Source organism: Mesorhizobium sp. M00.F.Ca.ET.216.01.1.1, from assembly GCF_004010325.2.
Classification (GTDB): Bacteria; Pseudomonadota; Alphaproteobacteria; order Rhizobiales; family Rhizobiaceae; genus Mesorhizobium.
In genome coordinates this window covers 1-45,099 of the sequence record NZ_SADR02000038.1, presented here as the reverse complement: position 1 = coordinate 45,099, position 45,099 = coordinate 1, and the positions used below count along the sequence as shown (strand labels likewise).

Here is a 45,099-nt window from a genome sequence, read left to right as displayed (position 1 = left end):
CCAGGCGCCGCGGCAGGCGGCGGCCGACGGCGGCTATGCCAGCCGCGAAAATCTGCGCCGGGCCAAGGCCTGGGGCGTGCGCGACATGGCCTTCCACAAGAAGAGCGGCCTCAAGGTCGAAGACATGGCCAAAAGCAATTGGGTTTATCGCAAGCTGCGCAACTTCCGCGCCGGCATCGAGGCCGGCATCTCCTGCCTGAAACGCGCCTACGGCTTGAGGCGCTGCACTTGGCGCGGGCTCGACCACTTCAAGACCTATGTCTGGTCCTCTGTGGTGGCTTACAACCTCGTACTCTTCACCCGCCTCAAACCGATCTGACGCCACTCATCCGACCGCGCTCAGTGGTGGGCACGCCGGCGGGCGCTGGCCGATACCCCCCTATGCTGACGTGGCCGCTGCAAATGCTCTCGCTCGCGATCTGCACGCCCTCGTGCCACCAAGCGCGCCAACCAGCACCGGTTGCGCGGCCAAACGACCCTTGAAACCTCAGAAAAACTGCCCTTTATGGACGCGCACTAGACTAGGCGGCATGAAGATAATCGTCGTTGATCCCGAGCGCCGCATCGCCAGGGCCGAAGCCGGCCTGACCCTCGGCGAGTTCGACGCAGCCACGCAGGCACACGGCCTCGCCACGACCATGGGCGTGAACAGCGACACCGGTATTGCCGGCCTGACGCTGGGTGGTGGCTTCGGCAAGCTCGGGCGAAAGCACGGACTGAGCTGCGATAATTTGATTGCGGCTGAAATTGTCACGGCTGACGGACGGTTGTTGCGGACAAGCGCCAGCGAGCATCCCGACCTGTTCTGGGCCTTGCGAGGCGGCGGCGGCAATTTCGGCATAGTGACGGCGTTCGAATACCGGCTGCACCCGCTCGGCACGGCGCTTCTCATGGGCTCGGTGCTGCACGCCTACAGTCACGCGCGCGAGGCCATGCGGTTTTACGATGAATTCTCCCGCGACGCCCCGGACGAGGTGAGCGTCGATGCCGCGCTCGTGACGCTGCCCTCCGGTGACCGGGCCTTCTGCATCTCGGCTTGCTATGTCGGGTCACCCGAAGCTGGCGGACCTATCATTGCGCCGCTGATGAAATTCGGATCCCCCATCGACAGTCGCCTTCAGGCCATTCCTTACCTCCAGATTCAATCGGCGGGCGACAGCCTCTTTCCACGCGGGCGGCGCTATTACTGGAAAGCGCAGTTCATGCGCGAGATCAGCGATGGTGCGATCGAGGCGCTGCTCGACAGTTACGCGAGGGCTCCCAATCACTCCTCCCTGCTGGTTTTCCAGCAGGTCGGCGGCGCGATCGCTCGCGTGCCCGCGTCGCACTCGCCCTATGCCAACCGCGATGCGGCCCTTGACCGCTTCCCGATCGCCATCTGGGACGATCCGGCCGATGACGAGGCAAATACCCGCTGGGCGCGCGACCTGTGGAATGCGGTCAGACCACTTCTCAACCGGCGGCGTCTATGCCAACAATCTCGGTGATGAGGGTGACGAGCGCGTGCGTGATGCCTACGGCGCCAATTATGCGCGCCTCGCCGCCATCAAGAAGCAATACGACCCGACCAATTTCTTTCGATTGAATCAGAATATCAGGCCTGGATAATTCGCAAATCCGTGGGGGAACCGTGCGCAGTCGCTGGACGATCCTTGCTGTCCTGTTTGTCGCCCGCGCCGCAATGGCGTTTCAGTTTCAGAGCGTCGCCGCCGTCGCGCCCCTGGTCAGCGACAGCCTCGGTGCGAGCCTGGCCGACATAGGTATTCTGATCGGTCTCTATCTTGCACCGGGACTAGCGTTGGCCCTGCCCGGCGCGACCATCGGTCAGCGCTATGGCGACAAGGCGACCGTTCTCGCCGGCCTCGCGATGATGCTGGCGGGTGAAATGCTGATGACGGCGTCGGCGTCCTGGAGCCTGCAGATCGGCGGCCGATTGATCGGCGGCACAGGCGGTGTCCTCCTGAATGTCCTGATGACCAAGATGGTCGCCGACTGGTTTGCCGGACGGGAAATCGCAACCGCCATGGCCATCTACATCAACTCGTGGCCAGCAGGCATCGCTATCGCTCTCATGCTATTGCCGGCAATCGGGACGACGTTCGGGATGACCGCCGTGGGCACTGCCGTTTCAGTCCTGATTATCGTCGGCATCGGCCTCATGGCCATCGTCTATCGCGCCCCGGAGGTATTGCCCGCCGGTGGGATCGAACGCCGCGGCATTTCTGCCGGGACCACCTTCGCCCTCATCACTGCCGGCCTGATCTGGTGTCTCTACAATGTCGGCTTCGCAATGGTCTTCAGCTTCGGCCCCTCAATGCTTGTCGAGCGCGGCTGGTCCAGCCCGGAGGCGGGATCGGCGACCAGCGTGGTGCTTTGGCTGGCCACCCTTTCGGTCCCCCTGGGTGGCTTGCTGGCCGATCGCAGCAAACGCGGCGACGCGGTCCTCACCGCGGGCTGTGTCGGTTTTGCACTCCTAATGCTCGTTCTGTCGCGAAGCGGACCAGTGCTTCCCCTCATCATTACCATGGGGGTCGTATGCGGCCTGCCTGCCGGCGCGATTATGAGCTTGCCCGCACGGGTGCTCGATCAAAGAACGCGATCGATCGGGATGGGAGTGTTCTACACGGTCTACTATGCCGGCATGTTGGCCGCCCCGGCGATCGGCGGCAAACTTGCGACTTGGGCCGGTACAGCAACCATCGCGCTCGATTTCGGCGCTGCCGCACTCCTCCTTTGTCCTTTCCTCCTTTGGTCATTCCACCGGATCAGCCGCCTCCCACGGGCGATGGTGGTTCCATCCAGGTAAGGCGGCTAGTCGCGCCGATACCGCTGGTACCGCGACATCAGCACGGTTGTCCCGGCTCCCGGTCTGACCGATTCTGTGGCACTACTCTGGCAGTCCAGCAGTACGCAGCGCATCACCAAGGCACCCCGCGAGCGCTGGAGCACAATTCACGCCCGCAAACTGGCGGCTATAACTGAACGTTGGATGCAGTTCGAGCACCCGCGCGGCAGCTGCCCTCGCTTCTTCCAGCCGGCCGAGTTTGGCAAGGGCAGCGGCCAATTGCGCGTAAGTGATGCTATGTGCGGGATTGGCCTGAACGGACCGGTAAGCGGCGCGACTCGCATAGGCGTCCGTTCCGGTGCAATTCCGGCCACCGGTGCCGTTGCCGTCTGATTTCAGCACTAGACGAAACTGATCTCTACGGCCGACATGGGGCGCAAAGCCGTCGTTGAAAATTGATGGGACGGCGGTCGCCTGTAGGTTAGAAATTAACGCTACCCCAACTCGGGTTCTGACCGTCGTCGCGAGCATCGTCGTGACCTGACCCATTGCATACGGTCAGACTAGGCCGACTGAAAGTCCCTGGTGTTGTTGCGATTGGGATAGGACTGGTCCGGTACTGGGACACCGAGATGCCGACACAGCGGCGTCCACCCATCTCCCAGATTGTGGACCAGCAGCCGACCCGGCGGCACTGTCGCAACGACCGCCCTTACATTGGCTTCGTAGACGGCTATGGCATTGGCGCGATCGTGCGGCAGGCCGCCGAAGACCTGCCTGGAGATCAAGGTAAGGCTCAGCGACTCCTGATCCTTGCTCTGGCTGATGCCTGCCAGGATCGTTTTCTCGAAGCTTTTCCACCAGCTTTCCGGCGATCGGTATGTCAAGATGACCCGGGCGTCCGGATAGAACTCAATCAGATCACGCCAATAGTGCGCCGAGGGCCAGTCGATGCAGGACGCGTAGCCCGCAAACAGCTGGTTCCAGTCTGGTGCCGCGCCCTTCGCCAGCGCACGCCAAAGCCGCTTCTGGTCTTCATTGGCCATGACTTCGAACATGTGGTGACAGGGGCCGAAGCCAAGGATCGTCAGCGCCTCGCGCATCGAATCCGTTCCCGTCCGGCCAAAGCCCGTTCCAATTACCTTCATCGCCATTGTGCCCCGGTTCAGACCTACACCCGTCAGATCAGTCGCTTGCGAGCACCATCCGCAGGCGGTTTCCCTCAGTGTCGGAGAGGTCCAGCGCCCCCTCCGTTTGCACCGAGGACACGTGCGCCTCGCCGAGACGTCGCGCGACGGCCGCGATGTCTTCCCGGGTGGGAAGCACGACGGTAAAATGCTCCAGACCTGCCGCGCCGAGCGGTGGCTCCTTCAGCTCGTCGCGAGCCCAGATGTTGAACGCCACCATGTGTGGGCGTTCCTCGGTGCCGCAGTCGAAACAAGCCAAACGTTGCAGACTGGATATGTGGCCTGAAGCCAAGCACGCTGAGGTAGAACACCATCAGCGTTTCGGGCGACCGCGCGCGCATATGAATGTGACCGATGAAGGTGTCCGCCGCCAGCGGAACTTTGATACGGTCCGCCGGGTCGAGCTCCTGCAGCAATCGATCGATATCCAGAGGTTCCAGCCCGGAATGCCTTGTGCCGTCCTTGGCGACAAGCGAAACACCGCCGCCAGCCATCGCTTCCCTAGAAGCGAAGCGCTCGGGTGTGTCGAAGCAGATCTCGATCCCATTGCCGAAAGGGTCGGAAACGTAAAGGGATTCCGAGATTAGGTGATCCTGAGCGCTGTGCCTCAGGCCGGAGGCCCGCAGCCGGGCGGCGACTCGGGCCAATTCCTCGCGTGTCGTGACATGGATGGCGACATGAAAAAGATCGCGGGACTTTGACGGCAGGACGTTTGTAGCCCCGGCGTGCAGCACAATAAGGGTCTTGCCGTCGACGCCGAGTTCGGCGATCCCGCCGTCCCTGGTCAGGGTCGAGAGGCCGACCACGTCACGCCAGACCGGTAAGGCGGCTGGAATGTCGACGACGCGCAGATGAACCGGGCCGAGACGGGTGGTGTCGGCTAGAATTTCTTGGCTCTTCATCGGCCGTTGTCTCCCTGCAGCGCTGGAACATATAAATTACCAGATCGCATCCTTATGTGATATGGTCAAATATTGGCCGAGAAAAATTAATAGAAACAAAGGAGGCCGCGATGAGAGATTATTTTTCATTTCAGCTATTCATGAGAATGTCGGCTGCGTTATTTATTGGTGCCGCTATCTATTTCATGGTTTTCGGGAATACATGATAGCGCTTGGAGCCCGCGCTTAGACTTTCTCGAGACCAAATCGCTGACATTTCCCGATCCTGAGCAGTAGCTACGACGCGGCGGGGACGCGCTTCGCGAACTGCTCCCACCTGCCAGCAGATCACTCAGGGAAAAAACCATCCTGCGGCGCTAGGTGCAACCCAGTGGGGCCATACCCGCGGCAGCTCGTGGCCCCCGAGCAAACGTTGATGTGTCGAGGTGCTGGCTGGTGAAGCCCAGCCTCGCCAAGCCCCTGCGCACTTCCGGCGCGCCCATGAACAGTCTCCACAAAAGCCCTGTACGATGGTTCTCGATCATCGCGATGATTGGCCCCTGATTGATCGCCAGATATGTCCGGGAGTACCAGTTGCGAGGTTCGCAAAACGCGTCGACAAAGCCGAAGCGGCTCCATATGCGATTTCGAGGCTTGGTCAAGAAACCGCGCAGTGCGCGCATCGCTTCCCCCGGAGCATAAGGGAAACTCGACAGGGCAGCGGACGGGGTGATTACGCCAAAGTCCCTGTCAGGTGCGCTCGCGATGTATCCTCGCGGCCCATGGCTCGCGGTCAGACCCCAGCAGTCAGGGCCGTATCCCAGATGGTTATGGGGATTGCGGACGCAATGCCGATAATTGATCTGCGTATGACGGAGGTTCTGTTGCCAGTAGTCGGCGTATCGGTCGCTCAGTCCTCGTGGATCGAGTCCGCAGAAGGAATATTGCGAAAAGAAGAGCGGACCACCAGAATCCATTCCCAATGGCAGGACGATCCCGTAATGATCGCGCCCGTTTCGAAAGTCGGATCCACCAGCAAAGCCTTCGTGATAGATGCCCGGATCAATGGGGTGGCGAGTTGATCCCGCCGCCAGCACGAAGGTGAGCATGCATTCGTTCCAACCGCTGATCGGGCTGTCCATCGCCCAGCCGTGGTTCGGGCTCCAGTGCCACATCAGTTGCTGGGCCCCGCGTGTGAACCAGTTCCACTCGGCCTGTGACAACAGCGCGTTCACGCTATGGCGAAGGCGTGCTTCCTCGGTTGCCATCCCGGCGAAATACTCGCGGGCGCAGATCAGACCTTGAAACAGGAAAGTGGTTTCGACCAGATCAGCGCCGTCATCCTTGCGACGGAATGGAATTGTGGCACCGGTACGGCCATTAATGAAATGCGGGAACACGCCGTGGTAGCGCGGCGAGCTTTCCAGGAAATCCAGCATTCGCTGCAATCGGCATAATGCCGCCGTGCGATCGATCCATCCGCGCTCAACAGCAACGATGATTGCCATGATGCCGAAGCCAGAGCCGCCAATAGCTGCGAGATCGTTGGCCGGAGCACCGGTGGTCTTCTGACGATCTCGGGCAAGACCACTGACGGGATGTGCGCCTTCCCAGAAGTACCGGGCCGTTTGCCGTTGCACGATATCCAGCAGCGCTTCATCGTCGAGCTCGCGAACGTTTGGCGGGAGGTCGGGTGCTTGGAGCGTGCTGGGAATCATCGAGCCGGTGTTCCTGAAATGGGCATACAGACCGCCGGTCAATATGTCGTGTCAGGTGAAATGCCGCCATAGGCCCAACCGCCTCGCCCGGCCCCTGGCTATCGTGTCTCGGCCGCTTCGCGAGTGCTCCCAGGCATTCTAGCTGTCCCTACGACCTGCTCGACGTAAACGGTTCATCCGGGGGGTCGAGAGACATCGAAAAGAGCAACGCTGCGCCGACTGTCGGGAAGAGCATGGAGCTGTGTGGATGCGAGACTGGCCGAAGGACGAGCTGCTCCGCCATGGCCGGGAGCTTCCCATGGCGGAGCGTATTCGGCGCTACCAGCACAACATCCGCACCATCCGTGAGGCGGGATGTGCTGTGCCTACGCCTGCAAGGATCGACTCGCTGGATCCGGCTGAGATCGAGCTCTGATTTGCCGATAGCCGTTTCGTAGCAATCGGCTGGAGAATGCAATCTCGATCCTCGCATCCGAAATCGACGATGGTGACGAAGCATAGACCCTCCAGATTCTCGGTATCGTCAGGATGACAATAGTGTTCTAGGTTCGCCGCCCATCAACAGAGAAGGGTCGAACCGAATGACGACAACAAATGAAATCGCCGACAAGATCGCCGCCGAGCAGAACCTGACGAAGGCGCAGGCCAAGGCGATCGTCGAAAGTGTGTTCAATGAAATTTCGGACGCGGCGCGTTCGGGTGCGGAGACCAGCATTCCTGGCTTCGGCAAGTTCAAGGTGAAGGATACGCCGGCGCGCGAGGGCCGTAATCCTTCGACCGGCGCCACGATCAAGATCGCGGCGTCCAAGAAGCTCTCCTTTACGCCGGCGAAGGCGGTCAAGGATGCGCTGAACGGCTGACGTTCGCGCCGACCCATCACGGGAATGCATCGATCCGGGTCCGGTGATTCAAACCAATCATTGGACGCCGGATTCCGGCTGCGCGATTCTGCTCGGCGTGATCGGGCAACAATACCAGCTCTATGTCGAACGTCGGGAACCGAGCCGGAACATGGCGCGGTTTTACGCGCTGTCGATCGAGGAGACGCTGTTCCGCCAGGCCCGGCTGGTGCGCCGCTGGGGACGGATCGGAACGACCGGCCGAATGGTCCAGCATTCCTTCGATGACGAGGGCGCGGCCGTGCAACATTCCTCCAGCTGCTGCGCGCCAAGCGGAACCGAGGCTATCGACCCAGGTCGGCTCCTCGGCATGCAGAAGCGGCCCCGTCAGCGTGACGGTGCCGAAGACGTCATGCCTGGTTGGCGAGTTCGATCAGCACATCGCCGTGGCACGCCTGCGGCGCACACCAGCAGACGAGATCACGGCCGCGCAGTTCGTCCAGCGTAGCAGATCGGGCTGAGATGCGAGCCACGCGCGATATTTCGCGATGACCTCTTCGCGTGAGCCATCGCGGCCGATGACGAACGGGTTTCGGCTCTGCTACGTCCGCGGACCTGGAGGGCTTTTGATTGGACTCGCACAACTCAGCTGAACCTCAGCGAGCGCGTCTCACACGGTGTCGGTTGTTAGACCAGGACTAGCTGCCGCTATCGGACTGCTTTTCGGATGCGGGATGTCAGCGTCTGTTCGACGTCGAAATAACCTTCCCAGGCGTCGGGCTGCTGAGCCCGCGCAGCAGCGGCGAAAACGTCGAATGCGCTCGCACTTTTGAAGCTCGGCAGCTCATCCCAGGTCACGGGTACGGCACACTTGGCACCAGCTCGCGCCCGGGTCGACCAGGGACAAATTGCCGTGGCGCCCTGGCCGTTGCGCAGATAGTCGAGGAACATGCGGCCCTTGCGCCTCGCTTTGCTCATGTTTGCAACGAAGCGGGAGGGATCGGTGCGGGCCAGCAGTTCGGCGAAGTCCTGGCAGAAGCTCTTGACCGCTTCCCAGTCGGCCTCAGGAACGAGTGGAACGACCACATGCACGCCCTTCCCCCCGGACAGCAGCGGCCAGGATTGAAGACCGAGCGCTTCCAGAACGCCCCGGATGTCGAGGGCTGCCTGCTTGACGTCATTGAAACCCAGTCCCTCGTCGGGATCGATGTCGAAGATCATGCGGTGCGGCAGTTTCGGTTGCTGGCGCAGGCTGCCCCAGACGTGGAATTCGAGCACGTTCATCTGGACGCCGGCGATCAGCCCCGCTAGGTCGTCGACCCAGAGGATGCGGCTTTCCTTGCCGGACATTTTCTCCAACTGGCCGTCATGGACGGCTTTGGGCATCCCCGGCAGCTTGTGCTTCTGAAAAAACGTCTGCCGCAGGTCGCCGTCAGTGTCGCGCACCAGTGAAAGCGGCCGATCCTGGATGTGCGGCAGCATCTTCTCAGCGACTGCTGCGTAATAGGCGGCGAGCCTCGCCTTCGTCACTTCTCTGCCAGGATACATGACCTTGTCGGGATGCGTCAGGGTCACGCCAACCGCACGGGCGATCTCCTTGCCGATATGGGGATCCAGCTTGGCCGTGGCGGCGGTCGCGATCGTCTTGGGCGTTTCCATCACCACCTGGTCGGCGCGCTTGTCTTCGCGCATCCCCTCAAAACTCGGGTGACGCAGGCTGCCGTCGGGTGTCACCTCGGAATAGGTGACCTCGGCGACGAGCTCGGGCTTTACCCAGTTGGCGCGGCGCGCGATATCGCGGGGCACGGATACGAAGGCGGGCTTGTCCAGAGGCCGCTTCTCCAACTGCGCGAGGATGGATCTGCGCATCGCCTCGGTGAACCCAGTGCCGACACGGCCGCGGTAGATCAGCTTGCCATTCTCGTACGTACCAAGGATGAGCGAAGCCATGCCGCGGCCAGTGTCACTGGGGCGGTAGCCGCCGACGACAAATTCCTGTCTTTTCGTGCACTTGATCTTGAGCCAGCTGGCGGTGCGGTCGCCGACATAGCGACTGTCGGCGCGCTTGGCGATGATGCCCTCATGGCCACCCGCGCACATCGTATCGAAGACCCTTTTGCCATTGTCGGCGATATGGCTGGAGAACTGCAGGCTGTCGTCCGGGTCCCTCTCGCCCAGAAGTTTGGCAAGCCGTTCCTTGCGCTCGAGCAGGGGCCGGCTGGACAGATCCTCGCCGTTCAATTCCAGCAGGTCGAATGCGTAGAACTTGAGCGGCATGCCCGCGGCAATTCCGGATTTCAGCATGGAGAAGTTGGTGCGGCCTTGGCTGTCGATGGCGACGATCTCGCCGTCGATCAGCGCCGACCCCTTGGTGAGTGCCTGAAGCGGCGGCAGGATCACCTTGAACTGGCGGGTCCAGTCGTGGCCGTTGCGGGTATAGACCACGACCTCCGATCCGGAGATCGCGGCCTGCGCACGATAGCCGTCGAACTTCATTTCGAATAGCCAATGCCCGCCGCCCGGTATGTCGTCGGTCAGCGTGCAGAGCTGAAACGGGCGAAACATGGGGAGTGGGTATTTCTGGGTAGACTCTGAGTCCCTGCGCCGTGTGCGCTTCTTGCTGAGGGCGGCCTCTACCGCCGACATACGGAACTCGAATACATGGTGCGATTCAATACTCTGCCTGGGGATTCAGTTCCATACCGAGTGTCGAAGGATCGAACCGGAAGAGGCCGGCGGCGTTGTTGGGAATTGGAACGCAATCCTTGGAGGCAGAAATGGCCACTCCTCAAACAACTCGCGGGCGCAGCCAGGACCGCGCAAAGGTCGCGGGTGGACAGGATCATGAAGTGAAGTACGAGGCAGGCAAGACCGGAGCCAGCAAGGCTGACGTCAAGTCGGCCGTGAAATCGGTCGGTAACAGTCGCAAGAAGGTTGAAGACAAATTGGGCAAGAAGTGAGCCGGCCCGACGTCCGCCACGCGGGCAACTAGGTCGGGGTACGCCGTGAGTAGGTGGATAGGCTTCCGAGAGCTTCATCCCTATCAATGCCCCTTCTCTGCGACGACCAAGGGACGTCGACAATCACGCTCCTACGCATGCCATAGGACGGCTGGCCCTATGGCGCCAGGCCGACCCCATAGCGCTCGGCGATCCGCCAGAACCAATCTTGATCGAGATCGACCTCGCGTGTCGACTCCGCGACGGCATCGGCCGATCGGTCGAACAGTGCATAGCAGAGTTCAGCATCATCATGCCGGGCATGGTAGGCGATGCCATCAGCGGCAATAGGGTGACGGGCCAGCGCGATCGACCACGCCTGCGGCACGTCGTAAGGCAACCCCCCCGTGTGTCACCTCGGCGGTTGCCCCCACTCGGGCAAGACCGGGCCCGGCAAGCCGGATCAAGTTCAAATCTCGGCCGATGAGCAGGCGGACATACGCCTTCCGCTTGAGTAGATCCGTATCGATGAGGGTGCGCCCAGGCGTTCTAAGGAACGTCTCGGCCAACGCCCCATTGGTCTCCTCAGCCGCGTAGAGAACGCCATAAGAGGCGTCGGGCGCGTTGAACCGCCCTTCCGTCGACCTGTCGAAGAAGATCGGTTCAACGCGCCGTGTAGAAGCGGTGGACCTCCTGCCCTGCCGGTAGCTTCACCAGCTCGGGCAGTCGCCTGTCCAGGTCTGCGGGAGGAAGTGGCCCGCTCACGCCCCCTGCTCACCGTGCCGCCTCGCGGCATCAAGCACGAGGTCAAGCTGGCCGGATCTGAGCAGCTCGATGGGCTTGCGATTGCCTAGCCTGACATCCGACTGGGAAAGGAAGTTGAGCACCGTCCAGGAATTGCGGGTTTGCAAAGCCTCACGAACGGCCTTCACGTCGGCGGCATCTTGTCGGCGCTTACGCATCCGGCAGGGTGAAGACGGTGCAGGGAGCCGCGATGCCGCGCAGCACGTGTTCGCCCAGCGGCACCAGCGGCGTGGTGGTCTCGGCGGCGACCGCGCCCGAGATCAGCACCGAGCGGCCGAGCGGCCGGCATAGCCCCTCCAGCCGGCTGACCAGGTTGACCGCGGGGCCGATGGCGGTGAAATCCAGCCGGTCGACCGCGCCGATATTGCCCCACAGCATCTCGCCGAGATGCAGCGCCGCGCCGAACGGCAGCCGCGGCAGGCCCTGCGCCTGCCGCCCCGCATCGAGATGGGCCATGCCGGCGCGGGCGGCGACGACGGCGCGCAGCGCCGCCTCGCAGGCCTCGGCCGGCGCAGCGGTGACCGGGAAAATCGCCAGCATGCCGTCGCCGATGAATTTCAGCACTTCGCCCCCGAAGGCGTGCACCGCGCCGGCGACGCGGTCGAACCAGGCGTCGAGCGCGGCGATCACCGCCGCGGGCTCGGTTGCCTCGGACAGGGCGGTGAAGCCGCGCAGGTCGGCATAGAGCAGCGCGGCGCGAATGGTTTCTCCGGTGCCGCGGCGCAGGGCGCCGCCCTGCACCCGGGCGGCACTGCGCCGGCCGAGATAAGCCTCGAGCAGCGCTGTCAGCGCCGCCCGCGCCGCAAGTGCGGCAAGGGGCGCCGCGGCGAACCGCGCGGCCTGGCGCAGCCGGGCAGCCTCGGCGGGGCCGAACGGCCGGGTTCCGGCCCAGCCCAGCACCGGACTATCCGGCGCCCGGCCATCCGGGCCCTCCTGCACCGGGCCGAGCTCCGCCAGCCAGTCGCGCCCGGCCTGGCCGAGCGGACCGCCGGCGAAGCTCAGCGCCTCGATCACCGCCCCGGTCTCCGCCCGCCAAAGCCAAGTGCGGCGGGTGATGATGGGATGCGGCACCGCGAGCGTCAGCGCGCCGCCGGCCAGCGGCAGGCCGTCAGCCAGAAGTCGGCCGCCGAGCTCGGCCAGAAACCGGTCGGGGGCGGCCGAGGCGCCGGCCTCGTCCACCAGCCAGGCGAGAGGCGCGGGCAGATCCATGGCGCGATTATGCGGCCACCGCGCCCGGCCTGTCATCCGCGCCGTGACGATGCGCAGCCGGGCCGCCGATCTATCCTCGCCCCGCCCTGCGGTCCGATCCTCGATGGCGCCGGGTTCGACACGCCTGCGAGCCGGCGTCCGCCGTCAAATTGCAACGGGCTCACGGCCAGCGATATCGAGCGCGGGAAGGCCGTCATCCCCTGCCCGTGTGGCCGTATTTGGGATCCGGGCCGGGATCACGCCCGGCTGCAACCTCGCCCAGCCTGCCGAGGTAATGAGCCCAGCCCTCCGCATGGCCGGCGCATTGCTCGGCATTGGGCAGGCCGGTGTGGGTCAGGCGCAGCAGCGTTCCGTCCGGCTGCTCGATCAGATCGATCTCGACGAGGCTCGATCCCGGCGGCACCTCCTCGCTCTCTTCCCAGCCGAAGCTGTATGCCAGACGGTGCACCGGCACCACCTCCCGGAAGTAGCCGCGAGCGACGCGAGCCCCGGTAACATTGACGAGATAGAGCCCACCGGGCTGCGGCTCGAGCTGCGCCTCCGTTCCCATCCAGCGCAGGATCTTCTCCGGATCGGTCAGGAGGGCAAACAGCGCAGCGGGGGGCGCCGGGATGTGTGTCTCGCGGCGGACGACGAGGGCCTCTTGCATCGGCTTCCTCCATAGTTGCGACAGCTGGAGCAATTGTACACCAGCCGGCTGCTCGTGCGATAGAATAGGATCGGACATCGAGACTGGTGTGCCGTCCAGAATTATCTGTCGCTGTCCGGAATTAAGCCAATCTTCGGAGGTCGTCTCCGCGCTCGTGCAAAAGCTTGAGCGCGTCGCTGCCGCACGACGTTATGCGTATTCCGATGAAGCCGGCCACCGATTCCGATTTGAAGCCGGCCAGTCATTCCGATTTCATTCCGGCCGCCATTCCGATTTGAAGCCGGACGTTTTTCGGTCTGATCCTGGGTCTCGTTGGTGTTTGGGTCGGGTTTTGTTTCAGGTCAAGCTTCGGTGTTTTCGGATGCGACTGGCGGCCGCTGTTTTCGCATGCTTTCACCAGTGAGATCGATGCGGTAGGCGTTGTGAACGAGGCGATCCAAGATGGCATCGGCAAGCGTGGGGTTTGCAATAATCTCCCACCAGCGGTCCACGGGCACCTGACTTGTTACGATGGTTGAGCGTCGCTCGTAGCGGTCCTCAATGATCTCCAGGAGATCGCGACGTTGGTCGTCATTGAGCTTTTCCGGTCCCCAGTCATCGAGGATCAGCAGGTCGGTCCTGGCAAGAGATTTGAGGATCCTGCCGTATCGCCCGTCGCCTCTTGCAAGCGAGAGAGCGGCGAACAGCCGGGGAACCCGGTGGTAGGCGACGGAGAAGTCTTCGCGGCAGGCCTTGTGGCCGAGCGCGCAGGCAAGCCAGCTTTTGCCGACGCCGGCTGGCCCGGTGACAAGAAGGCCGTGATGCTTTCTGATCCAGTCGCAGCCGGCAAGCGCCATGAACAGATTGCGGTCGAGACCGCGTGCGGCACGGAAATCGGCATTCTCGATCTGCGCGTCCTGGCGAAGCTTGGCAGCTCTGGCGCGGGCCTCGAAACGCTTCTGGCGGCGCATGGTCGCCTTGCGTTCGAGCAGCATGGCTAGCCATTCGCCGTGCTCGAGGCCGCGCGCTTCGGACTGAGCGTCGAGTTCCTGGAAAGCGGTTGCCATGCCGTAAAGGCCGAGCTCTCGCAGCATGTCGATGGTGGGATTGATCAGCATTGGTGGTTCTCTCAATGAAAGTAATCAGGGCCACGCAGATTGGCGTGATCGACGATGGCGGTTGGTTCGGTGGAATGGCGTGCGGCTTTGTGATTGGCGATGAGCGAGGCAATGCTCTTGCAGTTCAGGCTACCAATCTCGACAGCGCGAGCTGACACGACTTCGGCCCGATTGCGATCGATGTCACGAAACAGGCGTAGGATGCCCAGACATGTTCGAAAGCCCTGTTCGGGATGCGGACGGCTGGCAAGGATTGCGACGACCAGGCCTTCCGTTTGCGGTCCGATGGATGCGGCCCAGCGCCGAAAGCGCTCCGGTGTCCATTCGGCATAGCGCCGGTGGGAACTGGGCATGTGGTCCGGATCGGTTCCATGGCGAGGACCTCCATAGCGGCGCTGATGCGCCGCGACGCGCTTGCCACGGTGGAAGATCTCGATGGTGCGAGCCGTCGCTCTCAGGTCGACCTGCTGACGAATGAGGCTGTGGGGCACGGAATAAAAGAAGGTCTTGAACTCGACGTGGTAATCCGTCGAGACGCGGGCCAAACGCCATTCGGCAAACTCGTAATCCGCCGGTGGAAGACCGGCCAGAGTCGGGCGCTCGACGCTCTCGAAGAGCTGCCGGCGACTGACGCCCAGCCGGCGCATGACGTGGTCGTTGATGCGATCGAGTGCCTGGGCAATGGCGGCATTAGCCTCAGCCAGCGAGAAGAAAATCTGGTTGCGCAGACGGCCCAGAATGCAGGATTGGGCAAAACGCACTCCATTTTCCACTTTCGATTTATCCCGAGGGCGTTTGGGCCGTGCTGGAAGAACACCGACGCCATAATGAGAGGCCATCATGCCGTAGCTGCGGTTGATCTCGGGATCGTAGAAGCTGGCGCGACTGACGCCCGACTTCAGATTGTCGGGCACCACGAGTCTGGGAACACCCTGGAAAAACCGAAACATGCGGACATGCGAGCCAATCCAGTCGGGGAGCATTTGCGTCCAGGTCGCCTCGGCAAAGGTGTAGCTGGACGCACCCAGCACCGCCACGAAGATCTCCGCCTCGCGGATTTCGCCGCTCTTGCGGTCGACGATCGGGATCTTCTTGCCGGAATAATCCACGAAGACCTTGTCGCCGGCGGCGTGCTCCTGACGCATTGTCGGCGACAGTCGTTGCTGAAATCCCCGCAGCAGCTCACAAAAGCGACTGTAGCCGTAGCCTTCGGGATGCGCCTCTCGATACTCCTCCCACAGGATCAGCAAAGTGACGCCGGGCTTCTTGAGCTCAACCGCAAGATCGGCCCAGTTCGGCTCCGTGCGTCGCCGTGTCCCCTGCTTGACGCCGTTGCGGCTGAAAAGCTTGTGCTCGAGCGCATCGTCGGTCATCTCGCCCGGCAACGGCCAGCTCAATCCAACTGCTGCCGCACGCTGCAGGTTATCCTGCACCGTGCTGCGCGCTATCCCCAAAATGACTGCTATCTCGCGGGAGCTCGTCCCGCTTCCGGCAAGCCGAAGCATTTGTCTCAATTGTCTCATGGTCAGCCTTCTCTTCGCCGGCATCAAAATCTCCCCGTTTACGGTGGGGCACTTGATGCCAAAGTTGCTGACCCAGGAGGTAATCTTCAGTGCCGAAAACTGGCCGGTCTTTGATCGGAACGGTGGCCGGCTTCAAATCGGAATGGTGAAGGCATGTTGACCAGGTCGTGAGCGCGACTGGTTGGACTGAAACCTGTCTGTCGATCTTTGGGGATCAACCCGCACATAGCGGTCATTCCCATCTTCGACTTCAGGTCTGGCGTGACGACGCCTCAAAAACAGATGCCTCCAATGATACTCCCGTTGGCGCGTTGCGACAGAAACTCACTCACAGAAGAAAATTTGCGGACGTCATAGAGGATTGAGGGATCACAAGCCCCACACCACAGCCTGTTCATGGCGCTTGGTCAGGTGCTTCAGCGATTGAGCACAATGTAGGGATATATATATATCTGTTTCATTGCCGAGGTTTCTATGAGCGAGCAAAATCGATATTCCTGGCGGGAGCGCATGACGATCCTCGGCTATGTCGAGGCGGCATCCTTCCTTCCGTGGATCGAGCGTCATGCCGCCAAGCTCGGGCTCGCGCAGGCAATATGCGTTGCCGGTCCCGACCGCATCGAACTCGACATTGCCGGTCCGGCCGAACTCATCGACATGATGGAGATGGGGTGCTCTCTTGGACCAATCGATGTCTGGGTCGAGGCCATTCGCCGGACGCCGATCGAGAATGGATCGAGCTAGGTTTTCAAGGCGGTGGCCCTCCCCGGGAGACGTAATGCCCCTTTTTTAGGCATTATTGTCAGTGAGGAAATATTGTGCAAACGTGACCGGGCTTATTAGCAAATCCCTTGACCGCGAAGCCGGGCTCGGGAAGATGCTGATATCGTTTGAAAGTTGACGTATGCCACCCTATCCGACCGGCTCATGGATGCCAGTAGCCCTCTCCGCGGACTTGCCGGCGGGAACCGTGATGCCGGCGCAATCCCCAGTCGGACCGATTGCCCTTTGGCGAAGCCGCTCCGGCCGTGCGGCGGCCTTCGCCGACAGATGCCCCCATCGCGGCATGCGGCTTTCCCATGGCTTCGTGCGCGGTGAGACCCTGTCCTGCATCTATCACGGCTGGAGCTATGCCCAGGGCGGGAACTGCCTGCGCATCCCGGCCCATCCGGGACTGGCGCCGCCGGAGACGATTCGCGTCGCGACCCAGGCCGTCGAGGACAGCGGCGGTATCATATGGATTTCCGTCGGCGAAGCCGCTGCCCCGCCGCCGCGGCTCGAGGGTTTTGCCCCGTTGCGCTCCATGATGGTGGAGGCGGACATCGCGGCGCTGGAGGCGGCCGCGGGCGCGAAGGCCGACGGCGGCCTGCTCGACCATAGGCACGATGACCGGACGGTGCGGCTGCTGCTTGCCTCCGTAGGGGAAGCGCGGACGCTCATGCATGTTCTGGTGGGCGAGGACAGCAATCCGACCGAGCGGATCGCCGCGTCGCGGGCCGCCGAAACGCTGCGGCGCGCGGCTGAGGGCATTCGGCGCGGCAGGGTCGCCCAATGACCCGCAACGCGATGATCGACGAATGGTATCCGGTCGGCCTTGCCAGCCAGCTCGATGCGCAGGGGCGCAAGACGGCCCTCATGGGCGAAGCGATCGAGGTGCGGCTCGGCGACGACGGAAACGCCAAGGTCACGGGCGGCGGCGGACGTGCCCTGCCGGTCTGCGTGCGCTATGGCCATGTCTGGTCGTCGCCCGGCAACCCGCAAAAGGCGCTGTTTGCGATCCCCGAGGCCGATCAGCCCGGCCGCCGGCTCGTCGATGTCGGGGTGGTTCGCGTGCGCTGCTCGCCGTTGCGCGCGGTGGAGAACTTCCTGGACATTGCGCATTTTCCATTCGTCCATACCGACATATTGGGGGCCGAACCGCACACGGAGGTCCAGAACTACAAGGTCGAGATCCGCGAGGACGAGGACGAGGTTTGGGCGACCCAGGTGAGGTTCTACCAGCCGCAGGCCGCGAAGTCGGCGGAAGGCGGCATAACGACGGAATACATGTATCGCGTGCCCGCGCCGACCTGCTCGATCCTCTACAAGACCTGTCCGCCGCGCCCGGGCGAATGGGACGTCATTACGCTTTTCGTGCAGCCTCTTGCCGAAGACCTGTGCGACGTGTGGCCATGGATGGCGCTGTTCGACGACGAGACGCCGATGACAGACCTGATCCATTTCCAGCAGACGATCTTCGTCCAGGACCGGTCGATCCTCGAGAACCAGATTCCGGGGCTGCTGCCGCTCGATCCCGGCATGGAGATTCCCACGCGAGCCGACCTCACCTCGGTTGCCTACCGGCGCTGGCTGAAACGCCATGGCTACACCTACGGCGCGCAACTGGTGGCGCAATGAAGCTCTATGACTACGTGCTGTCGCCGAGCTGCTATAAGGCGCGCCTGATGGCCGCGCTGGCCGGGGTGAAGCTCGACATCCGGCCCGTCGACTTCCATCCCGGTGCCGAGCATCGCGGTCCGGAACTCATGGCGCTCAACCCGGCGGGTTCGATCCCGATCCTGGAGGATGGCGACCTCGTCCTGACCGAATCCTCGGCAATGCTGGTCTACCTCGCAGCGCAGGCGGCGCCGCAATGGCTGGGCAACGATACGGCCGGAGAGGCGGCGCGCGTCCAGCAATGGCTTTCCTTCTCGCATCGGCTGACCGCCAGCCTGGGGGCGGCGCGCCTGCATGAGATGCTGCTGCGTCCGGGCAATATCGATGTCCTTCTGGGACAGGGGACAACGGCCCTGCGGGAGCTGGAAGCCGGCCTCGTCGAACAGCATATCCGCGGCCAGCGCTTCCTCGCGTTGGACCGGCCGACTGTCGCCGACATCGCCTGCTTTCCCTATGTGGCGCTGGCGCCGGACGGCGGCGTCTCGCTCGATCCCTATCCCGCGATCCGGCTATGGTCGCGGGCGATCCGCGGTCTCGACGGCTTCATCGAGATGCCCGGCATCCACCGGCTGCACGAGCTCAGACCCGAGCCCGTCCCAGAAGTAGGCGAGGCCTGACGTGGCGGGCTATCTGTTGAAGAACTGCGCTGCGGTCATCGTAGACGATGGCAGCGGTCCGCGCATCCGTCGCAATGTCGATGTGTTGACCGACGGCCCGGCGATACGGGCCATCGGCGAAGGTCTCGACAAGGGGGAGCTGCCTGTCGGAACTGTGGCGCAGGATGCCGCCGGCTGGTTCGTCTATCCCGGCCTCGTCAACACCCATCACCACTTCTTTCAGTGCTTCGTGCGCAACCGCGCCGATCTGGACTGGACGAAGCTGTCGGTCATCGAATGGCTCGACCGCATCTATCCCATCTTCTCGCGGCTGACCGAGGAGTGCTTCTACCACGCATCGGTCACGGCCATGGCGGAGTTGATAAAGCACGGCTGCACGACGGCGTTCGACCATCAGTACTGCTTTCCGCGGCATGCCGGCAAAAGGCTGATCGACCGGCAGTTCGAGGCGGCCGAACTGCTCGGCATGCGCTTCCATGCCGGACGTGGCGGCAACACGCTGCCGAAATCGGAAGGCTCGACCATCCCCGACGCCATGCTGGAAACGACGGACGAATTCATCGCCGACTGCGCCCGGCTGATCGACGCCTACCATGATGCCGGTCGCTTCGGCATGCGCCAGGTCGTCGTCGCGCCCTGCCAGCCGGTCAACTGCTATCGCGAGACATTCGTGGAATCGGTGGCGCTGGCGCGCGACCGCAAGGTGCGCATGCACACCCATGTCGGCGAGGGCGAAAGCCCGGTCATGCAGGCCCGCCACGGCCTGCGCACGGTGGACTATTGCGCGGAGATAGGTTTCTGCGGGTCGGATGCCTTCTATGCCCATTGCTGGGAGCTGACCCACGACGAGCTGGGCAAGATGGCCGCCACCGGCACTGGCGTCGCGCACTGCCCGGAGCCGGTCTATCTCGTCGGCGCCGAAATCACCGACATACCGGCGATGTCGGCCCTCGGGCTCAGTGTGGGGCTGGGTTGCGACGGTGCCGCCTCGAACGACAATTCCAACCTGATGTACTGCATCCATTCCGCCTACATGCTGCAATGCCTGTCGGCGTCGACACGTGACCATCCGGTCCCGCCGCCGGCCGATTTCCTCGGCTATGCGACGACCGGGGGCGCGGCGCTGCTCGGGCGCGGCGACATCGGCAGGCTGTCGCCCGGCATGGCCGCCGACCTGTTCGCCATCGACACGCGGCGCATGGACTATGTCGGCACGCGGCATGATCCGCTGAGCCTGCTGGCCAAGGTGGGCATCGGCACGCCGACCGACATGACGATGATCAACGGCCGCATCGTCTGGGCCAGGGGAGAGTTCCCGGGGCTCGACGAGGCAAGGCTGTTCGCGCAAGCCGAGGCGGCGCTCGCCACCGTGGAATTCTAGAAGCCAAAACCAAAAGCAAGGGGAACCGACATGCTGACAAATCTTACCCGCAGAACATTGATGAAGGGCGCTGCCGCTACCGGGTTTGTCGCCGCGGTGGGCAGCCGCGCGCTTGCCGCCGACGAACCGCTGGGCATCGTGCTCGTGGTCCCGTCGCCGGTCGGCGATGTCGGCTGGGGCCGTGCGCTGGCCGACGGGCTCGAGCCGGTCAAGGCCGCCTACGGCGACAAGGTGAGGGTCACCATCATCGAGAACATACAGGAAGGCCCCGACGCCGACCGCATCATGAACAAGGCGGTCGCCGACGGGAACAAGTTCCTGATCGCCGGCTCCTTCGGCTATCAGAACGGCGCCCTGCAGATCGCGCGCCGCAATCCCGACGTCACCGTGCTGCATGCTTCCGGTTTCCAGGTGGTGCCGAACTTCTCGCCCTTCGCGGCCCAATATTCCCAGGGCACCTATCTGATGGGCATGGCGGCGGCCGCGCTTTCGAAGACCGGCAAGCTCGGCTCGGTTTCCGCCTTCGCCATTCCCGAGCTGATCACCTCCATCAACGCGTTCACGCTGGGAGCGCAGGCTGTGAAGCCCGATGTCGAGGTTTCGGTCGTATGGGTGAACTCCTGGTTCGACCCGGCCAAGGAGCAGGAAGCCGCCAAGGCGCTGCTGGCGCAGAAATGCGACGTCATCTTCTCCAACGCGCAGGACACGCCTTCCGTCGTTTCGGCTTGCGAGGAGGCCGGCATCCCCGCCTTCAACCTCAACTCGTCGATGAAGAAATACGCGCCCAAGACCTATCTCGGCTGCGTGGCGACCGATTGGTCGCCCTTTTTCAAAGCCTCGGTCGACGCCCACCTTGCCGGTACCTTCAAGGGCGCCAACGCCTTCTTGGGTGTCGGCGACAAGGTCGTCGAAGTCGTCGACTGGAACCCGGGCATCCCGGCCGACATCATGACCAAGATCAAGGAAGTTGAAGCCAAGATCGCCGACGGCAGCTTCTCGCCCTTTGCCGGTCCGATCGCCAAGGCCGACGGCAGCGAAGGCGTCCCCGCCGGCAAGACGATGACCGAGGCCGAGATCGTCGCCATGGACTGGCACGTCAAGGGTATCACCACGCCGCTGCCCAAGTAACCATGACCGCCCCGCTTCTGTCGCTGCGCGGCATCTCCAAGAGCTACGGCCAGATCCATGCCAATCGGGACATCGATCTGGACGTGGCTCCGCGCTCGATCCATGCGATCCTCGGAGAGAACGGGGCGGGCAAGTCGACGCTGATGAAGCTGATATACGGCGTCGAGCAGCCGGACGCCGGAACAGCGACCTGGAAAGGAGAGACCCTCGCGCTTGCGTCCCCGGCGGACGCGAGGCGCAAGGGGATCGGCATGGTCTTCCAGCATTTCTCGTTGTTCGAGACGCTGACGGTGGTGGAGAATGTCCGGCTGGTCGTGCCCGGGAGCAAATCGGATCTTGCGCAAGGCATCCGCAAGCTCGGCCGCGACTTCGGTCTTGAGGTCGATCCGCTCGCCCATGTGCACGCGCTCTCGGTCGGAGAGCGGCAGCGGGTGGAAATCATCCGCTGCCTGCTGACCGAACCGCAGCTCCTGATCCTCGACGAACCGACCTCCGTCCTGCCGCCGCAATCGGTGGACAAGCTTTTCGAGACATTGCGGCGGCTGCGCGACGGCGGCGTGTCCATTCTGTTCATCTCGCACAAGCTGGAGGAGATCCGTGCGGTCTGCGACCGCGCGACCATCCTGCGCGGCGGGCGCATTACGGGCCATGTGGATCCCCGCGACCACGACGCGCACGATCTCGCCCGCATGATGATCGGCCGCGACATGCCGCAGCCCATGCCGGCGGTTGCGCATTCCGGCGGAGAAAAGCGCCTCGAAATCGTCGGCCTCGAGCATCGGCCGGACGATCCCTTCGCCGCGGCGCTTTCCGACGTCAGCCTGACGGTCCGGGCGGGCGAGATCCTTGGTATCGCGGGCATATCGGGCAACGGGCAGAGCGAACTCGCGGCGCTGATCTCGGGCGAAACGGTGCTGCCGCGCGAAAAGTCCGAGCGTATCTTCATGATGGGAAGGGACGTCGGCGCGCTCGATGCGGCTGCCCGCCGCCGGCTGGGCTTCGCCTTCGTTCCGGAGGAACGGCTGGGCCGCGGCGCGGTGCCGGAAATGTCCCTCGTCCTCAACAGCCTTCTGACCGCCCATCCCTCCGGCCTCCTGAAACGCGGCCTGGTCGACACGGCCCGTGCGAAGGCGTTCACCGACGACTGCATCCGGCAATACGACGTGCGCACGCCGGGTTCCGAAACGGAGGCCGGGGCGCTTTCGGGGGGCAATCTGCAGAAGTTCATCGTAGGCCGCGAGATCATGCTGTCTCCGAAATTGCTGTTCGTGGCGCAGCCCACCTGGGGCGTGGATGTCGGCGCCGCATCCGCCATCCGCCGGCGTCTCGTCGCCCTCCGCAACGAGGGCATGGCCACCCTGGTCATCTCGGAGGAACTGGAGGAACTGTTCGAGCTCTGCGATTCGATCCAGGTGATCCATCAGGGCCGGCTGAGCCCGCCGCTGGTGACGCGCGACACCAGACCCGAGGAGATCGGCCGCTACATGATCGGCGCGCATTCGACGGCCGAAAAGGTCCCCGCATGAGCGTTCTGTCCCGGCCGTTCCTTCCCGTGCTGGTTCGCCGGGAACATGCCTCGCTTGCAATCAAGCTGGTCGCCCCGCCCGCCGCGCTCGGCCTGGCGACGCTGCTCAATCTCGCGCTCTACCTGCTGATGGGCCGCGATCCCCTCGCCGTCTTCCACGCGATGCTTCTGGAACCCTTCCTGTCCTGGGCCTCGTTCTCGGAAGTCCTGCTGAAGATGGGGCCGCTGCTGCTGATCGCGCAGGGGCTTGCGATCGGCTTTCGCGCAAAGGTCTTCAACATCGGCGCCGAGGGCCAGTTCATCCTCGGCGCGATCTTCGCATCGGCCATTCCCATTTGGCTCCCGCAGGCAACGGGCCAGTGGATCTGGCCCGCAATGCTCGTCCTCGGTGCACTGGGCGGCGCGCTTTGGGCCTCGCTCACGGCGTTCTGGCGCGTGCGGCTCAACGCAAACGAGATTCTCGTATCGCTCATGCTGGCGCTCGTTGCCGCGCAGCTGCTCAACCATCTGCTTCTCGGCCCCTGGAAGGACCCGGCCGGCTTCAACTTCCCGCAGTCGGTGATGTTCCAGTACGACGCGATGGTGCCGATTCTGATCCCCGGCACCCGCGTCAACGTCTCGCTGCTTATCGCCTTCGCGTTCTCCCTCGCGGCCTGGGTCTTCATGCAGAGGAGTTTCGCCGGCTACAAGCTGCAGGTCGGCGGCCTTGCGCCGCACGCGGCCGGATACGCCGGCTTCAACGAAGGACGCGCGATCTGGCTTTCCCTCCTCATCGGCGGCTTCGCGGCGGGCCTCGCCGGGGCGGCCGAGGTGGCTGGGCCGCTCGGCCAGTTGCAGCGCTCCATCTCGACCGGTTACGGCTATGCCGCCATCATCGTTGCGTATCTCGGTGGCCTTCACCCGATAGGCATCATTTTTTCCGCGCTGCTCATGGCGGCCCTCTATATCGGCGGCGACAACGCCATGGTCTCGGCAAATCTGCCGGTCGCCGCGGTCCGGGTCTTCCAGGGCAGCCTGCTGCTCGCCTATCTCGTCGCCATCGCCTTCGTCCGCTACCGGCTCGAACGGCGCCATGCCGCCCACGGAAGCGCTCCATGAATGCCCTCGAGTTCATCGTCGCCGGAATGCTGGCGGCGGCCACGCCGTTCCTTTTGGCGGCGCTCGGCGAAATGGTGGCCGAGCGGGCCGGCGTCCTCAATCTCGGCGTGGAGGGACTGATGGCCTTGGGGGCGGTCATCGCCTTCATCATCGTCTATCACGGCGGCGGCCACCTCCTGGGTTTCCTGGCCGCGGGCCTCGCCAGCGCGGCTCTTTCCCTTGTCTTTGCCGTCATCGCGCTGGGGTTCCGCGCGAACCAGGTCGCGGTGGGACTCGCCATAGGCATACTCGGCCAGGGCCTCTCGGCACTGTTCGGCAAGACCTATGAGAGCCTCACGGTCAAAGGCCTTCCGAAGCTTTCATTGCCCTGGCTTTCAGATATCCCGGTCATCGGCGGCCTGTTCGCTCAGGACGTCGTCGTGTGGCTCTCGCTGGCCGCGACCGTCGCCATCTGGGCTATATTCGCCTACACCAAGACCGGCCTTGTCGTGCGCGCCGTCGGCGAGAATCCCAAGGCGGCCCATGCGCTCGGCTATCCGGTGATCGCCGTGCGCTTCGCCGCTGTCGCCTTCGGCGGCGTGTTGGCGGGTTTCGCCGGCGCCTACGCGGCCGTGGTCTACACGCCGCTGTGGGCCGATGGCATGATTGCCGGGCGCGGCTGGATCGCGATCGCGCTCGTCGTCTTCGGCACCTGGCTCACCAGCCGTATCTTCCTCGGCGCCTGCCTCTTCGGTGCCGTCTCCCTGGCAAGCCTGGCGGCCCAGGCGACCGGACTGGACGTTTCCTCGCAACTTCTATCGAGCCTGCCCTATCTCGTGACAATCGTCGTGCTGGGCATTATTTCTTCGAACCGGCGTCTGCTCAAGCTCAACGGCGTGGCTTCGCTGGGAGAGCCTTTCGAACAATAGTGTCGCTCGCCGCCCAGGCGCGCAATAACCCGACATCTGAGCGCAGGGCGCACCGTCCCTGGGGCATGAAGGGCTGCACACAATCCTCAAGACCAAGCCTTAAAATGCTGAGCTGATCCCGGGCCAATCCTGCCGGCAATGCCAGCCTGACCGACACCGCCTCGTCCGACGTCACACCAATTCCTGCTACTTCACGATGGTGGCGGTTGACGATGAGGGCAGTCCGGCAGAGGTGCCGGCTTCAAAAACGATGAACGCAACGCACCAACGCCGATTGCGGGCGGAACTTCGCCGCGAACTGCGTCGCGAGTTCGAGCAACGGTTCGAAGCGGTTGGCAGCTAGGATATGTTAATCGTAAGCGTTGGGTGTTCGCAATCGAGCCAGGTTATGGAGCGTTGTCAGGTCAGCAATGACAACGTCAGCGGCAATCCATCTCGGCTTTCAGGTAATGAGGATTTCGAGTTCAGCGTCCGAAATGAAGGCGCATTTCAGATAGGCAGCAATGGGGCCGAAAGCTGAATGGCATCTGTGGACGCCCCTTCGGACGCAAGCGGTTTTTTTGGCGGTGGGCACGATGTCGGATGCTGCCATCTGTCCGGCCTCCTGATGCAGCCATCGGCTGCGGGCCCGTATGGGAGTTCGCGGACTGGATCCACATCAGCTTTCCGCGCTTGGGTAGCGCTCTGCCATTCCCTGGTTCTCCCAGCCCCGTCTCGCCGACTGTTGTGCCATACCCTCCTTCCCACAGCCTCTGACGTCGATCCCGGCTTACGCCGCGACCGCCACCGGAGCTCGATAAATTCCGCCCTTCGCCAGAAGGGCCCAAACAATGCGCGCCATCTTGTTGGCGAGCGCCACCGTCACCAGGATGTGAGGCTTGCGCTCCAGCATTCGTTCCAGCCAGGATCCCTTGGGAGCTCCGCGCCGCGACGCCTGTTTGACGACGGCGCTGGCGCCGATGATCAGCAGGCGGCGCAGTGTTCGCTCGCCCATCTTCGACGTCGCGCCGAGCTTCTGTTTGCCTCCGGTCGATCGCTGCAACCGTGTCAGACCCAGCCAGGCCGCGAAGTCGCGACCCTTGGCGAACGTCTCAGCAGCAGGAGCAAGGGCGGTCAACGCCGTCGCGGTGATCGGGAGCTCGCATCGGCCAAGACGGCTTCGGGTTCGCACTGAGTGCTCCTGGGCATGTCAAAATCGCCCATCTTGGCCGAGTCGTTGTCGGCAACGATGTGGAAATCGGGGCTAACAGCACGGTCGATCGCGGTAGCTGGCGCGACACTGTCATCGGTGACGGAACGAAGCTCGATAATCTTGTGCAGGTAGCGCACAACGTGGGGATCGGGCGGCATTGCGTCATAGCCGCCCAGGTGGGCATAGCCGGCTCTACGATCCTGGAGGATCACGTTGCGGTTGGGGGACAGAGCGCCATTGCCGGTCACCTCCGCATCGGTCGAGGCGCGCAGCTGGCTGCAGCGTCCAAGCTCATGAGAGACGTCCCTGGTGGCGAACGCTGGGGCGGAATGCCGGCCAAGCCGTTGCGAGAATGGTTCCGCGAGCTGACCACCGTCAAAAATCTGGTAAAACGTCGCAACGGTCGCGGAGCTTCGGCCAACAAAGCCAAGCGCAATTGAAGGCGCTCATTCGGTGCGGATGCGGTAAACACCATTTTGCACGCGGTGACCATTAGTGCCATGCAACTTGTTCCTGGGGCGACTGCCTGGTCCAGACCCTCATCCGACCAGCTGACTCAGAGCTTTCCGGCCTCCATTGCCTTCAGCCTTTCAGACTCGCTCAAATCGAGCGCAGCTGTAATGACTTCCTCGACCTGCAGGCGATGTACGCAATAGACCCCACCGGGATTGTTCGGTTTGCACATGTTGGGGGCAACGCATTGGCAAGGCAGCCGAGGCGCGACGATTCGATGCGGAACGCCGAACGGCCCCCATATGTCTGGCGGGGTCAACCCATATAGGCCGATGACAGGAGTTCCCACTGATGCCGCCAGATGCATGGGGCCACTCTCATTCCCCAGAAAGACAAAAGCGTCACCAAGCAACGCCGCCAGAGTTTCGAGCGAGACTGTCCCGACTAAGCTTGCCACGGGTGATAGAGTTGCTGCAAGTATTGTTTGCTCGGTTTGCGTCTCGTCCGATCCACCAATATGCAAGGACCGAACACCAGTTAAGGCATAGATTTTGTCAATTACTGCAGCAAACCGCTCCGGTTGCCAGGATCGCCCCTCAAAGCGGGCCCCGCATGGACGGCGACGTAAGCTTTTTTGACTAAACCCCTTTCCGCGAGGAGTCGTGCGCTCTCAGTTTGGGCGGCCAATGTCGGCGTAAGCCTCGGCGTGGCGTCAGCGATATTAACGTTGAGAGCATCAAGAGGCGAAAGATATCGGTACACATAGTGGGAGCCGCCCTGACCAAAGGGCGCGGCAAAGAGATTTGCGGGCTGACCCTCCCAGAATTTCAAGGGCCTGTCCGGAGGCTCGAATCCAACCCGCAGCGGCGCGCCTACCGACCGATGCAATATCCTGGATGTCTTGGAATCACTCAGATCAACGGTGAGATCAAACCTCCGTTGGCGAAGATCTGAAATCAAGCTCAGATACTCACCCAACCGCTGCGAGACGCTCTTTCCCTTGCCGCGGCGATCGAACCCGATTGCTTCATCCGCGATATTTTGGCAGCACCAGCGATTTGACCCGTTGCGGAACGCTCTCAGCGGTGCGTCAGCGCTGCCCGCCTGAGGCGGTGATGCGTTCCCCGGTCAGCCAGCCGGACTGATCGGACGCGAGGAAGACGGCAACACGCGCGATGTCATCAGGTTGGCCTAGGCGCCCCATCGGCAGCGTCGCGCCGATGTTCCTGGCGGTTTCGCCCTCGACACCGACGACTGCGAGGCCTTCGGTTTCCGTCATGCCAGGCGCGATCGCGTTGACCCGGATCTTGCGGCCGGCGAGCTCGTCGGCGAGTGCCCGAGTGATGGTGTCGACTGCGCTCTTGGAAGCCGAATAGACGACGGAATTCGGCACCGGGTTGGCGCTCGAGATTGTGCTCAGATTGATGACACTCCCGCCGCCATCTCCGAAAGCACCAACCGCTTCCTGCATGGTGAGGATGGTGCCCAGCACGTTGGTGTCGAACTGCCGGTGGAACTCCGCTTCGGTCACTTCCTCAAGCGCTCCGAATCGGTACACGCCGGCATTGTTAACGAGGATGCTGGGCGCCCCGAAGGCAGCCTTCGTCTCGGCGAAGAGCCGCTTCACGTCCGCGCTCTTGCTGACATCCGCCTGAATCGCCACGGCCTCGCCGCCCTCGCGCAGGATGTCTGCGACCACCTTGTCCGCGTCCTCCTTGCTCGATGCGTAATTCACCACCACAGCGGCACCCGCCCTGGCAAACTGCCGCGCTATCGCCGCGCCGATGCCCTTCGATGCACCGGTCACGATCGCTACCTTGCCCTTCAGCTCGTTCATCATCTTTCTCTTTCACTCGGTGATCCGCCGCAACGCGGCGTGTGGCCGAAGAGGTAAATCATGCGCCGAAGAGGGAGTAGAGGTGCCGATCTCATATGATATATACATTCATTGCATGAGTGATCGGCTGCAGCAACTCGCGATCTTCGTCCGCACTGTCGAGACCGGTAGCTTCTCGAAGGTGGCCCGGGAGTTCGGGCTGTCGCAACCCTCGGTGTCCCGGACGGTCGCCGCACTCGAAGAGCGGCTGGGCGTCAAGTTGCTTACCCGGACCACACGCCAGCTCTCGCTTACCGACGCAGGTGAGGCTCTGTTGCCTCGCGCCCGCGACGCGCTTGCCGGGGTTGAGGAGGCGGAAAGCGCTGCACGCGGCGCCGACAGGCTGTCCGGCACACTGCGCGTGGCGCTGTCGCAAGGTTTCGGAGCGCGGCAGATCGTGCCGCGGCTGCCGGCCTTCCTTGACAACCATCCCCTGCTCAAGATCGATCTCATGATGTCCGACCTTTATGAGAACCTCATCGCAGAAGGCGCCGACATGGCCCTCCGCCTCGGGGAACAGCCGGACTCGAGCTTCGTGACCCGCAAGCTCGCCACCAACCGCCGCCTGTTCGTCGCCTCGCCCACCTACCTCGCCGGCCGCGGTACTCCGAAGACCCTTGCCGAACTCGGCCGGCACCATCTCATCAGTGGGCCGAGCGATAGGAACGAACAGAACTGGACGGCGCATCGGGACGGCATCGCCGAAATTCAACCCGTCAGCCCCCGCGTGCGGACCCGCTCGACAGTAGGTGTCCTCGCCTGCGCGAGCGCGGGCCTGGGCATCGCGATCGCCTCGACATGGATGTGCGCTGACGAACTCGCCTCCGGTGCATTGGTGGAACTCCTGGCGGACTACCGCCTCGACCCCGTAGCCGCTTACGTCGTGTTCCCGGCCGGACGGCGCCCCTCGCAAAAGGCACGCGCCTTCAGCGACTACCTCGAGATGACGCTGGCGGCCGAGCAATGATTGACCGCCGGACAACACTGCGACGCCGCTGTGCTCAAGGATGCGACTTCCATATAGCTTCTGAGGCAGGTCGGCAAAGTCCGCGAGTACGACCTTAGTGGCGGATCCTGTTGCGTCGCCTTTCAGGAATCCGCGAAAGCGGTCCCAATGACCGCCATTGGGCGCATTTCTGACTTTCAGTCAGGGAAGCCTCAGGGTCTCGGGTTCGCGCTGATCGCCGACCAACGGCCTATGGCTTGTCCTCGTCGTCATGGAGGATTCGCTCCGCCGCGCCGTCCAAATCTTCGTACTGGCCAGCGCGCAGCGACCACAGGAAGGCTGCAAGCCCCGCTAGACCTAGCAGGATCGCGACCGGGACGAGGACGACGAGATAATTCATCAGTGCATGCCAGCAACCGCGTGCGTTGAACCCGAGGCATAAGGGCCCTTTGCGGGCGCGGTTTGAACAGCGGGCCGCAGCCGCATGGCATTCGCGACCACCAGTAGCGACGACAGCGACATCGCGAGCGCCGCCAAAAGCGGGGTCACGTAGCCTGCTACGGCTATGGGCACCGCCAAGGCGTTATAGGCGATGGAAAGCCCAAAGTTCTGCCGAACCAATCTCCCCGCCCTCCTTGAGATGTCGAGTGCTTGGGTCACGGCCGAAAGGCCCTCGGCAAGGAAGACGAAGTCCGCAGCGTTTCGGCCAATATCGACGGCCGTGCTTGGCGCCATGGAGACGTGGGCGGCGGCCAGCGCTGGCCCGTCGTTCAGTCCGTCTCCGACCATGAGGACCTTGCCACCGCAACTGGTTAGTTGCTCTATGCGGGCAAGTTTTCCGGCCGGAAGCGATTCGGCTTCGACTTGATCGATGTCAAACCGTCTCGCCAGCGCCTGTACCAGCTGCCGCCGGTCGCCAGAAACGATACCCACTTGCAATCCGGCACTTTTGAGATCGCGGACTGCCTGATCAGCACCGGGGCGGACACCGTCCTCGATCAAGAACGTCGCCAGCCACTCCCTGTCTTTTGTCAGCACCGCAACGGACGTCTCTGGGTATTGTTCGTGTTGCACGCTGCTGTCTGTCGCCCAATCATGGCGACCAAGACGGTAAACGACGCCTTCTGCGCGGGCTTCCAGGCCGAGGCCTGGAATTTCCTTCACTTCGAAGGCAAAAGGCGGCGCCAGCCGCCCCGCTCCGGCAGCCGCTATCGCCGAGGCGGATGGGTGTCGGGACCCGGCTGCGATCGCGGCAGCAATGCCAAGAGCAGCCGGTGCGATCTCGTCTGCATTGGCCAGGACCGGCTTTCCGAGAGTGAGCACTCCGGTCTTGTCGAACAGGACGATTTCAGCCTCGGCAAGACGCTCGAGGGCGGAACCATCCTTCACCATGATGCCCCGCTCGAACAGGCGCCGCGCCGCCACGACCTGAACGATGGGAACGGCGAGACCGAGGGCACAGGGGCAGGTTATGATGAGGACAGAGATGGCGACGGCTATGGAGCGATGCCAGTCGCCGGTGGCGAAAAGCCAGGCGGCCAAAGACAGCAGGGCGATCGTGTGGACGACAGGCGAATAGAGCGCAGCAGCACGGTCCGCCAGCCGGCGGTAACGTGCCCGTCCGCCTTCGGCAGCTTCCATCATCCGGACCATTTCGGCCAGGAAAGAGTCTTCCGCCCGCGCCGTAGCCCTCATCGTAAGCGGGCCCGTGAGGTTCATCAGGCCGGCCCGAACCGCTGTTCCGGGCGACGCCGGACTGGGCGCGCTTTCGCCCGAAACCAGAGAGCAGTCGAGATCGGAGCTTCCGGTTTCCACGACACCGTCGACCGCAATGCGGTCACCGGGAGCGATGAACAGGGTCGTACCCGGCTCGATCATCGCCGTCGGGACGTAGCGCCTCGTGCCGTCGGTCTCGACGATCGTGGCGCCGACGGGCGCCAGCCGCGCCAGTCCGGCGACTGCGGATCGCGCCTTCTCGCGCATCATATGATCCAATGTGCGTCCAGCCAGCAGGAAGAACAGGAGGGACGTTGCAGCGTCGAAATAAGCGTACGTCGCGCCGTGGACGGTATCGTAGAGACTAAGCCCGAAGGCGAGCGTCACGCCGACCGAGATCGGCACGTCCATGTTCGTGCGGAAGTGGCGCAGCGCCGACCAGGCCGAGAAATAGAAGATGCGGCCGGAATAGAGGATGGCGGGAAGCGCCAGGGCGGCCGAGACGAGATGGAACGCCTGCCGCGTCTGCCCGCTGGCGCCGGACCAGACGGACACCGACAGCAGCATGATGTTCATGGCGCAGAAGCCCGCCACGGCCAGGGCCTTGAGCAGGCGCGACAGTTCCGGGTCCTTTGCGTCTGCCTCGAAAGAAAACAGATGCGCCGGGTAGCCGATCTTTTCCAGCGTGCCGATCAGGTCCGGAGCGGTGCCGTCGACCGTGCGCCACCGGACGGCGACCCGCCTTGTGGACAGGTTGACGCGCGCGTTCGCCACGCCACCGAGCGCTGACAGCGTCTTTTCGACGGCCGCAATGCAAGCGCCACAGTGCATGCCCGGCACCGAAAGGTCCGTCTGACGCGTGCCGTCGCCGAGATCGCGACTGGCGAGGATAATTTCCTCCAGTGCGACCGAGCGCGACACTTCGATTTCGAGCCTGGCGCCGGCGGGCGAGCAGCAGGACATCGCTCAGGCCACCTTCACCGTATAGCCCTGTAGGCATGCCAGGTGGCATGGCCAAGCAGCGGGAAGATGACGATCAGTCCGACCAGGGCAGTTGCCACGCTCAGCACGAACAGGGCAAGCACAATGGCTCCCCACACGATCATTGGTCGGAGATTGTTCCACACCATGGCCATGCTGGACGCCATCGCCGTCAGCGCATCGGAGCGCTGGTCGAGCAGCATGGGAATGGAAAAAACGCTGATCGCAAAGCCGAAGGCAGCGAACAGTCCGCCGACGAGCGTTCCGACGGCAAGCATGGCGAGGCCCATCGGCGTCGTGAAAAGCATCCCCACTATATGGTCCAGTCCGGGAAATGGCCGAACACCGAAGAACAGCGCATAGAGCAACACTGCCGCGCGCATCCACAACAGCATCAGCAGGCAAAGGAGAACTCCGGTGAAGAATATCTGGGCGCCGGCACGGGGCTTGACGCGCAGCATCCTGCCCAGCGTCGGCGGCTCGCCGTCTTCGATGGCCCGGCTCTTCTCGTAGAGCCCGACCGCAAAAGCTGGTGCGACGATCATGAAGCCCGCAAGGGCCGGGAATAGAATATAGTCCCATCCAAGAGTGAACATTGTCCAGACGAAAATGATGGAAACGATGAAGACCAAAAGACCATAGGCGAGGCTGAGGCTGGGGGCGACCACCAAGTCGCGCCAGCCTGCTGCGAGCCAGGCGAAGGCCGCGCTCGCCGGCAAGTGACGCTGACGCTCGGGATTGCGAGTCTCCTCAATGCCTGACAATTGGTTCAGCAATCCGTAGGGCTTGTTGGCATCGCTCATTTTCCTACCTCACGATTGCGTCCGTTGCTGTTTAGCAGTCAGAACTTGCCGCCCTGAATCGGCCTGTTCCCGGGTCTGGCGCTTTCAGATGGCTCACGCATTCCGGCTGCGACGCGAATGCCACGTAGATCAAGTGCGCGTTGGCCCCACAAAAAAGCAGCGCTGCGGCCGGGATCAGCAGCCATACCAGCGGCGGAACGCGTGAACGCTTCTGTCCAGATGGTCCCTTCATGTTCATCCCGTCACGGGTTCTCGACGCCGAGCTGATAGACATAGAGCGCAAGAATCTTGATCTCGGCCGGGGTCAAGCGCTCGTCCCATGTAGGCATGTGTCCCTGGCGGCCGCCATGGACAGTCGTGACGATCGTTTCCAGATCGCCGCCGTAGATCCAGTACTGGTCGGTCAGATTTGGCGCTCCCATGTCCATTTTGCCTTTGGCATCTTCGCCATGGCAGGCGGCGCAGGTCGTTAGGAAGACCTGTCGGCCCGCCTCGATCGTGGCTACATTGTCAGGCGTGGAATCCGACGCGTTGCTGAGGGAGTGGACGTAGAACGCCACGTTCCTGACCTGTACAGGATCCAGCATCTGGCCGCGTCCAAAGGAAGGCATCTGCGATACCCGGCTTTCTGGGTTGCTGGAGTTGACGCCTATACGCATCGTCGCCGCGATCGTCTCCGGCCCGCCACCCCAGATCCAGTCGTGGTCCGTCAGGTCGGGATAATTTTTGCCACCCTTGCCGTCGCGGCCGTGGCAGGCCGCGCAGTTGTCGCCGAAAAGCCGGTGGCCTGTTTCTCTGACGACCTCCATGAGCTGGGGATTTGCCAGGATCTGGTCGAAGCTCGATTTTTCGATCGCGTCGACCCACGGCGCTCTGGCCGCGTTCGCTGCAACGAGCTTCTCCTCGACAATCTTGCGCTGGTCGGTGTCGAGCAGACCCTTGGTGTAAGTCGTCCCGAGGGGCCATGTGGGCATCACGAACCACCAGATCACGGCGAAGAGGTGCGTGACGATCAAGAACATAAGCACCCCCCTCGGGATGGGAGTGTCAAGTTCCTTGATGCCGTTCCATTCATGTCCGGTCGTCGTGCGACCGCTTACGGGATCCAGTTCCTCTACCGCCATGGCGTATCATCCCGGTCGAGAATGTCCTTCTTGGCCTCACGAAATCGTTTTTGGTTCGATGGCCAGAACGTGTAGATGCAAACGCCGACAGCGAATGCGATCAGATAGAACAGCCCCCAGCTCTTCGAAAAGGCGACGAGCGTGTCGTGGTTCAGATCCATGATGCGCTCCTCTCTGTTTCGTCAGTTCTGCGGATTGGGTGCCTTTTCAGGCGCCGCGGTTTGCTTGTAGGCCGCATCCGTCAGTCGCCCCAGCACCTGCAGATAGGCAACCAGTGCATCCATCTCGGTCACCTCGGTCGTTACGCCGTCGAAGGCGCTTACCTGGGTCTTGTCGCCGTAGCGCTCGCTCACGCCCGCGGCAAAATCTGTGTCGGGGGTGGCCTGTCCATAAGCGTCTCTCGCCGCGTTGCTGATCATATCGTCGGTGTAGGGCACGCCGACCTCCCGAAGAGCCGCCAGATGCAGCCCCAGGTCTTCGGTGTCGAGCGGCGTACGCGCCAGGAATGCATAAGCCGGCATGTTTGATTCCGGCACGACCTCGCGCGGATTTGAAAGATGGGCCACATGCCAGATATCGGAATATTTGCCGCCGATGCGCGCCAGGTCCGGACCGGTGCGCTTCGATCCCCATAGCATGGGGTGGTCGTATTTCGATTCCACCGCCAGCGAGTACGGCCCGTAGCGGTCGACCTCGTCGCTCAAGGTGCGGATCATCTGGCTGTGGCAGGCATAGCAGCCTTCGCGCACGTAAATGTCGCGGCCAGCCGCCTCCAGCGGCGTGTAGAGACGCATGTCCGGTGCGTCTTCGACCGTCTCGTGAATGGTAAACAGAGGCGAGATTTCGACTATGCCGCCGACGCTGGCCGCGGCGATGATGAGCAACAGGAAGCCGATGGCCGTCCGTTCGATTTTTCGGTGGAACAGTTCCGGCATTTCTGGAAGTTCAGGCATTTCAGATCACTCCGCCGGGCTCGGTGCCGCGCCGGAAGCGGTCCCTCGATCGGGAAGCTCGGTTTGTCTTTCGGTCATGAACGGCGCAGCCGTTGCTGTCATCCACATGTTGTAACAGGCGACGATCGCGCCGAGCAGGAACAGAAGACCGCCGAAGGCACGTGCGATGTAGTAGGGATACATCGCCACCAACGAATCGACGAAGGAATAGGCCAGCGAGCCGTCCGCCGTGTAAGTGCGCCACATCAGGCCCTGGATGATGCCGGAGTTCCACATCGCGAAGACGTAGATCAGCGTGCCCGCCAGCGCGAGCCAGAAGTGAACCTCGACGAGCGCGGCAGAGTACATCTGCTCCCGCTTCCAGAGCGCGGGTACGAGTGTGTAGAGCGAGCCGAAGGTGATCAGGGCCACCCAGCCGAGCGCTCCTGCATGCACATGACCAACGGTCCAGTCGGTATAGTGCGAAAGCGAATTGACCGGACGGATAGCCAGGAAGGAGCCTTCGAAGGTTGAAAGGCCGTAGAAGACGGCTGCCACCATCATGAAGCGCAGCGTCGCGTCGTCGCGGACCTTGTGCCAGGCCCCGTTCAGAGTAAGCAGCGCGTTTCCGGCAGAGGCCCAGGAAGGAACCAGAAGCATGACGGAGAAGGTCATTCCGAGGTTCTGCACCCAGTGCGGCAGGGCCGTGTAGTGGAGGTGGTGAGAACCCGCCCACATGTAGAAGAACGTGATGCCCCAGAAGCTGAGAATCGACAGCCTGTAGGAGAAGATCGGCCGTCCTGCGCGCTTCGGCAGGTAGTAATACAGCATGCCTAGGAAGCCGGCCGTGAGGAAGAAAGCGACGGCGTTGTGGCCGTACCACCATTGGACCATCGCATCCTGCACGCCTGACCAGATCGTAAAGCTCTTGGCGTGTCCAAGCGACACCGGGACGGCAAGGTTGTTGACGATGTGCAGAACCGCGACGACCACGATGAAGGCCATATAGTACCAATTGGCGACGTAGATATGCGGCTCCTTGCGTCGCGCGAGCGTGCGGACAAAGAGCAGAAAATAGGTCACCCAGACGACGACCAGCCACAGGTCGGCGTACCATTCCGGCTCGGCGTACTCCTTCGACTGCGTCACGCCCATGAAGTAACCGCTGACCGCCAGTACGCAAAACAGGTTGTATCCGAAGAGGACGAACCACGGACTGATCTGACCTGCCAGTCGAGCGCGCGAAGTCCGCTGGACGACATGGAAGGAAGTGGCGATCAGCGCGTTGCCGCCGAAGCCGAAGATCACGCCGGTCGTGTGGGTCGGCCGCATCCGTCCGAAGGTCGACCATGCAGCATCGAAGGCAAGATTCGGCCAGGCGAGCTGGGCGGCGACCCACACGCCCATAAACATTCCGAAAACGGCCCAGGCCATCGACAGCACGATGCCGACCTTGATCGGATCGTCATAGTAGCTGGCCTGTCGGTCCACCTGTGGCTCGGGCGCGTAGAAGGCCGACAGCACCAGATAGAGCAGGACGCCGCTGAACAGCATGACGATGACACCGTGCACACCGAATGGATCGGACTTGCCGAGCGCCGCCATCGCCATGCCCATCATCGCGACCAAGAGAAGGATAACTGCCGAGTATTGGCGTTCGCTTGAGGTTAACTGCGTGACCAAGTCGATGCCTCCTCGGACAGAGCGATAATCGATCCAAGCCGCCTGCCCGGCAGGATTGCAGTTCAGGCCCTCATTTTCAAGAAGAGCCGTCGAACTTGGTCGGGTCGCGGCCATATCTCGCACGGTATGTCGAATACCGCCTCGCACATCACGCGTTCGGCCTTGACCAGGCGAAAGAATGAGGCGCGCCCGAAGATGCCTTGTCGATCGATCACGGGACTTCGCCCAGTCGATGAGCGCGCCTGTTCGAACAAAATGATCAGATGACGTGAATGCCGGCGATCGCCAAAAGGGTCAGCAACAGCGAGCCGATACTGGCAACCATCACGATCGCGCCAAAGATGAAGGCGAGTACTGCGGTCGGGTCTGCAAGATAGCTGGTTCTTTCTGCCATGATGGAGAAATAGCGTTGTCGGCTCGAGGAGACAAGCTGCAGTATGGGATGCCAACTGCCGGTGTCGGTGCCCGCCCTTTGCGGTCGGTCCACATTTTTCGCAAACCCGAAAAAATCGGTGCGGATTTGGCATACGTCAAAGAAGCGCGCCATCGTTTGCGGCTAGGAGTGGCGAAGTACTACCCCGAGCAGGAGAACTCCATTGCAGGCTTCAATCCTGGCGAAATACGGCGAGGCGCGCCTGCCCCGCTATACGAGCTACCCTACGGCGCCACGTTTTTCCGCGGCGGTCGGCGCCGGCGCATATGGCGACTGGCTGGGAAATTTGCCGGCCAGCGATCCGGTATCGCTGTACCTGCACATTCCGTTCTGCCGGTCGATGTGCTGGTATTGCGGCTGCCATACAACGACAACCCGGCAGGACCACCCGATCCTCGACTATCTCGGCGTGCTGCGCGAGGAAATCGGCATGGTTGCCGCTCGAGTTTCCGACCGGCTGCCCGTGGGCGAAGTCCATTTCGGCGGCGGCACGCCGACGATCATTTCCCCGGCGGAGTTCCTTGCGCTCATGGCGCTCATGCGGGAGCACTTCGTTTTCTCCGACATGACCGGCATCGCCGTCGAGATCGACCCTCGCGGGCTAACCGCCGAGATGGCCCGTGCGTTGGGTGCCGCCGGTGTCAGCCGCGCCAGCCTCGGCGTCCAGAGCTTCGACCCCGTGGTGCAGAAGGCCATCAACCGCATCCAGAGCGAGAAGCAGACGGCGGAAGCCACCGACCGCCTTCGCGCCGCCGGCATCGGCGGCATCAATTTCGATCTGATCTATGGCCTGCCGCACCAGACGGTGCAGTCTTGTGTCGATACGGCCAATGCGGCGATCGCCATGCTGCCGGAACGTCTTGCCGTGTTCGGTTACGCCCACATCCCGACCTTCAAGAAGCACCAGCGGATGATCGACGAAACCGCCCTGCCCGATGCCGCGGCGCGCAACGAGCAGGCCAGGGCGATCGCCGAGACGCTGGTCGCGGCAGACTACAGGCAGATCGGCCTCGACCACTTCGCGCTGCCCGGAGACGACCTCGTCCGGGCGCAGGAAGCGGGCAGGTTGAGACGCAACTTCCAAGGCTACACCACGGACAATTGCGATACGCTGATAGGCTTCGGCGCTTCGGCAATCGGCCGCATGAAAAACGGCTATGTGCAGAACGAGGTGGCGCCGGGCCTCTACGCCCAGCAAATCGCCGCCGGACGGCTGGCGACGGCCAAGGGTTACCACCTGACCGAAGAGGACAGGGTGCGGGCCGAGATCATCGAGCGGCTGATGTGCGATTTCAGCGCCGATATTCCGGCGATCTGCAAGGCTCACGGCTTTGAGCCGTCGCGACTTCTCGGCGGCAATGGCAAGCTGGCAGAACTCGAGCGCGACGGCGTGCTCGACATTGTCGACGGCATGGTCCGCGTCAGTCAGGACCATCGCTTCGTCGTCAGGGCGGTCGCCGCAGCCTTCGATGCCTATCTCGAGCAGTCGAACCGCACCCACAGCAAGGCGGCGTGATCCGCAGGCCGCACAGATCCAAAAGGTCCGGCACCGTGGCGCCAGACCTTTTGAGCCCCGCGGCCTCCTTCTCTAACTCGCAAGGCTGCGGTAGATGGCGGGAAGCGCGGGCGGCAGCTTTGCAATATTGCCGACAACCGCATAGCCGTTCTGCCCGAACAGCGCCGGCACATAGGACTTGGCCTCCCTGTCCACCGTCACGCCGAAGACCCCGAGACCGTTGCGGCGCGCCTCGATGACCGCGCGGCGGCTGTCTTCGAGCGCGAACCGGCCTTCATAGTGGTCGATGTCGTTGGGCTTTCCGTCGGTCAGCACGAGCAGCAGCTTCTTGCGGTTGGGCTGCTTCGCAAGTTCTGCGGTCGCATGACGTATGGCCGCCCCCATACGCGTGTAGTAGCCCGGCTTCAGGGCTGCGATGCGGGCCTCCACCAGAAAACTCATTGGCTCGTCGAAAGCCTTGACCGTTTCAATGCGCACCCAATCGCGCCGCCGCGACGTGAATGTCAGGATCGAGTGGTTGTCGCCGCAGGCAGCCAGCCCGTTCGCCAGGATCAGGAGCGCCTCCTTCTCGACATCGAGCACCCGGTGATTATCGAACCATGCGTCGGTCGACAGCGAGACGTCGACGAGGATGGTCACGGCGAGGTCGTGCGCCTGCGGCCGGCTCATCAGATGGATGCGGTCGCTGCCCTGTCCGCCGGCGGCCAGGTCGGTGCGGGCGCGCACGACCGCGTCGAGGTCGAGATCGGCCCCGTCGAGCTGGGCGCGCAGCATCTCATGGCGCGGCCTGAGCACCTCGAATTGGCGGCGGACGCGACGGATCATACGCTTTGTCTCGACATCCGGTGCCGCGGCGGGGCCGAGCTCGGCGGCCGGCGCGGCCAGCACACGGCAGTGGTCCGGAAGATAGGCACCCGAGCGGAAGTCCCATTCCGGATAGGTTCGTTCAGCCGTCAGCGGCGTCCGGTCCAGCGCCTCCGGGGGCAGGTCGAGGTCGAAGCGAAAGCGCGAGGCTGGCCTGCCCTTGCGCTCACCCAGCGTCATGTCGTCGAGATCTTCCGCGGCCTTGGTGTCACGGTCGTCGCTGTCGTCGGCGGGACGGTCGACATTGACCATCTCCGCCATGGCGAGGATCTTTTCGAAGCGGTTGAGGATGAAAGGCCTGCGGTCCTCTTTGCCGTCCTCCTGGTTTTCACGAACGGCAAGCTGACGCTCCGTTCCGGCGTCCGCGACGTCGCGACTGCCGGTTACCGGTTCGTCCTCGCCGCGGCGCGGGGCCGTCTCCGGACGCAGCAAGGCGTCGGGCCAGAGCGGAACGGGGAGCATCGGCAGGTAGCCCGCCGGGGCGCGATGCGGAAAGATGACCGGCAGCGCATCGTCGGGTTCCTGGGCGCCCTTCCTGAGAAGGCTCGTGATCCGGCCCTCGACCTGCGCCTCGACCGAAGGAAGAGCGCCGCGCCGCCGCGCCGCCAGCATTTCGGCCGCAAGCCTCCGGTAGCGCCGTTGCAGTCCTGGAAAGCTCGCAAGCACGCGGGCGACCGTTTCGCCGGCGCGCGTTAGAGCGGCGAGATCACGCTGCAGCGGGTCGAGCACTGCGATCGGATGCAGCGGCATCACCGCCATATAGGCGGCCAGCCAGACATACATGTCGCGGTTGAGCTCCCTGTCGGGGAAGAGGTCGATCGAACCCGGCAGCATCAGCGACGAGCCGTCGCGCGCCGGCTGGGAGAGCTTTTCCTCGCCGAGCCCGATCCGCTGCCACCAGCCGAGCCGATGGCCAGAGGTCTTGCCGCGCATCGCGGCGATCTGAACCGCGCCCTCGCCGCCGAAGCCGCGGAAACAGATCGCAAGCACCGGCTGCACGTCCGCCAGCCGTACCGCATGGTCGGGGTGGCGAGGCCAGGTGTGCACATGGCCGATCAGACGGTGCCAGGCCCGACCGACCGTCTCCTCGAGCTCAAGGAAATCAAGCATGGTCGCTTCAGCGGATCAGGGAATCGGCGAGCTCGACCAGCGCCGTTTTCACGTCGGGCTCGTCTGTCAGCGGCTCGATCAGTGTGGCGAGCACGGCGTCACGCATCGGCACGCCGGCGTCGACGAGGCTTGCGCAATAGACGAGCAGGCGGGTCGATGCGCCCTCCTCGAGGTCATGGCCCTTGAGGGCGCGGATGCGCCGCGCCAGTTCGACCAGCGGCGCTGCCCGCCCCTCGGCCAGTCCGCTTTCGGCGGAAACGACGGCGATCTCCTCGGCCTTGGGCAGGAAGTCGAATTCGATGGCGATGAAGCGCTGGCGCGTACTCGGCTTCAGGCTCTTCAGCAGATTCTGGTAGCCGGGATTGTAGGACACGACGAGCATGAAGCTGGCCGGCGCGACCAGTTGCTCGCCGGTGCGCTCGAGGGGCAGGATTCGGCGATCGTCGGTGAGCGGATGCAACACCACGGCGACGTCCTTGCGCGCCTCGACGATCTCGTCGAGATAGCAGATGCCGCCCTGGCGCACGGCACGGGTGAGCGGTCCGTCGACCCAGACCGTGTCGCCGCCCATCAACAGATAGCGCCCGGTGAGATCGGCCGCCGCAAGGTCGTCATGGCAGGATACGGTCGAAAGCGGCAGGCCGAGCTTCGCGGCCATGTAGCTGACGAAACGGGTCTTGCCGCAGCCCGTCGGACCCTTGAGGAGCAGCGGCAGCCGACGCGCCCAGGCGTGTTCGAACAGGCTGCATTCGTTGCCCGACGGGCTGTAGTAGGCCGCCTTGTCCGGAACAGGGCGGATATTCGGCAAAGCGATGGTCATGGGGGAACTCCATAAAGGTCGGGCATCAGGGCATTTTGCAGCCAAGCGGAATCGCTTGGCGTGGCAGAAATGCTGCTAAAACAAACAGCGCATGGCCCCGGATTGTCCGGGGCCATGCATCTTGTGGTTACTCGGCGGGCTGCAGGACGCGCGCTTGCTTCTCGCTGCGCTCGCGTCCTGGCACCAGCACGGCCCAGGCGAACATCAGCGCGGAGATGACCACGAAGACGCCGGAGCCGAGGCGGACCCAGTAGAAGAGAGCCAGCTGATCCTGCACGTCCATGTAGCTCTCGCCCATGACGCGCTGAAGATGCACCTGGATGATGCCCGCGAATGTCAGCGCGAAGGTCATGACCGACATGGCCGAGACCATGACCCAGAAGCTGACGATCGAGAGCCACTGGTTGTAAGGCGCGCGACCGCGGATCTCGGGAATGGCATAGGCCATCATGGCGAGATTGAGCATCACATAGGCGCCGAAGAAGGCGAGATGTCCGTGCGCGGCCGTCACCTGCGTGCCGTGGGTGTAGTAGTTCACCCAAGACAGCGTGTGCAGGAAACCCCAGACGCCGGCACCAAAGAACGCCATGACGGAGCAGCCGATGGACCACAGGAGCGCCGCCTTGTTGGGATGATTGCGTCCCGCCTTCCAGGTCATGCGGAAGGTGAAGACCACCATCGAGAAGAAGGGCGCGACCTCGAGCGTCGAGAACAGTGAGCCGATCCACTGCCAATAGCCGGGCGCGCCGATCCAGTAATAGTGGTGGCCGGTGCCGAGGATGCCCGAGAACAGCGCCAGGCCGACGATGACGTAGAGCCACTTCTCGACCACTTCGCGGTCGACGCCGTTGAGCTTTATCATCAGGAACGCCAGTATCGACGCCAGGATCAGCTCCCACACGCCTTCGACCCAGAGATGGATGACGTACCACCAGTACATCTTGTCGAGCGCGAGGTTGGAAGGGTTATAGAAGGAGAACAGGAAGAAGATCGCCAGCGCCCAGAGACCGAACAGCAGGATGTTGGTGATCGTGGTCTTGCGGCCCTTGAGCGCCGTCATGGTGATGTTGAACAGGAACATCAGCACGACCACGACGATGCCCACCTTGATGGCGAAGGGCTGTTCGAGAAACTCGCGGCCCTCGTGGATCCTGAACAGGTAGCCGACGACGGTTATCCCCGCCGCGATGAAGAACATCCAGAACTGGACGATGGCCAGCTTGGGGCTGAACAGTTCGGTCTCGGTCTCCTCGGGCAGCAGATAATAGGTTGCGCCCATGAAGCCCATCAGCAGCCACACCACCAGAGCGTTCGTATGGATCATCCTGATGATGTTGAATGGCAGAAGCACGGACAGCGTGTTGGGCATGACATAGATCGTGCCGGCCAGCACGCCGAAGGCGACCTGCGCGAGGAACAGGACGAGCGCACCGTAGAAATAGGTCATCGCGACCTTTTGTGTTTGGTATTTCATGTCTCTCTCCTAGGGCACCTCAGCCAGCCTGATTCGGCGGCCAGTTCTGCGTCTTGATGCGGCTCGTCCACTCGAGGAAGTCGGCGAGGTCGTTCAGCTCGGGATCGGTCAGGTTGAACTGCGGCATCTGGCGACGCCCCTCGATCCCCGACGGCTGGGCGGCCATCCAGGCCTTGAACGTTTCGCGGGCGCCTGCGGGATCGGTTTCGCCGCCGAAGCGCTTCCACACATTGCCGAGCTCAGGCGCGAAATAGGCCCCCTCGCCCAGGATCGTGTGACAATTGATGCAGGAGTTCTTTTCCCAAACGTGTTTGCCACGTGCGACCGAGTCGGTCAGCGTCGACTCGTCGGTCGAGGTCGTACGCATGTAGAAATGACTATGGGCCGTGAGCCCTACGAAGATTGCGAAGAAGAAGATCGCGCCGCCATAAAAGACGTTTCGAGCTCCCGTTTTTGTGAGGCGTTCTGCCATCACCCGATCCTTTCCAAATCAGTGTCCCACAAGCGGAATGGTCCAAACGATTCATCCCGGCGCAGCGGTCGATCTTCGGATGCCGTGCCGGATCGACCTTCTAAGAGTTTGAGAGAAGCGTTCTTTGCGATTTGGCAAACAAACGGCTCAGCCGGCGGCCGCGGCGAGGATGGTCTTCGCAGCCGCCGCAACGGCAAGGATGGCGCACCAGCCGATAAGGGCGCGGCGCATCGTCATGTCTTGCCGCAGGCCCATGAAATGCAGGACCACGAAGCGGGCCTTGAACATGGCGAAACACAGGACGAGCCCCAGCCCCGCAGCCTTGCCAGCGAAGCGCACCGCCAGGATGCTTGCGCTGGTGAGTGCAAGAAGCATGAGCCAGGAACGCAGAAGCTGCTTGGGGGTGCTGTCGACCATGCCGGTCACGCCAGGTAGACGAGCGGGAACATGACGATCCAGATCAGATCGAACACGTGCCAGAGCGTGGTGATGAGAACCACGTTCGACCGCTCCACCCGCCAGCTGACCAGGAGCAACACGAACGCACCGAAGAATACGTGCAGCAGATGGAATCCGGTGAGGAGGAAGTACAGCTCGAAGAACGCGCCATAGCCCTCATTGCTGGCGTGGCCGATTTCGCCGCTATATTCGAACAGCTTGACGGCGACGAACAGGAAGCCGAGCAGGGCCGCGAGGATGAGGGCACTCCGCGACCTATTTCGTGTCGCGCCCGGCCGCGCTGCGCGCGCAGCCTGCCAGCCGCTGGTGAGGAGAACCGCCGTGTTCAACGCGGCAATCGATGGATCGAGATGCGCCCGCGCTGCGGCGAACTTGTCCGCCTGCACGACGCCGGCGACCGTGAAGGCCACAAGCATGATGCCGAATGCAGCAAGCTCGCTCCACACCAATATCCAGAGCAGAAAATCACCGGCATCAGGAGCTTCTTCGTCCTGCGCAGTCGAAACTATCATGTCCATGCCGCCTCTTAAGCATGCGCTCGCGCAGCTTCTTTGCGCTTGCGCAACGTAGCGCGCATGAAAATCCGGAGGATCGCGGTGAATGCCGTCAGCCCATGGAGTCAGTAATGAGCAGCGCTCAGATTGGCCTTTCCGTCACCACGCCGATCATCGTCGGCTTCGCATTGCTGCTCTATCGCGTCGGCGTCCTCCAGGGCACGGGGGCAGTATCCGCGATCGTCGCCTCAATCGCGATCGCGGCGGTGCTCTTCTTCAACCAGTAGAAACTGTTTCCAGGCAACCCGCGATGGCTGAGCCTTGAGCGACCCGGTACGTAGGTGATATTTCGTACCTGACAGATGGGTCGGTCTTGTTCAGAGCTGGGATAAGCTGCTCAATGGACGGCCTGAATATTTCGTTTTCAACGGCCACGTTGGGGCCTTGACCGATCACTACCCCATGCGCGCGAAAGTGGGCGAGACCGTGCGGCTTTTCTTCGGCGTGGGCGGGCCTAATTTCCCTTCATCCTTCCATGTGATCGGAGCAGTATTCGACCGCGCACATCAGTTCGGCTCCGTAACAAGCCCGCCGATCGAGAACCTGCAAAGCATCTTGGTGCCGCCGGGTCTGCCAATATCGTGGAATTCGTTCTCCATGTTCCAGGACGGCTGGTGATGATCGATCACGCGCTGTCACGAGCGGAACGTGTCTGGCCGGCTACCTTATCGTTGAAGGGGACGAAAACCTCCAAGTTTTCAATGCCCCACCGAATGACAACGCTTCGAGTCACTGATAGCTGAACCTGACGGCGAGCAAGTTCTGACCGGAGATGCCTTTGTCCCGGAAATCACCCGTTCGACCGCAGAATCGGGCGCCCTAGGCTTTAGCCTGAATATATCAAAGTGAGGGGTGCATCGGCCCCGAGAATCTGAGAAACTGCTTTTGCAACAAAGAGTTATCAGATCCAAGGACGGGGTCCGATGCAAACACACTGTATCTCTGACCAGCTCGAATTTGAAGGCTT

The 45,099-nt window shown here is 62.9% G+C and carries 48 protein-coding genes and 6 pseudogenes; 22 read left to right on the top strand and 32 right to left on the bottom strand.

All coding sequences use genetic code 11. From position 1 onward, the window contains the following. The 3 genes from EN859_RS32220 to EN859_RS32210 all read left to right on the top strand — a co-directional run. A partial coding sequence (locus tag EN859_RS32220; protein WP_135913564.1) for a transposase occupies positions 1–319 on the top strand: 319 nt, incomplete at its 5' end. A gap of 211 nt (positions 320–530) precedes the next feature. Further along, positions 531–1,487: an FAD-binding oxidoreductase gene (locus EN859_RS32215; RefSeq protein WP_245525814.1), complete on the top strand. Its 957-nt coding sequence runs from the start codon at positions 531–533 to the stop codon at positions 1,485–1,487. A 143-nt stretch (positions 1,488–1,630) separates the two neighbouring features. After that, positions 1,631–2,806, top strand: a complete 1,176-nt coding sequence (locus tag EN859_RS32210; RefSeq protein ID WP_127856631.1) for an MFS transporter — start codon at positions 1,631–1,633, stop codon at positions 2,804–2,806. Between the two features lie 81 nt (positions 2,807–2,887). On the opposite strand, the pseudogene EN859_RS32205 reads toward EN859_RS32210, so the two are convergent. From EN859_RS32205 to EN859_RS39835, 3 genes and pseudogenes are all read right to left on the bottom strand, one after another. Beyond that, positions 2,888–3,121 (bottom strand): annotated as a pseudogene (locus EN859_RS32205) (transcriptional regulator); the annotation flags it as partial. Positions 3,122–3,348: 227 nt separating this feature from the next. After that, a complete protein-coding gene (locus EN859_RS32200) occupies positions 3,349–3,933 on the bottom strand; it encodes a sulfotransferase family protein (RefSeq protein WP_281015651.1) in 585 nt (194 codons plus the stop codon). Positions 3,934–3,970: 37 nt separating this feature from the next. Continuing rightward, complete coding sequence (locus EN859_RS39835) at positions 3,971–4,192, bottom strand: hypothetical protein (RefSeq protein ID WP_245525818.1); 222 nt, start codon at positions 4,190–4,192, stop codon at positions 3,971–3,973. Here EN859_RS39835 and EN859_RS39830 point away from each other — a divergent pair. Beyond that, the gene (locus EN859_RS39830; RefSeq protein WP_245525817.1) at positions 4,176–4,559 is read left to right on the top strand and encodes a hypothetical protein; all 384 of its coding nucleotides are present in this window, start codon (positions 4,176–4,178) and stop codon (positions 4,557–4,559) included. The two genes, EN859_RS39835 and EN859_RS39830, sit on opposite strands and share 17 nt — an antisense overlap. Positions 4,560–4,565: 6 nt before the next feature. Here EN859_RS39830 and EN859_RS39825 read toward each other — a convergent pair. Then, positions 4,566–4,874 (bottom strand): annotated as a pseudogene (locus EN859_RS39825) (VOC family protein); the annotation flags it as partial. A 356-nt stretch (positions 4,875–5,230) separates the two neighbouring features. Further along, positions 5,231–6,613: a glucoamylase family protein gene (locus EN859_RS32190; RefSeq protein WP_348632956.1), complete on the bottom strand. Its 1,383-nt coding sequence runs from the start codon at positions 6,611–6,613 to the stop codon at positions 5,231–5,233. 539 nt (positions 6,614–7,152) lie between these two features. On the opposite strand from EN859_RS32190, the gene EN859_RS32185 reads away from it, so the two are divergent. Continuing rightward, entirely contained in the window at positions 7,153–7,431 is a 279-nt protein-coding gene (locus tag EN859_RS32185) for an HU family DNA-binding protein (protein WP_127856633.1), read from the top strand. A 16-nt stretch (positions 7,432–7,447) separates the two neighbouring features. On the opposite strand, the gene EN859_RS40590 is transcribed toward EN859_RS32185, so the two are convergent. After that, a complete protein-coding gene (locus EN859_RS40590; protein WP_348632958.1) occupies positions 7,448–7,720 on the bottom strand; it encodes a hypothetical protein in 273 nt (90 codons plus the stop codon). On the opposite strand from EN859_RS40590, the gene EN859_RS40585 reads away from it, so the two are divergent. Then, a complete protein-coding gene (locus tag EN859_RS40585) occupies positions 7,601–7,918 on the top strand; it encodes a WGR domain-containing protein (protein ID WP_348632957.1) in 318 nt (105 codons plus the stop codon). The genes EN859_RS40590 and EN859_RS40585 overlap by 120 nt on opposite strands. On the opposite strand, the pseudogene EN859_RS40580 reads toward EN859_RS40585, so the two are convergent. Beyond that, positions 7,899–7,960: pseudogene (locus EN859_RS40580) on the bottom strand (hypothetical protein); the annotation flags it as partial. The gene EN859_RS40585 and the pseudogene EN859_RS40580 overlap by 20 nt on opposite strands. Before the next feature lie 158 nt (positions 7,961–8,118). Then, positions 8,119–9,975 (bottom strand): DNA ligase D, encoded by a 1,857-nt coding sequence (ligD, locus tag EN859_RS32170; RefSeq protein ID WP_245525811.1) that lies wholly within the window; start codon positions 9,973–9,975, stop codon positions 8,119–8,121. A 212-nt stretch (positions 9,976–10,187) separates the two neighbouring features. On the opposite strand from ligD, the gene EN859_RS32165 reads away from it, so the two are divergent. Beyond that, the gene (locus EN859_RS32165) at positions 10,188–10,370 is read left to right on the top strand and encodes a DUF3606 domain-containing protein (RefSeq protein ID WP_127856635.1); all 183 of its coding nucleotides are present in this window, start codon (positions 10,188–10,190) and stop codon (positions 10,368–10,370) included. Positions 10,371–10,527: 157 nt separating this feature from the next. Here EN859_RS32165 and EN859_RS40335 read toward each other — a convergent pair whose 3' ends face one another. From EN859_RS40335 to istA, 6 genes are all read right to left on the bottom strand, one after another. Further along, complete coding sequence (locus tag EN859_RS40335) at positions 10,528–10,749, bottom strand: RES domain-containing protein (protein ID WP_281015650.1); 222 nt, start codon at positions 10,747–10,749, stop codon at positions 10,528–10,530. Next, a complete protein-coding gene (locus tag EN859_RS32160) occupies positions 10,688–11,008 on the bottom strand; it encodes an RES domain-containing protein (RefSeq protein WP_281015652.1) in 321 nt (106 codons plus the stop codon). Before EN859_RS32160 ends, EN859_RS40335 begins: the two co-directional genes overlap by 62 nt. A gap of 295 nt (positions 11,009–11,303) precedes the next feature. Continuing rightward, entirely contained in the window at positions 11,304–12,362 is a 1,059-nt protein-coding gene (locus tag EN859_RS32155) for an adenylate/guanylate cyclase domain-containing protein (protein WP_127856636.1), read from the bottom strand. Between the two features lie 193 nt (positions 12,363–12,555). After that, positions 12,556–13,011, bottom strand: a complete 456-nt coding sequence (locus EN859_RS32150; protein ID WP_127856637.1) for an SRPBCC domain-containing protein — start codon at positions 13,009–13,011, stop codon at positions 12,556–12,558. A 341-nt stretch (positions 13,012–13,352) separates the two neighbouring features. After that, on the bottom strand, positions 13,353–14,108 hold the full coding sequence (gene istB, locus EN859_RS32145) for an IS21-like element helper ATPase IstB (RefSeq protein WP_127856638.1): 756 nt from the start codon (positions 14,106–14,108) through the stop codon (positions 13,353–13,355). 11 nt (positions 14,109–14,119) lie between these two features. Next, a complete protein-coding gene (gene istA, locus EN859_RS32140) occupies positions 14,120–15,655 on the bottom strand; it encodes an IS21 family transposase (RefSeq protein ID WP_127856668.1) in 1,536 nt (511 codons plus the stop codon). Between the two features lie 450 nt (positions 15,656–16,105). On the opposite strand from istA, the gene EN859_RS32135 reads away from it, so the two are divergent. The 10 genes and pseudogenes from EN859_RS32135 to EN859_RS39820 form a co-directional block, all read left to right on the top strand. Further along, a complete protein-coding gene (locus EN859_RS32135) occupies positions 16,106–16,375 on the top strand; it encodes an acylphosphatase (RefSeq protein ID WP_127856639.1) in 270 nt (89 codons plus the stop codon). A gap of 160 nt (positions 16,376–16,535) precedes the next feature. Further along, the gene (locus EN859_RS32130) at positions 16,536–17,186 is read left to right on the top strand and encodes a Rieske (2Fe-2S) protein (protein ID WP_127856640.1); all 651 of its coding nucleotides are present in this window, start codon (positions 16,536–16,538) and stop codon (positions 17,184–17,186) included. Continuing rightward, positions 17,183–18,028, top strand: a complete 846-nt coding sequence (locus EN859_RS32125; RefSeq protein WP_127856641.1) for an aromatic ring-hydroxylating dioxygenase subunit alpha — start codon at positions 17,183–17,185, stop codon at positions 18,026–18,028. Before EN859_RS32130 ends, EN859_RS32125 begins: the two co-directional genes overlap by 4 nt. Further along, positions 18,025–18,684, top strand: a complete 660-nt coding sequence (locus EN859_RS32120; RefSeq protein WP_127856642.1) for a glutathione S-transferase family protein — start codon at positions 18,025–18,027, stop codon at positions 18,682–18,684. Before EN859_RS32125 ends, EN859_RS32120 begins: the two co-directional genes overlap by 4 nt. 1 nt (position 18,685) lies before the next feature. Then, the gene (locus tag EN859_RS32115) at positions 18,686–20,065 is read left to right on the top strand and encodes an amidohydrolase (RefSeq protein WP_127856643.1); all 1,380 of its coding nucleotides are present in this window, start codon (positions 18,686–18,688) and stop codon (positions 20,063–20,065) included. A gap of 33 nt (positions 20,066–20,098) precedes the next feature. Next, positions 20,099–21,193: a BMP family ABC transporter substrate-binding protein gene (locus EN859_RS32110; protein ID WP_189502374.1), complete on the top strand. Its 1,095-nt coding sequence runs from the start codon at positions 20,099–20,101 to the stop codon at positions 21,191–21,193. A 2-nt stretch (positions 21,194–21,195) separates the two neighbouring features. Beyond that, on the top strand, positions 21,196–22,719 hold the full coding sequence (locus tag EN859_RS32105) for an ABC transporter ATP-binding protein (RefSeq protein ID WP_127856645.1): 1,524 nt from the start codon (positions 21,196–21,198) through the stop codon (positions 22,717–22,719). Next, positions 22,716–23,816 carry an ABC transporter permease gene (locus tag EN859_RS32100; RefSeq protein ID WP_127856646.1) on the top strand — a complete coding sequence of 367 codons (1,101 nt, stop codon included), beginning with the start codon at positions 22,716–22,718 and terminating at the stop codon, positions 23,814–23,816. The genes EN859_RS32105 and EN859_RS32100 overlap by 4 nt, the downstream gene beginning before the upstream one ends. Next, positions 23,813–24,724, top strand: a complete 912-nt coding sequence (locus EN859_RS32095; protein WP_127856647.1) for an ABC transporter permease — start codon at positions 23,813–23,815, stop codon at positions 24,722–24,724. The genes EN859_RS32100 and EN859_RS32095 overlap by 4 nt, the downstream gene beginning before the upstream one ends. 166 nt (positions 24,725–24,890) lie before the next feature. Continuing rightward, positions 24,891–25,067 (top strand): annotated as a pseudogene (locus EN859_RS39820) (acyl-CoA thioesterase); the annotation flags it as partial. A 426-nt stretch (positions 25,068–25,493) separates the two neighbouring features. On the opposite strand, the pseudogene EN859_RS32090 reads toward EN859_RS39820, so the two are convergent. Then, a pseudogene (locus tag EN859_RS32090) lies at positions 25,494–25,859 on the bottom strand (transposase); the annotation flags it as partial. Here EN859_RS32090 and EN859_RS32085 point away from each other — a divergent pair. Continuing rightward, positions 25,859–26,356, top strand: a pseudogene (locus EN859_RS32085) (UDP-3-O-(3-hydroxymyristoyl)glucosamine N-acyltransferase); the annotation flags it as partial. The pseudogenes EN859_RS32090 and EN859_RS32085 sit on opposite strands and share 1 nt — an antisense overlap. A 116-nt stretch (positions 26,357–26,472) precedes the next feature. On the opposite strand, the gene EN859_RS39815 reads toward EN859_RS32085, so the two are convergent. Next, positions 26,473–26,919 carry a glycosyltransferase family 9 protein gene (locus EN859_RS39815; protein ID WP_245525816.1) on the bottom strand — a complete coding sequence of 149 codons (447 nt, stop codon included), beginning with the start codon at positions 26,917–26,919 and terminating at the stop codon, positions 26,473–26,475. 540 nt (positions 26,920–27,459) lie between these two features. Further along, positions 27,460–28,206, bottom strand: a complete 747-nt coding sequence (locus tag EN859_RS32075; protein WP_127856649.1) for a glucose 1-dehydrogenase — start codon at positions 28,204–28,206, stop codon at positions 27,460–27,462. A 115-nt stretch (positions 28,207–28,321) separates the two neighbouring features. Between EN859_RS32075 and EN859_RS32070 the strand changes: the two genes are divergently transcribed. Then, positions 28,322–29,212, top strand: a complete 891-nt coding sequence (locus tag EN859_RS32070) for a LysR family transcriptional regulator (RefSeq protein ID WP_127856650.1) — start codon at positions 28,322–28,324, stop codon at positions 29,210–29,212. Between the two features lie 229 nt (positions 29,213–29,441). Here EN859_RS32070 and ccoS read toward each other — a convergent pair whose 3' ends face one another. The 9 genes from ccoS to EN859_RS32025 form a co-directional block, all read right to left on the bottom strand. Continuing rightward, positions 29,442–29,591 carry a cbb3-type cytochrome oxidase assembly protein CcoS gene (ccoS, locus tag EN859_RS32065; RefSeq protein WP_127856651.1) on the bottom strand — a complete coding sequence of 50 codons (150 nt, stop codon included), beginning with the start codon at positions 29,589–29,591 and terminating at the stop codon, positions 29,442–29,444. Continuing rightward, complete coding sequence (locus EN859_RS32060) at positions 29,591–31,870, bottom strand: heavy metal translocating P-type ATPase (RefSeq protein WP_127856652.1); 2,280 nt, start codon at positions 31,868–31,870, stop codon at positions 29,591–29,593. Before EN859_RS32060 ends, ccoS begins: the two co-directional genes overlap by 1 nt. A gap of 14 nt (positions 31,871–31,884) precedes the next feature. Beyond that, a complete protein-coding gene (locus EN859_RS32055) occupies positions 31,885–32,691 on the bottom strand; it encodes a DUF2189 domain-containing protein (protein WP_127856653.1) in 807 nt (268 codons plus the stop codon). A 31-nt stretch (positions 32,692–32,722) separates the two neighbouring features. Further along, entirely contained in the window at positions 32,723–32,923 is a 201-nt protein-coding gene (locus EN859_RS39810; RefSeq protein ID WP_127856654.1) for a hypothetical protein, read from the bottom strand. Between the two features lie 10 nt (positions 32,924–32,933). Next, positions 32,934–33,815, bottom strand: coding sequence for a cytochrome-c oxidase, cbb3-type subunit III (ccoP, locus tag EN859_RS32045; RefSeq protein ID WP_127856655.1), 882 nt, complete (start codon positions 33,813–33,815; stop codon positions 32,934–32,936). Next, positions 33,806–33,976, bottom strand: a complete 171-nt coding sequence (locus EN859_RS32040) for a cbb3-type cytochrome c oxidase subunit 3 (RefSeq protein WP_127856656.1) — start codon at positions 33,974–33,976, stop codon at positions 33,806–33,808. The genes ccoP and EN859_RS32040 overlap by 10 nt, the downstream gene beginning before the upstream one ends. Before the next feature lie 21 nt (positions 33,977–33,997). After that, complete coding sequence (ccoO, locus tag EN859_RS32035; protein WP_127856669.1) at positions 33,998–34,750, bottom strand: cytochrome-c oxidase, cbb3-type subunit II; 753 nt, start codon at positions 34,748–34,750, stop codon at positions 33,998–34,000. Between the two features lie 24 nt (positions 34,751–34,774). After that, positions 34,775–36,367: a cytochrome-c oxidase, cbb3-type subunit I gene (ccoN, locus tag EN859_RS32030; RefSeq protein ID WP_245525815.1), complete on the bottom strand. Its 1,593-nt coding sequence runs from the start codon at positions 36,365–36,367 to the stop codon at positions 34,775–34,777. Positions 36,368–36,689: 322 nt separating this feature from the next. After that, complete coding sequence (locus tag EN859_RS32025; RefSeq protein ID WP_127856658.1) at positions 36,690–36,977, bottom strand: hypothetical protein; 288 nt, start codon at positions 36,975–36,977, stop codon at positions 36,690–36,692. Positions 36,978–37,026: 49 nt separating this feature from the next. Here EN859_RS32025 and hemN point away from each other — a divergent pair, with 49 nt between their 5' ends. Continuing rightward, complete coding sequence (gene hemN, locus EN859_RS32020; RefSeq protein WP_127856659.1) at positions 37,027–38,379, top strand: oxygen-independent coproporphyrinogen III oxidase; 1,353 nt, start codon at positions 37,027–37,029, stop codon at positions 38,377–38,379. Between the two features lie 72 nt (positions 38,380–38,451). On the opposite strand, the gene EN859_RS32015 is transcribed toward hemN, so the two are convergent. The 6 genes from EN859_RS32015 to EN859_RS31990 all read right to left on the bottom strand — a co-directional run bounded on the left by EN859_RS32015 (position 38,452) and on the right by EN859_RS31990 (position 44,090). Beyond that, positions 38,452–40,353, bottom strand: coding sequence for a nitric oxide reductase activation protein NorD (locus EN859_RS32015; RefSeq protein ID WP_127856660.1), 1,902 nt, complete (start codon positions 40,351–40,353; stop codon positions 38,452–38,454). Positions 40,354–40,360: 7 nt separating this feature from the next. Further along, positions 40,361–41,173: a CbbQ/NirQ/NorQ/GpvN family protein gene (locus EN859_RS32010; RefSeq protein ID WP_127856661.1), complete on the bottom strand. Its 813-nt coding sequence runs from the start codon at positions 41,171–41,173 to the stop codon at positions 40,361–40,363. 127 nt (positions 41,174–41,300) lie between these two features. Continuing rightward, positions 41,301–42,647 carry a cbb3-type cytochrome c oxidase subunit I gene (locus EN859_RS32005; protein ID WP_127856662.1) on the bottom strand — a complete coding sequence of 449 codons (1,347 nt, stop codon included), beginning with the start codon at positions 42,645–42,647 and terminating at the stop codon, positions 41,301–41,303. Between the two features lie 19 nt (positions 42,648–42,666). Next, a complete protein-coding gene (locus EN859_RS32000) occupies positions 42,667–43,119 on the bottom strand; it encodes a cytochrome c (protein WP_127856663.1) in 453 nt (150 codons plus the stop codon). 147 nt (positions 43,120–43,266) lie between these two features. Beyond that, positions 43,267–43,536, bottom strand: coding sequence for a cytochrome C oxidase subunit IV family protein (locus tag EN859_RS31995; RefSeq protein WP_127856664.1), 270 nt, complete (start codon positions 43,534–43,536; stop codon positions 43,267–43,269). Between the two features lie 5 nt (positions 43,537–43,541). Then, complete coding sequence (locus EN859_RS31990) at positions 43,542–44,090, bottom strand: cytochrome c oxidase subunit 3 (protein ID WP_127856665.1); 549 nt, start codon at positions 44,088–44,090, stop codon at positions 43,542–43,544. Positions 44,091–44,203: 113 nt separating this feature from the next. Here EN859_RS31990 and EN859_RS38390 point away from each other — a divergent pair, with 113 nt between their 5' ends. Beyond that, positions 44,204–44,359, top strand: coding sequence for a hypothetical protein (locus tag EN859_RS38390; protein WP_189502372.1), 156 nt, complete (start codon positions 44,204–44,206; stop codon positions 44,357–44,359). Positions 44,360–44,516: 157 nt separating this feature from the next. Further along, positions 44,517–44,750 (top strand): hypothetical protein, encoded by a 234-nt coding sequence (locus EN859_RS31985; protein ID WP_127856666.1) that lies wholly within the window; start codon positions 44,517–44,519, stop codon positions 44,748–44,750. Positions 44,751–45,099: the final 349 nt, after the last annotated feature.

What these genes read in the sequence shown, in the direction of transcription:
- EN859_RS32215 (WP_245525814.1), top strand. Translation starts at nt 531, where the DNA reads ATGAAGATAATCGTCGTTGATCCCGAGCGCCGCATCGCCAGGGCCGAA.
- EN859_RS32200 (WP_281015651.1), bottom strand. Translation starts at nt 3,933, where the DNA reads ATGAAGGTAATTGGAACGGGCTTTGGCCGGACGGGAACGGATTCGATG.
- EN859_RS39830 (WP_245525817.1), top strand. Translation starts at nt 4,176, where the DNA reads ATGTTGAACGCCACCATGTGTGGGCGTTCCTCGGTGCCGCAGTCGAAA.
- EN859_RS39835 (WP_245525818.1), bottom strand. Translation starts at nt 4,192, where the DNA reads ATGGTGGCGTTCAACATCTGGGCTCGCGACGAGCTGAAGGAGCCACCG.
- EN859_RS32185 (WP_127856633.1), top strand. Translation starts at nt 7,153, where the DNA reads ATGACGACAACAAATGAAATCGCCGACAAGATCGCCGCCGAGCAGAAC.
- EN859_RS40590 (WP_348632958.1), bottom strand. Translation starts at nt 7,720, where the DNA reads ATGTTGCACGGCCGCGCCCTCGTCATCGAAGGAATGCTGGACCATTCG.
- ligD (WP_245525811.1), bottom strand. Translation starts at nt 9,975, where the DNA reads ATGTTTCGCCCGTTTCAGCTCTGCACGCTGACCGACGACATACCGGGC.
- EN859_RS32165 (WP_127856635.1), top strand. Translation starts at nt 10,188, where the DNA reads ATGGCCACTCCTCAAACAACTCGCGGGCGCAGCCAGGACCGCGCAAAG.
- EN859_RS32155 (WP_127856636.1), bottom strand. Translation starts at nt 12,362, where the DNA reads ATGGATCTGCCCGCGCCTCTCGCCTGGCTGGTGGACGAGGCCGGCGCC.
- EN859_RS32150 (WP_127856637.1), bottom strand. Translation starts at nt 13,011, where the DNA reads ATGCAAGAGGCCCTCGTCGTCCGCCGCGAGACACACATCCCGGCGCCC.
- istB (WP_127856638.1), bottom strand. Translation starts at nt 14,108, where the DNA reads ATGCTGATCAATCCCACCATCGACATGCTGCGAGAGCTCGGCCTTTAC.
- istA (WP_127856668.1), bottom strand. Translation starts at nt 15,655, where the DNA reads ATGCCGGCGAAGAGAAGGCTGACCATGAGACAATTGAGACAAATGCTT.
- EN859_RS32135 (WP_127856639.1), top strand. Translation starts at nt 16,106, where the DNA reads ATGAGCGAGCAAAATCGATATTCCTGGCGGGAGCGCATGACGATCCTC.
- EN859_RS32130 (WP_127856640.1), top strand. Translation starts at nt 16,536, where the DNA reads ATGCCACCCTATCCGACCGGCTCATGGATGCCAGTAGCCCTCTCCGCG.
- EN859_RS32125 (WP_127856641.1), top strand. Translation starts at nt 17,183, where the DNA reads ATGACCCGCAACGCGATGATCGACGAATGGTATCCGGTCGGCCTTGCC.
- EN859_RS32120 (WP_127856642.1), top strand. Translation starts at nt 18,025, where the DNA reads ATGAAGCTCTATGACTACGTGCTGTCGCCGAGCTGCTATAAGGCGCGC.
- EN859_RS32105 (WP_127856645.1), top strand. Translation starts at nt 21,196, where the DNA reads ATGACCGCCCCGCTTCTGTCGCTGCGCGGCATCTCCAAGAGCTACGGC.
- EN859_RS32100 (WP_127856646.1), top strand. Translation starts at nt 22,716, where the DNA reads ATGAGCGTTCTGTCCCGGCCGTTCCTTCCCGTGCTGGTTCGCCGGGAA.
- EN859_RS32095 (WP_127856647.1), top strand. Translation starts at nt 23,813, where the DNA reads ATGAATGCCCTCGAGTTCATCGTCGCCGGAATGCTGGCGGCGGCCACG.
- EN859_RS32075 (WP_127856649.1), bottom strand. Translation starts at nt 28,206, where the DNA reads ATGAACGAGCTGAAGGGCAAGGTAGCGATCGTGACCGGTGCATCGAAG.
- EN859_RS32070 (WP_127856650.1), top strand. Translation starts at nt 28,322, where the DNA reads ATGAGTGATCGGCTGCAGCAACTCGCGATCTTCGTCCGCACTGTCGAG.
- ccoS (WP_127856651.1), bottom strand. Translation starts at nt 29,591, where the DNA reads ATGAATTATCTCGTCGTCCTCGTCCCGGTCGCGATCCTGCTAGGTCTA.
- EN859_RS32060 (WP_127856652.1), bottom strand. Translation starts at nt 31,870, where the DNA reads ATGTCCTGCTGCTCGCCCGCCGGCGCCAGGCTCGAAATCGAAGTGTCG.
- EN859_RS32055 (WP_127856653.1), bottom strand. Translation starts at nt 32,691, where the DNA reads ATGAGCGATGCCAACAAGCCCTACGGATTGCTGAACCAATTGTCAGGC.
- EN859_RS39810 (WP_127856654.1), bottom strand. Translation starts at nt 32,923, where the DNA reads ATGAAGGGACCATCTGGACAGAAGCGTTCACGCGTTCCGCCGCTGGTA.
- ccoP (WP_127856655.1), bottom strand. Translation starts at nt 33,815, where the DNA reads ATGGCGGTAGAGGAACTGGATCCCGTAAGCGGTCGCACGACGACCGGA.
- EN859_RS32040 (WP_127856656.1), bottom strand. Translation starts at nt 33,976, where the DNA reads ATGGATCTGAACCACGACACGCTCGTCGCCTTTTCGAAGAGCTGGGGG.
- ccoO (WP_127856669.1), bottom strand. Translation starts at nt 34,750, where the DNA reads ATGCCGGAACTGTTCCACCGAAAAATCGAACGGACGGCCATCGGCTTC.
- ccoN (WP_245525815.1), bottom strand. Translation starts at nt 36,367, where the DNA reads ATGATGGGCATGGCGATGGCGGCGCTCGGCAAGTCCGATCCATTCGGT.
- EN859_RS32025 (WP_127856658.1), bottom strand. Translation starts at nt 36,977, where the DNA reads ATGGCGCGCTTCTTTGACGTATGCCAAATCCGCACCGATTTTTTCGGG.
- EN859_RS32015 (WP_127856660.1), bottom strand. Translation starts at nt 40,353, where the DNA reads ATGCTTGATTTCCTTGAGCTCGAGGAGACGGTCGGTCGGGCCTGGCAC.
- EN859_RS32010 (WP_127856661.1), bottom strand. Translation starts at nt 41,173, where the DNA reads ATGACCATCGCTTTGCCGAATATCCGCCCTGTTCCGGACAAGGCGGCC.
- EN859_RS32005 (WP_127856662.1), bottom strand. Translation starts at nt 42,647, where the DNA reads ATGAAATACCAAACACAAAAGGTCGCGATGACCTATTTCTACGGTGCG.
- EN859_RS32000 (WP_127856663.1), bottom strand. Translation starts at nt 43,119, where the DNA reads ATGGCAGAACGCCTCACAAAAACGGGAGCTCGAAACGTCTTTTATGGC.
- EN859_RS31995 (WP_127856664.1), bottom strand. Translation starts at nt 43,536, where the DNA reads ATGGTCGACAGCACCCCCAAGCAGCTTCTGCGTTCCTGGCTCATGCTT.
- EN859_RS31990 (WP_127856665.1), bottom strand. Translation starts at nt 44,090, where the DNA reads ATGATAGTTTCGACTGCGCAGGACGAAGAAGCTCCTGATGCCGGTGAT.
- EN859_RS38390 (WP_189502372.1), top strand. Translation starts at nt 44,204, where the DNA reads ATGAGCAGCGCTCAGATTGGCCTTTCCGTCACCACGCCGATCATCGTC.